The following is a 56,346-nucleotide window of genomic DNA, read 5'->3' on the forward strand; positions in this document are numbered from 1 at the left end:
GCAACCTCGTTCCTCGCGGTCATCCACATCGCTGCCGCCGCAGACTGGATCAAGTGCTAACAGGCCCTAGAGAAAATTTATAACCATTCTATTGCAAGATAGAATGATTATTTTTCTGTTCGTAAAGCATTCTAATCTGGCTGCTAGAGGCAGCTGGTTTTGGGTAGAAGGCTTTATCTTTTTGGCATGGCTGTCCGAGTATATTTATTTAAAAATCATATGCATGCTTGAAGTTAGAATATAAATAATATTTTATATATTTATTAATATTCTTGCATTTTAATGCAGTTATGAAACTTCTATGATCTCTTTTATTGTTTCAATGTAGTTTTCTTTTGTATTTTCTTTGCGGATACGTTCCAGTGCATGCTGATGAATGCTGTTCCATAAGTCTTTATCTTCATAAAGTCTTATAATGGCATCAGCAAAGGCCTGTGCATCAGATATATCGGCACAGAGCATATCTTCACTTGGTATCCACCCAACCTGCTCGCATAAAAGATTTGTTGCCACAATAGGCAACCCGTGTGCAGCGGCTTCGTGCAATTTATAGGGAATACCAGCGGCAAAACGTGTTGGCGCGATAAAGACCCGATGTTGATTATAAATCGGTGTGACATCTTCTACACGGCCCGTTACGGTAACACGTCGATTCTGCAACAGGGAGGTGAGATCAACACGGGGGCTGACATAGCCACAAATTGTTAATCTGACATTTTCTGGCAAACGTTTTTCCAGCAATGGCAGCACTGCATGCGTGAACCATTCGAGGGAATCAACATTTGGAGATTCCTGATCATGAAGAGAGCCTAGAAAGAGAATATTGTGCCGATCCTCCCACATTGGAGAGGAAAATAGAGGGGCCTGAAGATGCCCCAAAACACGTACATTCGAAAAATTATAGGATGCAAGAAGGTTTGCATCTTTTTTGTTTACGGCAACAATTTTGTCAGACATGAATAAATTCTTAAACTCATTTTTAAGCATGTCATCCAAAGTGTTTTGTGGTGCTTGCCCGCGCAGTTTCAGCCTGCGATATTCCCGTGGGGATGCGACGGCTTCTGTATCTGTCACAACCATACAGCTTTCGAGTGCATCAGCGCAGTTCATCAGAATTGGCGCCAGACGGTCTGTGTTATGGGTGCGGGCAATCCAGATGGTATGGTAATAACCAGCACGGGATTTGATGAAATCTTCCAGATTGGAAAGGTCTCTGTCCCATATAACTTCAGCTCGATCAGGAAAAGACATATAAATGTCTTCCAGTGATTCTGTCGGCTTGAAAATCGGATATACGGTTACGTGGCAACCTGCCGCAATCATGTTGCGGATAATATCATTGGAACGTGTAAAACCAGCGCCCAAAAAGCGACACGGCAACATGTCCTCGATAAAAAGAATGCGGGTCTGATTTTTCTGACAAGAACGTGCTTTTGTAATTAACCGTGGATTATAAAGGCTTTTTTGGCGCAAATAGCGCATATGTTTTTGGCGAAAGATATTCTGGTTGCGCGTCATCATGGATACGCCACTAGAGAAACTGGAAGTGCCATATTCGTAGTGGATAACAATAATGGACGGATCATACACCACATCAAATCCGGTTTCATGGATACGCAGGCATAAGTCTGTTTCTTCAAAATAGGCGGGGGCATAGTCTGTACTAAAGCCATCGAGATGGATCAGCAAAGACGTGCGCACCATTAAAAAAGCACCGGAACAGTAATCTACAGAGCGTACAAAATTGGCTTCTGGGGTATCTGGAAGCTGGTCACGTAAATAACCATTTACTCTCCCATCGCGCCACACAATGCTTCCGGCTTCCTGCAACAGGCCATTTGTTCTTACAAGTTTCCCGCCTACAGCGCCTGTGCCGGGTTCTTGTTGTAAGCGTGCAAGTGCATTTGCAATGGCTGCGGGCATCAGTTCTGCATCATTATTCAAATACAGAGTGAAGGGACCGCGTACTTTTTTCAAAGCCGCGTTGCAGCCCAACAGAAAACCAATGTTGCCCGGAAAACGCACAACCTCCAGGCCACGTACGTAACGTTCAATATGCCGGATTTCATCTGTAGATCCAGAGTCCACCAGAATAACCTGCATTGGCCCCGTATAATTGGTGCGGAGAGAGGCAAGGGTATTCATTGTCATGGTAAACAGATTATGCGCGACAATAATAACGCTGAGGCAAGGCTTGTCGTATGTAAAATCCAAAGTCTGTTTTAAAAGAACAGGCAAACGAACCCGACACATTTCACGGTAAAGTTTTTTAGAAATATCTTCACTGTTTTTAAGGGTTTCCAGAGTGTCTTCTACCCGGCCATCATGCGCAACATAATGGGTAAAAACATCGCTGAAATGACCTTGGGCAATATCTTCCTGAACAGTTGTGTTGTGAAAGTATGATTGCAGATCAATATTTGCACTGGGTTTACGTAACTCGGAGATGCCATGGCGCAGGAAGTGTTCGTAACCATTACGAAAATCGCCCTGTTCAATGGCATTTTTAACGTCCGGATTTACGCTACCGTAAAAGTCTTCAGAAAAATAACAGTTCGGATTGTATTGAGTGGGGTCCGCATTTGCCAGGTAATGATGGAGTGCAGAAGACCATAGGCCAGATTTTAATTCTTTTTTAACGTCTGGATATGTTTCCAGATACCATTCTGGATCAAAATACCAGGAAAAGCGTGCTTCATGCATGCTGCCTGGCTTCAGGTTATGCATGCATTGTACAAAAGCACTCAGTTCTTCAATATGTTCAGGAGTGTTTTCAAGATAGATGTTTGGATTAAAAAACCATGAACCGGATAAAAATTGTTCATCACCCTTATTAAGATAATGATCGTACAGATTTTTAAATCCCTCTGCTTCCAGAGTGACCGGGCTTAGTAAAGGTTGACGCTTGAAGTAATATTCCTGAGAAAAAAGCCACGTTGGATTCTGGTAATTAAATCCTGTTTGACAATAATGATCAAATCCGGAAAGCCATGTTCCTTCTGCAACAGCATGCGCAATTTTCGGATAGCGTGTTAAATACCATTCCTCATCAAAATAAGGGTTAGGAGAATGGCGTAATGCACGACCGTTTTTTTGATAAAATTCCTCTAATGCTGCATCTCCTTCAATATTTAAAAATTGAAGGATGCTTTCATATTTTTTGGCATACCAAGTTGCATCAAATATGCTCCAGTCAATTTTTTTACCAGTTAACGTGAAAGACATAAAAATACCCTGAAAATATGGCTCAGGCGCAGAAATTAATAAACACCTATAAAAGTAACTTAAGGGTAATGCAGCAATAAAAATGTTACAGTATTATGATCTTGTTAAAAATCTTTTATTACAGTTTGTAAGCATATGCCATTTGTTGAAATAAATGGCATATGCTGCGTTATCTGAGTTAGAAAACGCTGTTGAATGCCACCTGAGGAGACACCGAAAAGCCAGTGTTATGGCCAGCAAAATAAGTTGAAACACCCGCGATAACCCCAAAGCGGGGAGACCAGTTGTATTCAACCGCCGGGGCAATCAGCCAATCTCCTGATGAGCTGTTAATGCGGTCTATGCGTTCTATTTTGCTGCTTGCTGGGTTGCGGCCTTTTATGTGGGATCCATCAGCCCAGTCTCGTGCCAGATCCATGGCCAGAACCCATTTCTGGTTAATGCCAAATTCTAATGAAAATCCGCTTTCCCCGTACATGCCGGGCTGTGCAGTGCCACGAAATCCAACATCAGTACCGTAGCTGGTAACATTGTGCAGATGTGCCGTGGTAAGTGCGCGGCGGAAAGTGCCCCACATACGCAACCGCAATTCATGCTGGCCCGGCAATGTGTAGGTGGACTGCTCCGTAAACGCCAAACGGAAGGTATAAACGCCAGATCCAACGCCATCTTCAGCACGGCCCAGTTTCTGATAGTCCCCTGTTGGAAAAGCCACACCAGCAAACACACTCAGTGCCGGAATATAGCGTGAAGGATCTGCATCCAGATAACGCCACATCAGGTCAACAGGCAGATCGCCCAACTTTAACCCACTGCTGGTGCCCGCCTTTTTCTTCCACAGATAGCTGATGGTTGGCGTGACCTGAATACTGATGGAATCCGTAATGGAGTATTTATACAGCGTAAAATTGGAAACAGATTGTTGGCGAGGGTGCAACGGATGGCTGTTTCCATTGGAATCCAGGTAACCTACGGGCAAATTATAGCTGACGTAAGGTTCCCATGCGAACACCCCGGCTTTGGACAATGCACCGGAAGGAGAAACAAGTGAGCCCGTATACCATTGTGGCCGGGCCTCCCCAGGTGCTTGAGACCCTGCGGCAGCACTGTTGCCTGTATCCGCCGCATGCGCTGCGGAAAGGCTTGCAGATAGAAGAAAAGAGCCAAGCAGGGTGCGGCAGAGCACGGGCCAATACCCGGTGTTGGTGCGTGGCTGGAAGTGAGAAAATACGCTGCCTGCCGGAATCATGATTTATCTGCTCCTTCATGGGGAACCAAGAAATCTTCCGTCAACACAACGGAAGGGACTGTTTGAGGCACGGCGTTATGTTCTGGGGTTTTCCGCATACGGCTCCAGCCCCATGAAAGCAGCAGGACCAGCAGGGGAATGGCGCATATTGTTGCGGTTCCAGTTGGGTAATCAAACGCCATGAGCCCAACGACGCCGATAAAGAAGGCAAGTGCCATCCAAGCCGTAAAAGGCGCACCCGGCATCGGGAAAGACGTGGGAGCAATTTCTCCAAGGCGGATTTTTTTGCGCAGCTGGATCTGGCACAGCACAATAAAACACCAGGTGCTGAGGATACCCAGTGAAGCCAGGCTGAGCATGATTTCAAAAATCTGGCTGGGCAGAAAATAATTCAGCACCACGCCCACCAGATAAATGGCCACGGTAGAAAGAATGGCTGCAGAAGGTACGGCCTGTTTGTTCATACGGGCCAGATAACGGGGGGCTGCGCCATCCAGCGCCATGGCCCGCAGCACACGGCCGGTGGAATACAGGCCGGAGTTTAGGCTGGAAAGTGCGGCCGTCAGCACCACAATGTTCATCACACTGTCAATGCCAGGCACACCCAGCTTGGAGAGAAAGGTTACAAAAGGGCTGGTGCCTGCCTGATACGTGTTCCACGGCAGCAACAGTACCAGCAGCGTAATGGTGCCCACATAAAAAATGGCAATACGCCAGATAACATTGTTAATGGCTTTGGGCAGAACGGATTTAACATCCTCACATTCACCTGCGGCCGTACCAATCAGTTCAATACTGGCGTAGGCAAATACAACGCCTTGCACCAAGACCAGCGCAGGCAAAAAGCCATGCGGGAAAAGCCCGCCATTTTGAGTGATCAGATGCAGGCCGGTTGCGTGTCCGTCCACAGGAAAGCGCAGAGCCAGAATTATCAGTGCAACAACCAGAAAAGCGCCCAAGGCCAGGACCTTGACCAAAGAGAGCCAGAACTCCAGTTCACCAAACCATTTTACGCCGGTCAGGTTCATGGCGGTTATCAGCACAAGGGCCAGCAGAGCAAAAAGCCATTGCGGCACATTGGAAAAAACCGGCCAGAAGCGCATGTAAAGTGCAACAGCCGTAATATCCACAATGCCGGTAACAGCCCAGTTAAAGAAGGCCATGGAACCCGCAATATAGGATGCCTTGGGGCCCAGAAATTCCCGTGTGTAGGAAACAAAACTGCCACTGGTGGGGCGATACATTACCAGTTCCCCCAATGCCCGCAGCATGAGGAAGGCAAAAACGCCACACACCAGATAGACCAGAGCAAGTGAAGGGCCAACAGCCTGCAGGCGTGATCCGGCACCCAAAAACAGGCCCGTGCCAATAGCGCCGCCAAGAGAGATCATCTGGATCTGACGTTTCCCCAAACCACGATGGTATCCATCTGCGGTGCGCGCACCTGTCTCGGCAGATGTATGCCCGTTTGTGGTGGGGGTCGTCGTCATTTCGTCAGCCTTAATTACAGTTTTATGTCAAATCCTCTGTCATATCGGGTGCATTGGATTTTGCAGGTTGTAAAGATGGAATTGTTAAATAATCGCAATTAAATTTGATATTGAAGTGTAATAACAATTCACATGCATAAGGAATATGCAGAGTACCTATCAATAAGAATGTGAATAGAGGGTATTTGTTTTGTTTTGATATAGAAACGAATTGTCATGTAATATTGATAGGTTGTGTAAAAACCCCGTTATTTTCTATTTTACGGAAGTAGAGAAAGTTGTGCGGAAGATGTTTTATCTTGCGGGCATAATAAAGCTGAGAGTGTAATGCCTAAAAGCCGCACGGGGGCTTTTACAGGTAGTAAAGGGGTCAGCAATTTCCATGCAATTTGGGTCAGCGTGTCTTCATTTTGCACAGGGTCAGGCAGGGAGAGGCTGCGGGTGCATTGGTTGAAGTCCGTGTAGCGTAATTTCAGGGTAATGGTGCGGCCTGTCAGGTTACGCTTTTGGCATCCTGTCCACACTTTGGCGGCCAGTTCCTGCAAGGCTGCGTGCAATTCCGCTGGCGCATGCAGGTCCTGTGCGAATGTTATTTCCTTGCCGATAGATTTGCGTGGCCTGTTGGGTTCTACAGGTCGATCATCCTGACCGCGGGCGATGCCATAATAAAAAGCGGCGGCTTTGCCAAAATGCTGGCGTAAGATTTCGAGTGAAAAACGGCGTAAATCTGCACCGGTATGAATACCCAAAGTATGCATGCGCCGTGCTGTGGCAGGCCCCACACCATGAAAAGCGTTTACAGGCAGGCTGGCAACAAAGGCTTCCCCCCGGCTGGGCGGAATAACAAATTGTCCGTTAGGTTTGCGATAATCTGAGGCCAGTTTGGCCAGAAACTTGTTGTAAGAAACACCCGCCGAGGCCGTAAGCCCGGTTTCACGCAAAATGGCGGTCCGTATTTCTTCCGCAATTGCTGTGGCGGAGGGGCGAGGAAGCAACGGATGTGTGACATCCAGATAGGCTTCATCTAACGAAAGTGGCTGAATAAGCGGCGTATACCGCGCAAAAATGGCGTGAATCTGGGCAGAAACTGCACGATAAACATCAAAACGCGGGGGTACAAAAATCAGTTGCGGGCATTTACGTTGTGCCTGAACCGAGGGCATGGCCGAGCGCACACCAAATTTTCGGGCCTCATAACTGGCAGCGGCCACCACGCCCCGTTCCTGGCAGCGGCCAACCGCTACAGGCTGGCCTTTAAGCGCCGGATTGTCCCGTTGCTCAACAGATGCATAAAAAGCATCCATATCAATATGAATAATGCGGCGCACACCTACTGTCATCACCCCTGTATGCTAACAGAAGGGCACACGAAAGGGAACAAACTGAAAACATATTTGGCTGAACATTCTGCCGGGTGGGCGTGCAGATCAAACAATCAGGCGGCTTTCATGTCACCCTCAAGTTGGTTCCACCGGACAATGTTGTGCTGGGCGTCCTTTACAAAAGCAGAATGGCGGATGCCATTTAAAAACAGGTTTTGTACAATTTTACCCAAGCCTTTGGTGGGGCGCCGGATCTGCATTAACAGTACGATACGTGTGTCCGGGGTGTTGTTGTGTACCTCATGCAAATATGTGTCATCAAACAGGATGCATTGCCCATTGTGCCACACCAGTTTCTGGCCTGCGACACGAATCCAGCATGCATCGGGATTGCGGGGCACGGAAATGCCCAAATGGCAGGTTACCAACCCTTTGGTCACACCATAATGTGGGGGAATAACGGCACCGGGTTCCAGCACCGAGAAAAAGGCGGAATTCAAATCTGGAATACGGGAGATCAGTTCGGCTGTTTTGGGCATGCGCGCGCAGTTTTCTGGTACTTTCACCCCATAACCATACAGGAAAAAAGATTTCCACCGTGTATCTGGGGCAATGCGTGTGTGATCTGGAGAAAGCGCCCGCAATGGCGGAATAGCTGTGCCTGCAGCATTCAGGGTATGAAATTCGGTGGCAATATCCTGCCAGTAACGCTGTAAAATTTGCGTCCACGGAAAAATGTCCGCAGCTAGAACAGGCATGTTGGGAATAAGGGAATCCCGCGCAATGAGTTTGTTAAACACAGGGCGCAGGGCTTTGCCGATCCGAACAAGGGCTGGGCGTTTATGGGGCTGGGAAGATGGCAGATCTTTCATGGCTTCTATCTGTGTTCTGGCTTGGGGAAGCGCGAACGAAAAGAGACCTGCCTTGCCTCATAACTTTCAAGAAAACGGCGCAGAAGGTCTCGCCTTACACGTAAGGGAAAAACGCTTCCAAATATTTAGTGTCATATTTTTCCTTAGAAAAAATCATATAGCTAATCAAGAGATCGGGAAGCCTTGTGAACTCTGATATTTTGAGGGTGCACGCTCCTGCCAGTGGGCCATGATATGTTTGGGCTGCATGTCCAGATCATGCCAGCGGGCGAGGGAAAGCGCTGCTGTGGCCGGGTAGGCCCCATAAACGGATGTGCGTTCGGAAGTTTTGGTAGGCACAACGCGGCTGGAACTGTGCGAGAGCCAGTAACCCGCCCCAGCCAGGCAGGCCCCCAATGTTGTAATGGCCGAGGCAAGGCGCATGCGCAGGCCCGCAAATGGCACCAATGGCCTGAGCAGGGCCTCCATATCCGCCGTGCGTTCATTCTGTGCGGCTTCCGTTGCCAGCAGAAGCCGATACTCCGTTGTGGTGACAGAAAGTGCACAGCCGACCCGAATATCCAGCGCAGGCATTTCCAGCGCTGCCATATCTGTCAGCGCATCATGAAAGGTTTGTGCAACAGCCAGAAATTCCCGCCGGAAGCATGGTAAAAACAGGCCGCCAGATGGCCCCGTTGCGGGGGTGCGGGGGCTTGTCTGGATTCCGGCAAGGCGGCGAATGGTCCAAAGTGTCAGCCGTTCGCTGCAGGCAAGATCCGTCAGGTAAACAGGTGAACGTGTCATGGCGCATTCCTGAAGGCAGATGCCTTCATCCTTTATGTGGCGTGTGCGATGACTCTATGTAGATGATAATAATTCTCATTATCAATATAAAAATGCATCAACTTTGCTCACGCTTGCGCGGGTAGCCTGTTTTTTCTGCTTTTCTTGTGGCCGGGCTTGGGGCAGTACACAAGGTATGTCTGTGCTTGCTTCACTCTCTCTTCCATTCCTGCGCCGCTTAGATCCGGAACAGGCCCATGAACTGGCTTTGGATGCCCTGACACTGGGTGTATCTGTGCCCATAAAGCGGCCCAAGGATGATCCCGCTCTGGCCACACGTACGCTGGGGATGCGGTTTTCCAACCCTATTGGCATTGCGGCCGGGTTTGATAAAAACGCCCGCGTTCTGCGCCCTCTGGCACAATTGGGTTTCGGGTTTGTAGAAGCCGGAACCGTAACGCCACGCCCACAGGCGGGTAATCCTAAGCCCCGATTGTTCCGTCTTACAGAAGATCGGGCGGTTATTAACCGCATGGGCTTTAACAATCAGGGTATCAACAAGTTTGCCGTGCGCTTGGCACGCTTGTCCCGCCCGTTGCCATCTGGCCGTGGGGGAGGGGCCGGGGTGCCCGTTGGTGCCAATATCGGCATTAACAAAACCGGGGCAGACCCGGAGCGTGATTATCCAGAACTGGTGGCCCGCGTTAAGCCATACGTCAATTACATTGTGCTGAATGTGTCCTCCCCCAACACGCCGGGGCTGCGTGGGTTGCAGGATGCCGCCCGCCTACGTGGGATTCTGGATGCCATTTCTGCCCGCCATGCAGAACGTCCGCCTTTGCTCATTAAACTGGCGCCGGATCTGGAAGATGATGCTGTTGGCCCGATTGTGGAAGCTGCCGTGGCAGGTGGTGCACAGGGGTTGATTGTTACCAACACCACGCTGGCCCGTCCTGCATCCCTGCAAAGCCCGTATCGGACAGAGGCAGGTGGGCTTTCTGGCCGTCCGCTCAAGCCACGTGCTACGGAAATGCTGCGTCTGGTTGCACAGGCTGCGGCGGGGCGTCTGGCATTGGTGGCCTGTGGCGGTATTGAAAGTGGGGAAGATATTCTCACCCGTATCCGCCTTGGGGCTGATTTGGTGCAGGTTTACACCGCATTTGCCTATGAAGGCCCCGCACTGGTTGGGCGGCTGAAGCGGGAGATGCAGCACATCATGCGTGCGCAGGGCATTGAAACGCTGGATGATATTCGGGGTAAGGATCTATGACAGCACAGCAAACCGTAGAAGATATGCAGCAGATTACAGGCCTTGCCGCGCTGGCAGATCAGTATGATGGCTATATTATAGATCTATGGGGCACGGTGCATGACGGTGTGCAGCCATACCCCGGTGTTGTGGCCTGTTTGCAGGCCCTGCGTGCCTCGGGCAAAAAAATTGTCATGCTTTCCAATGCGCCTCGCCCGGCAGATGTGGTGTGTGCGCAGCTTGAAATGTTCGGTATCTCGCGCGAGCTGCATGATGGCGTGATGACAAGTGGTGAAGAAACCCGCCGCTTGTTAAAAGCGCGGACAGACCCTTGGTTTGCCAAGCTTGGCCCCAAAGTGCTGCATATTGGCGGCACGCATGATCTGGGCCTGTATGATGGGCTGGATGTGCAGCGCGTGGCCCAACCCGCAGATGCTGATTTTATCATGAACACCGGGCCGGATGCCGAACGCGGCGTCGGCTCACTGGACCCCTATTTGCCAGAACTGCGTGCATGTTTTGAACGGGGCCTGCCAATGATATGCGCCAACCCGGATATGGTTGTGGTAAAAGGCGGCAAGCGGCAGATTTGTGCCGGTGCGCTTGCAGCCTTTTATGCAGAGCAGGGCGGTAAGGTAAGCTGGATTGGCAAGCCATACCCCCGTGTGTACGAACCTGTTTTTGAGATGCTGAATGTGCCACGCCAGCGTATTCTGGCTATTGGCGATGCCTTGGCAACCGATATGCGTGGTGCTGCTGCCGTGGGTGTGGCCGGTTTGTGGATTCTGGGGGGCATCCATCAGGAAATGATTGGGGATGACATTCAGTTGGCGCAGGAAGAAGCCAAAGCTGCGGGTTTGGCTCCGACGGCTGCTATTAAAAGGTTGGTGTGGTGAGTGCGCAATCTAGCCTGCCGGCAGTTGGATGTGGTGCCGTTATTCTGAATGATGCAGGCCATATTCTGCTGCTGCGCCGCCTTAAACAGCCAGAAGCAGGCTGCTGGGGGCTACCGGGCGGGAAGGTGGATCCGTTTGAAACCGTACCCACAGCCGTTATCCGTGAAGTGCAGGAAGAAACCGGCTTAAACGTCCAGTTGGGCGCGTTGCTTTGCGTGGTGGATCAGATTGATCAGGCTGCTGGCGCGCACTGGGTTGCCCCTGTTTACAGGGTGCAGAACTACACAGGGCAGCCACATATCTGCGAGCCACATAAACATAATGGGCTGGAATGGTTTGCGCTGGATGCGCTGCCTCAGCCCCTTACCATTGCCACACAGCAAGCTGTGGCTGCCCTGAAAGATCTGGCCGCCTAAAACAGCGCCATACACGCGTTGCCTGATTTAAAAATCAGGCAACGTCTGGGCCAGCAGGCCACCTTGGCGCAGCGGTGCCACGCGGCGGGCCAGGCCGGTGGCATCTTCTGTTTCCACCATAATCCCGCATATTGTGGCTTCGCCTTCAGCGGGTTGCAGGCGTTCACCCGGCATTTTACGCACAAAGCGCGTAACTGCGGGTTCCTTGGTCATGCCAATAACGCTGTCGTAATCTCCACACATACCAGCATCGGTCTGGAATGCCGTGCCACCTGCCAGTATCCGATGGTCCGCCGTGGGTGTGTGCGTGTGCGTGCCAACCACCAGAGAAACACGGCCATCCAGCATATGGCCCATTGCCCATTTTTCACTCGTGGCTTCTGCATGCACATCTACAATGGCGGCCTGAATGGTGGTGCCAAGGCGATGCTTGTTCAGCAGTTCATTCATGCAGCGGAAAGGGTCATCCAGCGGGTCCATAAACAGGCGGCCCATCACGTTAACCACAAGCGCTTTGCGGCCATCTGCCAGTTCCACCACCACGCTGCCTTGGCCGGGGGTGCCCGGAGGATAGTTGAGTGGGCGCACAATGCGGGGTTCGGACGTAATATGCCCGATCAGATCGCGTCGGTCCCACGCATGGTTGCCAAGGGTGAGCACATCCACGCCGCCTTGCAGCAGAGAGGTGGCAATGGCGGGGGAAAGGCCAAAGCCGTGGCTGGCGTTTTCGGCATTCACCACAACCAGATCCAGCGCCAGTTTTTCACGCAAGTCTGGCAGGCGGCTTAAAACAGCCTCTCGGCCTGTGCGGCCTACAATATCACCCAGAAAAAGGAGTCTCACGCCAAAGGTTTCCTGTGCTTGCAGTTAGTCAAAACGGAGAATCTCCTTTTCAGTCACAATACAGGAAAGTGGCCTGTCATACGGGCCGGCAGGCAGACTGTCTAATTCCTGGCAAGATGGCGCATACCCGATACTGAGCGCATCAGGCAGAGCGGCCAGAGTGCGGTCATAATATCCACCACCATATCCCAGCCGGTTGCCGGTGCGGTCAAACCCCAGCAAAGGCACCAATATGATGGCGGGTTGCAGCACAGGTCCTGCGGGAAACTCTGTGCCAAAACGGCCTTGCATCATAGGGGTATCGGGCGTCCAGCGCCGAAAAATAAGGGGCTGCCCACGTGGTGGTGTTTCGGGCAGTACCAGAGTCGCGCCTGCGTCCACCAATATGTGGCACAGTGGGCATAAGTTTACCTCATGCGGCAATGGCCACACGCCGGCAACAATGGCGGGCAGCAAGGGGCGCAAAAGTATATGTAAATGGGTGAGAATCCCGCTGTCCAGCGCCTCATCACGCGCCTTTAGCGTGGCCATGCAGTGCTGGCGCAATTCTTTTTTGCGCGCGGCAACAGCAGGCGGATCACCTTGTGGGGAAGAAATGTGCGGAGCCACCATGAACCGTGGGTCTTTCAACCTCCAGGACCTGCGAGTGCAGGTGGGCACCGGATAATGTGACCAGGGCCACAACAGAGCCAGCTCCCTAGGAAGTGCTTATCGGCCCAGGGGATGACTTGCCTCACGCGTTGGGCAGCCCCGCCTCATCTATGTAGGCGCGCTCAAGCTCCGCTGCAAGAGATTCCGCACGTTCGGCCAAATCTGCCAAACGGCTGGCCGTAAGGGCCTGCTCCGCCCGCAGGCGCTCGGCATCTTTTGCAGCCTGTATGGTGGCATCTGGCACACGGCTGCCAGAAAGATCCTGTATTTCATCCGCCATTAAAAGGGCGGCCAGCACCAGTACTCTGGCATCTCCGCTAAAGCCCATGTCACGCACACGCTGTACGCGCCGTTCCACCTGCTGGGCCATGGCCTGAACGTGGCGTTCCTGCCCGTTATCACACCCTACCGTATAGCTGTGGCCGTTAATCCGAACCGAAACAAGTGCCATGCTGTATCAGTTTCCCTGTTCGTGTTCTGCCGGGTTGTGGAAGGTAAGGGGAGATGGCCTGTCTGCCCGTTCCAATGCATCACGCACGCGGGCAAGCAGGGCATCCACATTGGCTACCAGCTCCTGTTTTTCTGCACCCGTCCGGGTTTGCTGTTGCAACCCTTTTTCAACAGCAAAGGAAATGCGTTGCAAGGCACGATCCAGCCGGGCTATGGGGTCTTGCCCAGCCTGCGGCTGTGTTGCCGGCTGCTGCTTTTCAGCGTGTTTGTCAGTCTGGGGCAAAGACAGCTCCACGGCTTGATCCTGCATTCTTGTTTTTGTCAACTGTATTCAGGAATCACCTGCAAATGCGATGGCGTCAAGCATGCTAACCAAAAACGCTTCATTTTTCTTACCAAAATTGCACCCGAACAAGCTGTTTACAATTGATGGATACGAATCTGGAATGGCTGCCTGTCGCGCCGCGCGGGAGGTAGCGGGCATGATGGAGGGTGCACAGGCGGGCTTTGGGTTTCTTTCAGCTCCAGGTGCTGCCGGGTTTATGGGGGTGGGGTGGTGGCAGGCCCTTATTGCGGCGCTGGAGGATTCGGCTGGCCTTGCATTTTGGCATGCGCTGGATTGCGGTGGCAGCGCAGCTTATGCACTGGGCGCTGTGCGCATGGGGCAGAAATGCGCCGTGTTACAGGCCCCAATACCCCAGTTTAATGCGGTAAAAGCGGTTTATACGCAGGAATCTGGCGTGTTGTTTCATGCTCGTCCGCCATCATTTCACCTTATACCATCATTATGTCACACGTCTTCTCTTGTCGGCTATTTCACCGACGGTTATTGCCAATCCTCAGATCCGGAAAATAAACTGCCGGATACAAGGCAAAAAAAGGATTGTTACCCATGACACTTACCCCCAAGGTTAAGGCTATTCTCGACCAGTACGAGAGCGATAATCCCGGCACCAAGACGAATCTGGCGCGTCTGCTGAACGCAGGTAAGCTGGGTGGCACGGGCAAGCTGGTGATTCTGCCGGTTGATCAGGGGTTTGAGCATGGCCCGGCCCGCTCCTTTGCAGCCAACCCGGCAGCTTATGATCCGCATTATCACTTTGAACTGGCCATTGAAGCCGGCCTGAGCGGCTATGCTGCGCCGCTGGGTATGCTGGAATGTGGTGCCGCAACATATGCTGGCGAAATTCCGCTGATTCTGAAGTGCAACAGCTCCAACAGCCTTGCAACTGAAAAAGATCAGGCCGTAACCGGCACCGTGGCTGATGCACTGCGTCTGGGTTGCTCTGGCATTGGTTTCACCATCTATCCGGGTTCTGAATATTGCTTCGAGCAGATGGAAGAACTGCGTGAACTGGCAGAAGAAGCCAAAGCCTCTGGTCTGGCTGTTATTGTATGGAGCTACCCACGTGGCCCCGTGCTGGACAAAAAGGCCGAAACCGCAGTGGATGTATGCGCCTATGCCGCACATATGGCTGCGCTGACGGGTGCACACATCATTAAAGTAAAGCCCCCAACGGATGTGGTGGCGCTGGATGCCAACAAGCCGGTGTATGAGCAGAACAAGATTGATGTTGCCACGCTGGCTGCCCGCGTGCAGCACGTGGTACAGTCCTGCTTTGCTGGCCGCCGTATCGTGATCTTCTCCGGTGGTGCGCACACCAGCACGGATGAACTGTTGCAGACCATTCAGGGTATTCAGGATGGTGGCGGCTTTGGCTCCATTATCGGCCGTAACGTGTTCCAGCGTCCGAAGGCAGAAGCTCTGGCTCTGCTGGATAAAATCACCACCATTTTCAAAGGCTGAAACAGCTATAGTATCTGCGCAGCAGGCATGAGATAAGGAGCGCAATGTCTGATCTTTATCTTGTAACGCCCGCTGTGTCTGATGCGCAGGCTTTTTTACCTGTTCTTGAAGCAGGTCTTGCCATCCACCAGCCCGCAGCCCTGTTGCTGCGGCTGGCGGATATGCCTGCCGCAGCGGCTCGGCAGGTTGTAATAGCGCTTAAACCAGTTGTTCAGGCGCGCGATACTGCCCTGATGCTGGAAAACGCCCCTGTTCTTGCGCAGGAAACCGGGTGCGATGGTGTGCACCTTTCTTCTTCCTATACGGCTGCTTCTGTCAAAGATGTGCGGCGCATGATTGGGGCGGACCTTCAGCTGGGTGTGGCTGTTGGGGTTAGCCGGGATGCCGCCATGTGCGCGGGTGAAGATGGTGCCGATTATATCTGCTTTGGCGCAGAAGATGATGCATCGGTCGAAACTGTTGCGGCCCTTGTGCGCTGGTGGTCCCTTATGATGGAGCTGCCTGTGGTGGCGCAGGCGCAACAGCCGGCAGATGTGGCCGTGTTAAACGCCAATGGCGCTGATTTTGTTATGCCTTCAGAACATTGGTGGCAGCGGCCAGATGCGTGGCAAGGCTGACTTTTGTCAGGTTTGATACTGGTTTTTGCCATGTTTGGGCGCAATATCAAAAAACAGAACGTGCTTTCTGATCAAACAGATCATGCTGATCTGGGGATGAAGGAAGCAGATGATTATCGAGAATTGGATATTTTCCATGCTGAATAAAAAAACATTTCTAATGTTGGCTATGGCTGCTGGTGTGGTTGCTGCCCCGGCTGTGCATGCACAGGGCTTTGGTGGCGGATTGGGTTCCATTGGCAAAAGCGCCCTGTCTGGTGCAGAAAGCGGTGTGGAAAGCCAAGGTGCAAGCATGGCCTCCAGCATGCTGCCAAGCCTTTCTTCTGCCAGCACGGGCAATCTGGCCGGTATTCTGGGCTATTGCGTGCAGAACAATGTGCTTCAGCAGGGCTCTTCTGCCGCGCAGTCCGTTCTGGGAAGCTTGACACAAAAGCCGGGCATTACGTCTTCCAGCGCGTATGAAGCTGGCCAGCAGGGCCTGTTGCAGACGGGTAACAACCAAATGTTCTCTTTGGCAAACCTTAAAGGGGAGCTGAAAACCAAGCTGTGTAACATGGTGCTGGATAAGGCACAGTCTGCCCTTTAATCAGGCAATAATTTAAGCACGCACGTTATATGCCTCACTAAAAAAGCCCCTGCCAGTGTACATGCTGGCAGGGGCTTTTTGCGTATAAGCGGGATTGTTTTTTAGGGTAATTGCAAAACAGGAGGCGTTGTCAGGCTTTCCTTGCGTGACGTGTAAGAAGGTGTAGCCGCTTGCGCGCGCGCAGCAGCCGTGCTGGCCTGTGCCTGTGCCTGTGCCTGTGCCTGTGCCTGTGCCTGTGCCTGTGCCTGTGCCTGCTGGGGTAATGGGTTGGCAGGTGCCACAACAGTGGGAGCAGAAACAGGCGTTGCGGATGCAGAGTTTTGTTGTGGAACAGGTGGCAGAACGAGATCCTGCGTAAAATACAGCATGCCGTTGGACTGCGGAATACCCGTAACCCACAAGTGGGATGTCATGCCTTGGCCATTGCCTACAACAACCTGCCCGGATTGATGATCTATCCATGCGGAAAGTAATTGGCCATTAAGGGTGGGCAACCCGACAGACTGGGTGGGAGAGGCCTGCGCAGCCTGTTTGATCTGCGCAAGAGACCAGCGTCCCTTTACAATGGTGTAAGCCAGAATTTCCTTGATAACAGCCGTATTGTCTGGGCTGGTCAGCTTATGGCCTGTCTGGGCGTCGTAATTTTCCAGCGCAGAGTTGGGGATGCCAAAAACGGTAAACGGGCCATCTTGCTGCAAAACGGCCAACAAACCAGTTGTATTCAGCAGGTGCGTATAATCTGCCATTTCCAGAGCACTTGGAAGTGTGTCTGATAAGGGGCGATCACAAAAAGCCGGTGTTTCCGGGTTGGGGTAGGCAATCTGGCTGTCTGGAGCGCGTTTCTGCTCTTCCCCTGCGGTCAGATTGGGTTGGTTTGGCACATATGTGCGTGTGCCCGAAACAGTGGGCATCATGTAAGAACAGGTGGAATTGGCAACCTTGTATGTATCCTGCCGGGCGGGGTTTTGTTTGCATCCACCTAGCACCAAGGCTGCAATGCCAATGGCGGCAGGGCCCAATATGCGGGCGTTAAAGGCTGTTCCGTACAGAACACGTTTAGAATGCATGGATGTCTCCCAAAAGATCATGCCGCTGAAAGAAAGACTGGCTTCATGAAGTAGAAGACCACACCATGCGTGCTCAGCATCCGTCTCCTCGCATTGTCCAGGCTGTTACAATACCGTTTACCAGTTCAAACGTGGTTTGGCAGGTATAGGTGTAAGCTGTTCCTACGCCACCCCCCATGCCGCCCCAGCCGCCATCCCAGCCGCCCATGCCCCAGCCAGGGCCGTATCCGCCCCAGCCACCCCAGCCGCCATCCCATCCCCAGCCGCTCATGGGCATGGTGTAATCGGTCTGTTGGTTGATATAGGCCAGAAAAGTGTGGTTGCCAGAAACAAATTGCCGCGTTGGCACACCAAATGTGCGCACAACATCGGTTGCTTGTTTGCCAATCATGGAATCAAGCTGGCGGCGTTCCTTTTTGCTGGGCACCTGGCAACCCGTTAAGGCCAGAGCGCCCAGCAGCAGGAAAATTCTTTTATGCATCATGGCGGCTCTGGCTCCCCCGGTTGTGCTGTGGCCGGGCATCATACGGGTAAATGTTGAACAACATATTCTGGTTGCACCAAATGTTACAGACTAACCGTTTATCCACAAGACGTTCTGTATGCAGTTTGTGCCGCAAGCCAACATAACCAGCCTGTCAAACCCAAGTGCAATGCCAGAGCAGGCGGGCATGTGGGGCAGGGCGCCAAGCAGTTTTTCATCCATGGCCCAATTGTGGCGGTGGGGGTAAAGGGCTTTGCGTTGGCTGCGGTCGGCTTCAAAACGGGCACGTTGTTCTGTGGCGTCTGTCAGCTCCTCAAAAGCATTCGCCAGCTCCATTCCGGCGGCATAAAGTTCAAAACGCAGGGCAACACGCGGGTCTTGCGGGCATTTGCGGGCTAAAGCAGCCTGGCTGGCAGGCCAATGGGTTAAAAAGGTCGGGCGCGTGCGGCCAATGGCTGGTTCCACACGTTCCATCAGCAAACGAAAGAACAGGTCTTCCCACGTTTCCCCCGCACGCAATGTGCAGCCTGCGGCCTTTGCCAAACCCGGGGCGTTGCCTTCTGTAGGCAACAGATCCACACCAGCGTGGCGGTGGAAGGCTTCTTGCATGCTCAGGCGTTCAAATGGCTCAGATATGTGCAGGTTATGGCCAGAATGCTGGACAAGTGGTGGCAATACAGCCTGTAAAAGGGCTTGTGTTTCATCCATCAGCCCTTCCAGTGTCATGTTGGGCTGATACCATTCCAGCATGGTAAATTCTGGCGCATGCAGGGGGCTACCCTCGCCATTTCGCCAGACACGTGCGAATTGAAACACAGGCAGCCCGGTGGCGGCCACAATACGCTTCATGGCAAATTCCGGGCTGGTGTGCAGGAACAGGCTGTGCTGTGTGCCATCGGGTGTTTCCTGCATGGTATGGAAGGGCTGAAGATGCACTTCCTCCCCCGGTGTGGGCACGGCGTAAGGTGTTTCCACTTCCATGCAGCCGCGTGCCTCTAAAAAGGCACGGGTTCCACGCAAAACCAGATTGCGACGCAGCAGAAAAGGAAGCCGGTCAAGAATATGATCGGGGTCTTTCATACCCGAATCAGGCTGAACAGTTGCAGAGTCTGACATGAGAGGAGTAGAGGCGTGACATGTCTTTCCCGGTCAAGCCCTCTTTTTCACGGCGCAAAACATTGCGCACCCCGGATGATCTGGTAGCAGCCGGTCTGGTGCTCCCCCAACAACGTGAAATGTTGGAAGATGTTGCCCAGCATTATGCCACGGCCATTCCACCAGCTTTTCTGGATTTAATCACGTCGCCGGATGATCCGATAGGCGTGCAGGTTGTACCTTCAGCGCAGGAACTGGAGATTGCGCCGGAGGAACGGTCTGACCCGATTGGGGATAACGCACTTTCTCCCGTTCCCGGCATTGTGCACCGTTATGCAGATCGGGCGTTGCTGAAGCCTTTGCTGGTTTGCCCGCTTTATTGCCGATTCTGCTTCAGGCGGGAACATGTAGGGCCAGATGGCGGGGTGCTGGATGATGCCGCGCTGGAGCAGGCGTTGGACTGGCTGCGTACGCATAAGCAGATTCGTGAAGTTATTCTCACGGGCGGAGATCCGCTCATGCTTTCTCCGCGTCGGCTTGGGCATATTGTGGCGGCACTTTCTGCCATGCCCCATGTGGCAATCATACGTGTACACAGTCGCGTGCCCGTGGCGGACCCTGAGCGGGTAACAGATGCCCTGCTGGATGCGCTGGAAACTGACAAGGCCATGTGGATGGCCGTCCATATCAACCATGTGCGTGAAATGTCGGGGCCTGCGCGGGCCTGCCTTAAACGCATTGTGCGCAGGGGTATTCCGCTCTTGGGGCAGTCTGTTCTGCTCCGCGGGGTGAATGATAGCGAACAGGCGCTGGAAGACCTGTTTCGTGCCATGGTGGAAACCCGCATGCGCCCGTATTATCTGCATCAGCTGGACCCAGCACCCGGTACGGCACATTTTCATGTGCCGGTAGAGGAAGGGCAGCGCCTGCTGGCTGGTTTACGCGGGCGCGTAACGGGTTTGGCGTGGCCGCTTTATGTGCTGGATATTCCCGGTGGCTACGGCAAAGTGCCTTTGGGGCCTGAATACGTGCAGGGCCCCCGGCAAGTAAAAGACCCTAATGGCAAAACCCATAATCTGGAGCGGCTATAGGCTTATTCGCCTATAGCGGCGCCTCCGGGGTGGCGTCTGTCATACCCGCCAAAATAGGGTGAGGTGCCTGTTGTCTGGTCTGTCAGGCGTGGGCTGCCAGCCAGAATGCCCTCCGGTATGCCCCACGGCGCATGAGGAACAAAGTGGTAGTGTTCATGTTCCAACGTACGCGCGACTTTTGGAGTGATTGCGCCAGATTCTATTTCCACGGCATCAGGCATCCACTGTTCATGCAGGCGTGGCAGATCAATGGCCTGCTGAATATCTAGACCATAATCCACCACACCCAGAATAACAGACAGCACAATAGTGGGAATGCGCGAGCCACCGGGGCTGCCAATAACCATAATGGGCTGGCCGTTGCGCGAGAGGATGGTGGGTGTCATGGAAGACAGAGGTGTTTTGCCCGGAGCAATGGCATTGGCAGTGCTACCGGGAATGCCAAACATGTTGGGTGCACCCGGCTTGCTGGAAAAATCATCCATTTCATCATTCATGAAAATGCCGGTATTGCCCCCAAGCACCTTGGCGCCAAACCATCCGTTCAGCGTGTAAGTGGTGGAAATGGCAAAACCATCTTTGTCCATCACAGAAAACTGGGTGGTTTCAGGTTTTTCCGCAGAGGCCTCCCCAGCTTTTAGGGATGTGGAAGAGACGGCATGATCTGTAGGGAGGTGTGCACGTATCTCGGCTGCGTAGGCCGGGTCCAGCAGATGTTGGGTGGGGTTGGTAACAAAAGCTGGATCACCCAGATCACGCCTGTCTGAATAGGCATGGCGCATGGCTTCTATTTCGCGCTGCAAAGCCGGGGCGGTGTGCAAACCAAGGGCGTGCATGTTGTATCCGCCCAGAATGTTCAGCATTTCACACAAGGCAACGCCACCCGCACTTGGGGGCGGCGCAGTTTCCACTTCCAGCCCCCGATAGTAACATGTGAGCGGAGGAAGCTCCCGTGGCGCATAATGCGCAAAATCCGCCAAGGTAAGAATACCTCCATTTTTGCGGGAGGCTTTTACAATGGCGTGGGCAATAGGGCCTTTGTAAAAGGCATCTGCGCCGTGGCGGGCAATTTGTTCCAAAGAGCGTGCAAGGTCTTTTTGCACCAGCTTGTCACCCACCTGTAAAGGCGTGCCATCTGGACGCAGGAAAATGGCACGTGCGGCAGGGTCTTTACGAAAAGCCTCGGTAGAGGTGTTCAGTAGCGCCACGTCTCCGGTTTCCAGCACAAAACCTTCACGCGCCAGCCGGATGGCGGGGGCCAGCACGGCCTGACGTGGCAGTTTGCCCCAGCGCCTGTGCACATCTTCCAGCCCCGCAACCGTGCCGGGAATGGCCACGGCTTTCCACCCTGTTACGGATTGACCGGGAATGACATTGCCATGTTCATCCAAAAACATGGTGGCAGAGGCAGCCGCAGGGGCTTTTTCCCGAAAATCCAGAAAAACGCTTTGCTGTTTGCCGGGCGCGCGCAGCAGCATAAAACCGCCCCCGCCCAGATTGCCCGCAGCGGGGTAAACAACAGCCAGAGCATACCCCATGGCCACGGCAGCATCTGCCGCATTACCGCCTTGGGCCAGAATATCGGCCCCGGCTTGAGATGCAAGGCGCTGGGCAGAAACGGCCATGCCATGCGCCCCGCGTGCAGGGGCCAGGGGAGGCAACTGGTCAGGCTGTGTGGTGCTGAATGCCAGCGGGTCTGGCGCAGATGCCGCTGGGGCTGCCGCTGCCCAGAGCGGCTGCGTGGTAATACTGCCCACTCCCATACAAAGCATTGCCATAACCACCAAACGGGGCGGAAGGAAGGAACGCTGTACGGAAGCAGGCATGGGGGCTTATCCTTTTACAGGGTAAGGCGGGCAGGTATAGCCAGCGGGAGAAAGCGTGAAGATTTCATAACCTTTTTCGGTTACAGCCAGCATATGCTCAAACTGGGCGGAAAGGGAACGGTCACGTGTAACGGCTGTCCACCCATCTTCCAGAATTTTCACTTCCGCTTTGCCAATGTTCAGCATGGGTTCAATGGTAAATACCATGCCTGCCTTCAGCTTCATGCCTTCGCCGGGGCGGCCATAGTGCAGGATATTGGGTTCAGCATGAAAGGTTTGGCCAATACCGTGGCCGCAAAAGTCTTCCACAATGGAATAGCGGTGTTTTTCTGCATAACTTTGAATGGCATAGCCAATATCGCCCAGCGTGGCGCCGGGGCGTACGGCTTCAATTCCGCGCATCATGCTTTCATAGGTGGCAGTAATCAGTTTGGCCGCTTTGATGGAAACCTTGCCCACCGTGTACATGCGGCTGCTATCACCAAACCAGCCATTCAGCTTGGGGGTGACATCAATATTTACAATATCCCCTTCCTGCAGAATGCGGTCACCGGGGATGCCGTGGCACACAACATGATTGACAGAGATGCAGCAGGCTTTGGGATAACCCCGATAATTCAGCGGGCCCGGTACGGCATCATGCGCCAGCGTGTATTCATGAATAATACGATCAAGTTCCCCAGTGGTGACGCCGGGTTTGACGTAAGGGGTAATCATATCCAGTGTGGAAGCTGCCAGACGGCCGGCAGCACGCAACATTTTAAAATCTTCTTCAGTATGCAGAATAATTCCGCCTCTGCCGGCCATAATCGCGCTCCCTAAATTTTGCAGGCGTTAAACGTATCAGCCGCAAGATGGAGGGAGCAGACAGCAAAGGCAACCCGCTTATGCGCTACGTGTTGCCTGAGCCGGAAAAATTGGCAGAAAAACTTAGGTATGGTTATGCGCTGCGCGATGTTTGACCACAGATTTGGCAGATGTAGCCGAGGCAGGCCGCACTCTGGCGCCAATAAGCCGCACATGGTGGCTACGCCGTGCAGCCGGGGCTGCGGCCACCTCCATGACACGGCGATGGGCAGAGGCCGCCATAACAAGTGTGTGGTGGTTGCGCGCCGTACGCGTGCCAACTTGGGCGCGGGCCAGCATAAGGGGCCGTGCAACAGGGGCCACACCTTCAGCATCAAACCCACGGTCCAGCTGATCAGCCATAACCAATGAACGCTGCGTGTTGCTGGAGGCACCCATCACCACACCCACAAGGCGCACATTATCACGGATGGCGGATGTTACCAGATTCCGCCCGGCTTCCTGCGTGTAGCCGGTTTTCATGCCATCTGCGCCAGCATAAACTTTCAGCATCGGGTTATGGTTGGGAATAACGCGGCGATGGAAGCTGAAATACGGCGTGGAGAAATAGTGGTAATATTCCGGAAAATCAGCAATCAGGCGGCGGCCTAGCGTGGCCAGATCTCGCGCTGTTGTCATCTGGTCGGGGTCTGGCAGGCCAGAAGCATTGCGGAAGGTGGTGTTGCTCATGCCCAGATAATGGGCCTGCTGCGTCATCATCGCGGCAAACTGGGGCTCGCTGCCACCGCCAATCAATTCACCCAGTGCGCAGGCGGCATCATTGGCGGATTTGGTCACCAGTGCCAGAATCGCCTGTTCAACTGTTAGATGGGAACCGGGAACCAAACCAAGTTTGGAAGGTTCCATAGTAGAGGCATGGATGGAAACGGGTACAGCCTGACCAAGTGATATGGCACCAGCGCGCAGGGCGTTAAATGTCATATACAGGGTCATCAGTTTTGTCAGGCTTGCTGGGTAGCGGCGCAGGTCAGGATCGTCTTGAGAGAGCACGGCGCCAGTGCGCGCGTCTATAACAATAGAACTTAATTGGCCGGCATATTGCGCATGGGCCTTGCCATACGTGGTGGTGGCACCAATAGCCAGCCCAGCCAGAAGGCCAACCCATTTGCGCAAGGAAGGTAATTTTTGACGTTTCAGTTTAGACAGTTTTTTGTTTTCTGCCGTTATTGTGTGCCGCATTGCTGTTCTGTCTGCCACTGCCACCCCCACCTGCTGCCTGCAGGGTTACTATTCCGTCTGCCGCCCAAGATCGCAAGCCCGCGACTGCAAAAATCTGGAAAATTCCGAATCAGGGTCTCAGTTTTGGCGGTGCGGTAGTGTCCTGTTTTTCGTGTGTTCTGCCTATGTGGCACAAATATGGCACCGTATGGCGTAAGGCACGTTATAAAGGGCATTATAAAGGGAAGGTGAGGCCTGCCCTCTTCCATATGGGGTTGCCGTATCCAATATGGTGGAAGATACAGCCTTTGCATATGTTATCTATCTGTTGCCGGAGTTTGCCCATAATGGTTCTGCATCGCGATCCTGTTCTGCACACGGGTAACGGACCTCTGCGCCGCGGGGGGGGCATGGGGCCTTCAGATGATGATGCCGATATTGGCGTGGTGGTGCGGGCCAAGCCCAAAACGCGCAAACCCGCCATGTACAAAGTGCTGATGCTGAATGATGATTACACCCCAATGGAATTTGTGGTGTACGTGCTTGAGCGCTTTTTTCAGAAGAATCGGGAAGAGGCCACAGACATCATGCTGAATGTGCATCGGCGTGGCGTTGGGGTGTGCGGTGTGTTCACTTACGAGGTGGCAGAAACCAAGGTGGCGCAGGTGATGGATCTGGCGCGGCAAAACCAGCACCCGTTGCAGTGCACAATTGAAAAAGACTGATCATTTTCTGCAACGTTATTGCTGAAAAAGACTGGATACGCGTTTTTTACACGGAAATAGGACTCGCATTTCCTGAAGAAGCAGCCAAATATGATAATAAGGGCTGCGGGTAGGGTAGACAGTGTTGCTGCCATGCCTGCAATGTCTGGGGAAAGGAGCGTCTCGTCATGTTGTCACGCAATCTCGAACAGACTCTACATCGGGCGCTCATTCTGGCCGGTGAACGGCATCATGAATACGCCACGCTTGAGCATCTGCTTCTTGCCCTGGTTGATGATGCGGACGCCGTTACGGTGTTCCGGGCGTGCGGGGTGGATCTGGATCGCCTGCGCACGGATCTGACAGGTTTTCTGGATAAGGATCTGGCCGGGCTGGCATCTGACCGGCCAACAGAGCCAAAACCCACCGCTGCGTTCCAGCGCGTTATTCAGCGGGCGGCCATTCATGTGCAATCTACCGGGCGGGATGAGGTAACAGGTGCCAATGTGCTTGTGGCCCTGTTTGCCGAACGGGAAAGCCATGCCGTATATTTCCTGCAATTGCAGGACATGACCCGGCTGGATGCCGTTAATTTTCTCTCTCACGGTATTGCCAAAGCGCCGGACCGTTCCACGCGCCGACCGGTTGCAGGCACGGAATCCAATGCCGAAAAGGGTGGGGAAGAACCCGAACGGACAGAAAGCAAAAGCCAGAAAGGCAACCAGGATGCGCTTTCTACCTATTGCGTCAATCTGAACGATAAGGCGATTGCCGGTAAGGTAGATCCGCTGATCGGGCGTGATACGGAAATTGAGCGTACCATTCAGATTCTGTGCCGCCGCACCAAGAACAACCCGCTGTATGTGGGGGACCCGGGTGTAGGTAAAACTGCCATTGCGGAGGGGCTTGCCCGCCGTATTGTGGAAGGTAACGTGCCAGAAGTGCTGCTGAAATCCACCATCTATTCGTTGGATATGGGGGCATTGCTGGCAGGCACGCGCTACCGCGGTGATTTTGAAGAACGCCTGAAAGCTGTGGTGACAGAGCTGGATCAGGACCCGCACGCCATCCTGTTTATTGATGAAATCCACACCGTTATTGGTGCCGGGGCAACATCAGGCGGCGCGATGGATGCTTCCAACCTGCTTAAACCAGCTTTGGCAGCAGGTACTCTGCGCTGCATTGGTTCTACAACGTATAAGGAATTCCGGCAGCACTTCGAAAAAGACCGTGCACTTGTGCGGCGCTTCCAGAAGATTGATGTGCCAGAACCCACTATTGACGATGCGGTGAAGATTCTGCGCGGCCTGAAAGGCAGCTACGAAAAACACCACAAGGTGCGTTATACGGAAGAAGCTATTCGCGCGGCAGTGGAACTGTCTGCCAAGTATATTCATGATCGCAAATTGCCCGATAAGGCGATTGACGTGATTGATGAGGTAGGCGCTTCGCGCATGCTTCAGCCAGAAGGCCGCCGCCGCAAAACGGTGAACCTGAAGGATGTGGAAGACATTATTGCGCGTATTGCCCGCATTCCGCCCAAAAGCATTTCCGCGGATGACAAGGAAGTGCTGCGCTCTTTGGAACGCGACCTGAAAGGCATGGTGTTCGGGCAGGATCAGGCGATTGATGCCCTCTCTGCCGCCATTAAGCTGGCGCGTGCTGGTCTGCGCGATGCAGAAAAGCCGATTGGCAACTATCTGTTCTCTGGCCCCACAGGGGTTGGTAAAACAGAGGTGGCTCGCCAGTTGGCAACAGCGCTGGGGATCGAACTGGTCCGCTTCGATATGTCCGAATACATGGAGCGGCATTCCATCTCTCGTCTGCTGGGTGCGCCTCCGGGGTATGTTGGGTTCGATCAGGGCGGTTTGCTGACAGATGCCATTGACCAGCATCCACATGCTGTGCTGCTTCTGGATGAAATCGAAAAAGCACATCCAGATCTGTACAACGTGCTGTTGCAGGTGATGGATAACGGCAAACTGACAGACCATAACGGCAAGACGGTTGATTTCCGTAACGTCATCCTGATCATGACCACCAATGCCGGTGCGTCGGATATGAGCAAGGAAGCCGTGGGCTTTGGCCGTCAGGTGCGCGAAGGTGAGGATGAAGAGGCTATTAAACGCCTGTTCACACCAGAATTCCGCAACCGTCTGGATGCCATTATTCCGTTTGCGCATCTCACGCCTGAAATTGTGGGGCAGGTGGTTGAAAAGTTTGTGCTTCAGCTGGAAGCTCAACTGGCAGACCGCAACGTGACCATCGAACTGTCTTCCGCTGCCAAGGAATGGCTGGCAGAACGCGGGTATGACAGGCTGTATGGCGCACGGCCTCTGGGGCGCGTTATTCAGGAATCCATCAAGAAGCCACTGGCTGAAGAACTGTTGTTTGGCAAGCTGGCAAAGGGTGGTGCCGTCAAAATTGGCCTGAAGAACGGTGAACTGGCATTTGATATTGTCGAAAGCGCCAGCGGGTCTTCCAACAATGGGGAAGACACCCACGGTAATGAGCAGGAAGAAGAAGCTACGGGCTGATGAATATCTGCCACGTGTGTAAATAACAGCAGGGCCACCAGCCAAAAACTGGCGGCCCTGTTTGTATGCGCAACCTGCGCTCTACAGGCCGGAAAAGTCAGTCGTATTTCGTGCCGTTTACAGTCACATAACCGGGAATGGGCCAGGATTTGCCCGTGCCCCGGTGTGTCCAGTCTATGCCCTGTTTACGGTAGGAATCGTAGTAATAACGGCCAACAACTTCCACCTGGTCTCCCTTGTTCACCCACGGCCATGATGGTGTGTGCATTTCGTCCAAATTGGTCACAATCCGGATGGAAATGTTGGGGGCAACCGTTACGTAAAAATAGCCATGCCATCCGCTGCGGGTATGCCGTGCCTTGGCGCTTACGGCGCGTACAGTGCCGCAGATATGCACCGGGGTGTCCCCTTTGGCGCCGCCGTTTTCATAGTCCTGCTGTTTGTTCAGGAAATCCTGATTATTGCAGGTTGCAGGCATGGAAGATGCAGCAGGGGCATCTTGCTTCCATCCCCATCGGGCCTGTGCCGGAGTGGAAAGAAAAGAGGCTGCCAGACCACTCAGGCCAGCCAGCATAAGAGCGGGAAAACGTGAAGACATCATGAAAGTTCAGTTCTGTGGCGTGGGGATCTGGCCTTTTTCAGCCAGAAGATGGGCGCGGTATTCATCCAGAAAATGTTCAACTTCTGGCGCAGGCTTGGGGGTAACCTGATGAAGGTTTCTAAGCGCACGAATAATGGTGCCGATCACCACAAGGCGCGCATACCATTTATGGTTGGAAGGCACGATAATCCACGGCGCATAGGGGCGTGCTGTTTCAGAGATGGCATCCTGATAGGCTGTGGCATATTCCTTCCAGAACTCACGCTCCCTTAAATCGGAAGGGGAGAATTTCCAACGTTTTTCCGGAATATCCAGCCGGGCCAGCAGGCGCTTGCGTTGTTCTTCGGGCGAGATATTCAGGAAAAACTTTAAAACCACAGTGCCTTGGCGGCTGAAGTAATGTTCCAGATGGCGGATATCACTAAACCGGCCTTGCCAGAACTCAGGCGTGTTGATCTCCCCGGTCAGATGGGCATTCTGGAGCAGTTCCGGGTGTACGCGTGTCACCAGCACATCTTCGTACTGGCTGCGGTTAAAAATAACAATGCGCCCGGCCTGGGGTGCTGCAGCATGGATACGCCATAAAAAACCATGCTGGAGATCTGTGGGGCCCGGTTGTTTGAAGGAGGTAACAGAAACCCCTTGTGGGTTTACGCCAGACATAACGTGCTTGATGGTGCCATCCTTGCCTGCGGCATCCATGCCTTGCAGAATGATCAGCAAGGAATGTGTTTGGTTGGCGTAAAGAAGTTCCTGCAATACTTGCAAAAGGCTTTTGACTTTGCGTAGCAGAAGTTTTCCATCTGCTTTTGTCAGGCCCAGATTGCCGTCATCATTCGGATTATGTGCGCTGAGTTTGAACTTGCTGCCATCCGAAACATGATAGCTGTCTAGCGCTTCCAGAAAGCGCGAAAGAGTATTCATGCTATAATTGCCTTACAAAATATGCATCCTGCGCCGGTTGTGGCGGGATATATGTCAGTCATAAAGGCAGGTTCAATCTTGTCAAAAAAAGAGACGCTTCTCATATTCTTAATATGATATCTGTAAATTCTTCTATTTCTGCACAATCTGAGCTTACAGAGGCAAAATCTCTGGCTGGTATGTTGCTGGTGGCCTCTCCCATGTTGGCGCAAACCCCTTTTGCACAGAGCGTTATTTATATGTGCGCCCATACGCCAGATAGCGGCAGCATGGGGTTGGTGGTGAACAAGCGTTTGGCCGTTGCCAGTTTTGATGAATTGCTGGACCAGCTTGATATTCAGCCCATTCCACCGGTGCGCCGCATTGGTTTGTGTGCGGGTGGACCGGTAGATGCCGGGCGCGGGCTGGTGCTGCACTCTGCGGAATGGGAAGGTGAAAGCAGCCTGAATGTCAGCCCAAATATTGCCTTAACGGGAAGCGTGGATGTGCTGAAGGAGATTGCCGCAGGCAAAGGCCCGCAGGATGCCTTGTTGGCCATGGGCCATGCCAGTTGGACAGCCGGGCAGCTTGAAGAAGAAATTCTGCAACAGGATGCCTGGCTGGTTGCACCTGCCACGCGGGATATTGTTTTTGGGAATGATCATGCAGCCAAGTGGCGGCGTGCTCTGGCGTCCATCAATATTGATCCGCTACGCCTGAGCGGACAGATCGGTCATGCCTGATGGGGCGTAGCGCCGTGGAGCCAGTTTTAGCGTAACGGGTCAGACAAAGCTGATTCAACAGGCTTTCTGGCCCAGCGCCACGATGTAATACCTTGGCGCGCCAGTTCACGATGCATGACCATAATGGGCCATTGGCCTGCCCCTTCATGGTTGCCCATGCCATCGGGGGCGGAAAGCCTTTTGGCCAAGGCTTCTACAACAGTAACAGACCGATGCCGGCCCCCAGAACAGCCAATGGCAATGGTGGCGTATTTTTTACCCTCTTGCACAAAGCGCGGAAGCACCAGCTGCAACATGGTGTGAATTTGGTTGAGGAAAGGGGGGTAATCTCTATCTTCAGCCACGTATTCTGCCACATCGGCATCCAGCCCGGTTTTGGGGGCAAGTTCGGGCACATAATGCGGGTTGCGCAAAAAACGTGCATCAAAAACAATATCAGCTTCTCGGGGCAGTCCTGCCGGATAGGCGAAGGACATGAGTGCCACGGTTAAGCCTTCCTGCGCGCCGCTGGTCCACGGGCTAAAGCGGCTTTCTACAAACTGGCGCAATTCTGGCGGCGGCATGTCTGTTGTATCAATAACCAGATCGGCCGCGGCCCGCAGGGGGGCGGTAAGCGCTATTTCTGCTTCAATACCTTCCTTAATACTCCCACGTGGTGCCAGCGGATGGCGGCGGCGTGTGGCCGTATAACGGCGCAGCAGCACGCTTTCATCCGCGGTGGCGTAAATCAGTTCAACCCGCAGATGTGGGTTCATGCGCAGGCGGGCCACGGCTTCCAGCACGGCAGAGGCATCAAACCCACGGGTGCGGGAATCTACACCAATGGCAACAGAGCGTTCGGCCCGGGCCACAATGTCATCCAGCATCCCCAGTGGCGGGTTATCAATAACTTCGTGTTCCAGATCTTCCAGAATCCGCAAAATGGAGGATTTGCCCGCCCCAGATAGGCCGGACACCAGCAAAATGCGGCGTGGTGCGGGCGTATCATCTGCCGTAATCATAAACGGCTTTTCCTCTCCATCTTGAGGCCGGCAGGTTGTGGGAGATGATGCAAAAAATGCCCAGAACCCAGAATCAGCCAGTAAGTTTGTTGAGCGCTTCCTGCCCTACTTTAATGCAGTTTGGACAATTGTGAGAAGGTATTATCCTCAAGGCAGGCATCACTTCGTAACACATCGTTGCGTTTTGTGACGTGCAATAGGGGGTTTGTTACAAAAGAGAAAATTGCGGTTCCGGCGCTCTTGCCTTACGTCCTGATATTGTGATGAAGCAGAAACAATAGGCAGATCGGGTTTTGGAGCAAAAGCGTACACCACATCTCAAACACATAACGGGTGGATTTGTTCTTTCAGATATAACGGCTCCGCATATCAAGGGGCTTGATATGGCCGAGCAGTGCCGCGCAGCATTGGAACGTGGTGCGCAGCTTCTGGCAGAACAGGGGCATGCCCTGCATGATGTTACCCATATTTTTTGCACCGTGGCGGATGCTGAAAATTTTCCATCCTGTTTTTCCGTTTTTCGGCAATTTTTTCCTTCTGTTTCGCCTATCATGACCCTCATGTGGCTGAAGGATGCGCCGTCAACACAGCCCAAAATTGTTTTTGAGCTGGCCGTGCAGCAGGAAGAAGATATAGCGCAAGAAGAAGATTACGCGTTCTGAACGTTTTGTTTCTGGCAGATATTAGGCAAAGGCGTGTGCTGGCTTAACGGGTGACAACCACCCGTGGCAGCTGAATGGTAAAGCAGGCGCCGATAACCTGCCCGTTTTGGTTATGCAGGTTATCAACCGAAATGGTGCCATGCAGAGCCTCTATAATCTGGCGGCTGATGGAAAGCCCCAAACCTGAATGCTGGCCGAAGTTCTCATTTTTAGGGCGTTCTGAATAAAACCGGTCAAAAATGGAATCCAGCTTGGCCTGTGGAATCCCCGGTCCTTCATCCGCTACAGAAATGGTCACCATCTTGCCTGCTGGCATGGCAGAAAGCGTGATATGGCCATTGGGCGGAGAAAAGGAAATGGCGTTGCCAATCAGGTTACGCAAAACCTGCACCAGCCTGTCTTCTACAGCCAAAACTTCTAGTGGGTTTTCCGGGGTGTCACCCTGCACATTTGTTTGCACAATGGGTTGGCCATCCTGACGCGTGGCCTGTTGAATTTCCGCCAAAACAGAAAGCAGCGGCGCAATGGCAACAGGTTCGGCCTTTGCGCGAGACATTTCGGCATCCAGGCGGCTGGCGTCTGAAATATCTGTAATCATCCGGTCCAGCCTGCGCACATCATCATTGATAATGGTCAGCAGGCGGCGCTGCTGGTTCAGGTCTTCAATACGTAACAGCGTTTCAATGGCCGAACGGATGGAAGACAGCGGATTTTTAATTTCGTGGCTGACATCGGCGGCAAAGCGCTCAATGGCGTCCATACGCTTCCACAGTGCTTGTGCGCTGGCCTGCAGGGCACGGGCAACATCACCAATTTCATCACGTCGGGCCAGAAGGCGGGCTGGCACGGTGCCTGTGCGCCCAGTTGCATCGCGCATGACTTGTGCAGAAGCCGCCAGCCGCAGCAAAGGCCGTGCAATGGTAAGAGAGAGATACCATGAGAGCAGCACTGTCAGCACAAGTGCCATCAGAAAAACGGATAGAATGGAAGATCGGATGGCAAAAAGGGAGCGATCAACCTGCGAGGCCACGCGTGTAAGCTGAATAATGCCTATGGTGCTGCCATCATGCATAACAGGTTCGGCCACCGTAATAATCAGTCGGCCCCGTGCAGTGCGGCGGATATAGGGTGGGGCTTCCTGCGCAGGCAGGGGTGTTCCTTTTAGCGCGGTAGCGGAGTCAGCTGGTCCAGATGGGCGGGCAGGAATATCCTCCTCATCCGTGTTGAGTGTGACAATGCCAGAATTGTGGCTGCCCCAGAGCCATGTCAGAAACCGCTCATAAATGCCGGGCTGTGTGGCTGGCGGAAAAGGAATGGTTTTTACCCGCTGTGCATTGCGCGGCATTGCGGGCACAGGTTCTGCTGTTTCGGGCCAGTCTGCCAGATTATCGGCCACAAGGCGGCCATCTGGGCCAAACAGGCGCGCATGGGCATTGGGGCTGGGTTCTGTCAGCCGCAAGAGCAGGGGGCGAGCCAGAGATTCTTCCAACACATAGCCCCGGTCCTGCGGATTTGTAGCGTGAGGATGTGTTGCACGTACAGCACTTTGCCCCAATGCGCCGGCATAAATCCGGGCCTGTTCACGCAAGGCCGTCACTTCTGTAGCCAGCAAACCGTTCCGAAACTGGTTAAGAAACAGGATGGTGACGCCCAGAAGGGCAATAGGCAGAATGTTAACCAGCAGCACCCGCCGCATCAGCGGAGAAATCAGCCGTGTGCGGGAGGCCTGATAGGCTGCTGTGGCTTCTATACTGCCTTTGCGGGGCTTATGGCCCGGCATGGACAGATAATGCAGGCCACCAAGGCGGCCTGCCAGCGCCTTGAAGAAAGAAGGGGCGGGCGGGCTGGTCATAACCCGTAATCAGTCTTCCCGATATCGGTAGCCGATACCGTACAGGGTTTCGATCTGGTTGAATTCGTCATCCACTTGGCGGAATTTTTTGCGCACACGTTTGATGTGGCTGTCTATGGTGCGGTCATCCACATACACGGTGTCTCCATACGCAGCATCAATCAGCTGATCGCGCGATTTTACCAGTCCGGGCCGCTGGGCCAGTGTTTTTACCAGCAGAAACTCCGTTACGGTCAGGGGCACATCTTCCCCTTTCCATGTGCATTTGTGGCGCAGTTCATCCAGGGAAAGGTTGCCGCGCACCAGTGCGCCACCCGTAGGTTCGCCATTGGCTTCTGCGCGGCTAACTTCATTGCGGCGCAGCAGTGCGCGAATGCGCTCTAGCAACAGGCGCTGGGAGAATGGCTTGGTGATGTAATCATCCGCACCAAGGCGCAGGCCCATAAGCTGGTCAACCTCCTCATTCTTGGAGGACAGGAAAATGACAGGCAAGTTGGAGCGGGTGCGCAGGCGTTGCAGAAGTTCCATACCATCCATGCGGGGCATCTTGATATCCAGAACAGCCAGATCAACCGGGTAGGCGGTTAATCCCTGTAATGCCGATTCGCCGTCTGTATATGTGCGAACATTGAAGCCTTCTGCCTCCAGTGTCATCTGCACCGATGTCAGGATATTGCGGTCATCATCCACCAGCGCAATTGTCTGCTTGGTGCGCTCTGTCATTGTCTGCGTTGTCCTTCCCTGCTGCCATGCGAGCAAGCCTTATAGACTAGGCCCTGCCATCCTATCCTGCCAAGGGCCCCTGTCCAGAATCGGCCAGCTTTTTTCAGCATTGTGTAAAGCAGGCATAAAATCATGCACATGGCAGGGGTGGCAGGTCTTGTCGGCGGCGGTTGTGTTGCTTACTTCAAAAGGCATGACCCACGATACAGATCCCACACAGGTCGAAACGCCGGCAGCACAGCCGGCTCCGGCCGAGCAGACGGCTCCGGAACACGAAGCCACTGCTGAAGCTGCGCAGAACGGTCAGCCAAGCGGCCCGGAAGCGCGTATTCAGGAACTTGAGCAGGCCGCAGCCGAATTTAAGGAAAAATGGCTGCGTGCAGAGGCAGAAAACCAGAACCTGCGCGCCCGCGCCAAGCGTGATCTGGATGATGCCCGCCAGTACGCCGTGCAGAAATTTGCGCGTGACGTTGTGGAGGCCGCAGAAAACCTGCGCCGCGCTCTGGCCAGCCTGCCGCCCGCGCAGGAAGGTGAAGATTCTGTGCTGACCAAAATGCGTGAAGGCATTGAAAGCACCGAACGCTCCTTCATTTCCATTCTGGAACGCCACGGCATCAAGTGTGATGACCCAGCAGGCAAGCCATTTGATGCCAACCTGCATCAGGCCATGGCAGAGCAGCCTAGTGCTGAGCACGAACCCGGTACGGTCATGCAGGCCTGGACGCCAACATGGACGCTGCACGGGCGCCTGCTTAAGCCAGCCATGGTGGTGGTTGCCAAGGCTTCCTGATCAGGAGGTTACGGTGTGGCGGCAGGTTAAAAAATCCTGTCCGCCAAGGCGTTTTCCCTTCTTGAAAAAGAGAAAACGCCACCATACATCAGGTTTATCATTCAGGCCTGCTTCCATAACCCGATACGGGGCGAAGCAGGCGGATAAATGAAAGCAAGGGCCTTTTCTGGTGCTTCGGGCCAGATGGGGTCGCTGAAAGGGAATATATAATGAGTAAAGTTATTGGTATTGACCTTGGTACGACCAACTCCTGCGTGGCAGTACGTGAAGGTAATGAAACAAAGGTTATCGAAAACAGCGAAGGTGCACGCACCACCCCGTCTATGGTGGCTTTCACCGAAAGCGGTGAAATGCTGGTGGGGCAGGCTGCAAAGCGTCAGGCTGTTACCAATCCGGCTAACACTTTCTACGCTGTAAAGCGTCTGATCGGGCGTCGTTATGATGATCCGACTGTCCAGAAAGACAAGGAAATGGTGCCCTACGCCATCGTCAAGGGCGATAATGGCGATGCATGGGTTGAGGCGCGCGGCAAGAAGTATGCCCCCTCACAGATTTCCGCCTTCGTTTTGGGCAAGATGAAGGAAACGGCTGAATCCTATCTGGGTGAAAAAGTTTCTCAGGCTGTTATTACCGTTCCGGCTTACTTTAACGATGCCCAGCGTCAGGCTACCAAGGATGCAGGTAAGATTGCCGGCCTTGAAGTGCTGCGTATTATCAACGAACCCACAGCAGCTGCTCTGGCTTACGGGCTGGAAAAGAAAAGCGGCGGCACCGTGGCTGTGTATGACCTTGGTGGTGGCACGTTTGACGTTTCCGTTCTGGAAATTTCCGATGGCGTGATCGAAGTGAAATCCACCAACGGTGACACGTTCCTGGGTGGTGAAGACTTTGATAACCGCATCATCGGCTATCTGGCAGACGAGTTCAAACGCGAACAGGGTATTGATCTGCGGTCTGACAAGCTGGCTCTGCAGCGTCTGAAAGAAGCCGCGGAAAAAGCCAAGATCGAACTGTCTTCCTCCAAGGAAACAGAAATCAACCTGCCATTCATCACGGCTGATGCCTCTGGTCCGAAACACCTTGTTCTGAAGCTGACCCGCGCAAAGCTGGAAAGCCTTGTGGACGATCTGGTGCAGCGTACGCTGGAACCCTGTAAGGCAGCGCTGAAGGATGCTGGCCTGTCAGCTTCTCAGATTGACGAAGTCATTCTGGTTGGCGGCATGACCCGTATGCCTAAGGTTATTGAAACGGTTAAAGGCTTCTTTGGTAAAGACCCTGCCCGTAACGTGAACCCCGATGAAGTTGTGGCCATTGGTGCTGCTATTCAGGGTGCCGTTCTGAAGGGTGATGTTAAAGACGTTCTGCTGCTGGACGTAACCCCGCTTTCTCTGGGTATTGAAACACTGGGTGGTGTGTTCACCCGTCTGATCGACCGCAACACAACCATTCCGACCAAAAAGAGCCAGGTGTTCTCCACGGCGGAAGATAACCAGAGCGCTGTGACCATTAAGGTCTATCAGGGCGAGCGTGAAATGGCAGCTGATAACAAGCTGCTGGGTAACTTCGACCTGACGGGTATTCCCGCTGCACCGCGTGGTGTGCCGCAGATTGAAGTGACCTTCGATATCGATGCCAACGGCATTGTGTCCGTGTCTGCCAAGGATAAGGCAACCGGTAAGGAACAGCAGATCAAGATCCAGGCTTCTGGTGGTCTGTCTGAAAACGATATCGACAAGATGGTGAAGGACGCTGAAGCTAACGCTGAAGCTGACAAAGCTAAGCGTGAGCAGGTAGAACTGCGCAACAACGCCGAAGCTCTGGTGCATCAGACTGAAAAGTCTCTGAGCGAAGCGGGTGACAAGGTTCCGGCTGCTGAAAAGAGCGAAGCTGAAAGCGCCATTGCTGCTGTTAAGGCTGCCATGGAAGGCACAGATGCCGAAGCTCTGAAAAGCGCAACCGAACGCCTGACACAGGCAGCCATGAAGGTGGGTGAAGCCGCTTACAAAGCTGGTCAGGCTGGTGAAGCTGCTCCGGAAGCAGAAGCTGCAAAGCCGGACGAAAAAGAAATCGTTGACGCTGACTTTGAAGACGTGAACGACAGCAAGAAGTCCTGATCGGACGCTATGCACAAGGGTGACTATGTGACAAACATAGTCACCCTTTACTTTATCTTTGGCGTCCGCGCTTCATTGTAAGGCGGGCGCTTTTTGTTGTTTCGGACAAACGCTGTGCTCATGCTCTAGAGGCAGCCCCCGACAAGAGGACTTCCATGGCCACTCAGCTCGATTACTACGCAATTCTTGAAGTTTCCCGAACAGCCACGGCGGATGAAATCAAGAAATCCTATCGCAAGCTGGCCATGAAGTATCATCCCGACCGAAATCCGGGGGATGATGCAGCAGAAGCCAAGTTCAAGGAAATTAACCAAGCCTACGATATCCTGAAGGATGAACAAAAGCGCGCTGCGTATGATCAGTATGGTCATGCTGCGTTTGAAGGTGGCGCAGGCCCCGGCGGGTTCGACTTCGGCGGTGGTTTTGGTGGCGGTGGTCTGGGCGATATTTTCGAACAGATGTTTGGTGACATGATGGGCGGCCGCCGTGGTGGCCGTGCACGCACTGGCAACGATATCCAGACCCATGTTGAAATTACGCTGGAAGAAGCTTTTACCGGCGTAAAGAAAGACGTGCGGGTGATTACCCGCGTGGCGTGTGAAGCCTGCCACGGTACGGGTTCAGAAGATGGCGCATCCGGCGTTGAAGTCTGCCCAAGTTGTCATGGTGCGGGCAAGGTGCGGGCGCAGCAGGGCTTCTTTGTGGTGGAGCGTCCATGCCCGACCTGTCATGGCGCAGGCAAGGTGGTAAAAAATCCCTGTAAGGTTTGCCACGGTGAAGGCACCATAGAAAAAGAACGCACGGTTGAAGTGCAGATTCCTGCCGGTGTGGAAGATGGCACCCGTATCCGCCTTTCTGGTGAAGGGGAAGCGGGGGGCAATGGCGTGCCACCGGGTGATCTATATATTCAGATTTCCATAGATGAGCATGGCATCTTCCAGCGTGATGGTGCCAATATCTATTGCCGCGTGCCGTTGCGCATGGCGCAGGCTGCTTTGGGCACAGAAATTGAAGTGCCTGTTATTGATGGTTCTCGCACCAAGGTGAAAATTCCGGCTGGCACGCAAACCGGCGCGCATTTCCGCCTACGTGGCAAAGGGTTCTCGGTTCTGCGCTCTACCGCGCGTGGCGATATGTACATTCAGGTTACGGTGGAAACACCGCAGAACCTCAGCAAGCGCCAGCGTGAACTGTTGGAAGAATTTGAAAAAGAAGCCAGGGAGGATGTGAAGCAGAGCCCCGAACATACGGGCTTCTTCCGCCGCGTGCGGGACTTTTTTGAAGGGAAGGAATAAGCGGCCATGCGTATCGGTATTGCAGGTATAACGGGGCGCGTGGGCCGTTTGTTGGTGGAAGAAGTGCAGGCCGCAGGGGCAACGCTTTCTGGGGGCACAACGCGCAAGCCGGAAGCGGCAAGTGGTCTGCCTCAAGGTGTGGCACTGTTTAAGGATATGGCCGAGCTTGCAGCTAACAGTGATGTGGTGATTGATTTTACCCACGCTGATACGGTTATTCCGAACGCGCAGGCGCTTGCCACAGCAGGCACGGCATGGGTGTTGGGCACAACTGGCCTTTCAGCAGAGCAACAGGCCGCTGTGCACAAGGCTGCGGAAAAAATTGCTGTGGTGCATGCAGCCAATTATTCCCCAGGGGTTACACTGGTGCAACGTCTGGCACAGATGATGGCGCGCGCGCTGCCAGCAGATTCCTACGATGCTGAAATTGTGGAAATGCACCATCGGCAGAAAGTGGATGCGCCATCTGGCACGGCCTTGGCCATTGGTGAGGCCGTGGCCGCAGGCCGTGGTGTAAAGCTGGCAGATGTGCGTGAAAGCGGGCGGGATGGCCATACAGGCCCCCGCAAGGAAGGGGCCATTGGCTTTGCTGCCCTGCGTGGTGGGCAGATTGTAGGTGAACATGAAGTATTGTTCACATCGGCGGATGAGCAGATCATTCTGGGCCATCGGGCGTTTGATCGGCGTATTTTTGCCACGGGCGCGGTGCGTGCTGCCAAATGGGTAAAAGGCCATAAACCGGGCCTTTATGGCATGGAAGATGTGCTGGGGCTGCCCCCGCTATAATGCCAGCGTAAAGGGGCGGGCAAGCTCCGCCCCGCGTTGGGCGCAAGGCTGAAAACGGCGTTTCTGGCTGGCCTGTTCAGGCTATACTCTTGACCGCCGCTTTCTATCCCTTCATACGACCTCCTCCCCCCTTTTTTAAGGCGGGCTTCTGTTTCCTTTTTCACAGTGCGTGGGGCAAACGGCACCATCATGCGTAAAGACGGCGATTTTCTGTTTACTTCGGAGTCTGTTTCCGAAGGCCATCCCGATAAAGTTGCTGACCGGATCAGCGATACCGTTCTGGACGCTTATCTTGCGGCAGATCCGGAAGCCCGCGTTGCCTGTGAAACGCTGGTAACCACCAACCGCATCATTCTGGCAGGTGAGGTACGCGGTCCTTCTTCCGTAACATCGGATAAGCTGATTGAACTGGCGCGCGAAGCTGTCAAAGACATTGGTTATGATCAGGAAGGTTTTTCCTGGCGCCGTGCGGAAGCTTCCAACTACCTGCATGCACAGTCTGCCGATATTGCGGTAGGTGTTGATAGCGCTGGTGAGAAAGACGAAGGCGCGGGTGATCAGGGGATCATGTTCGGGTATGCCTCGAACGAAACCGATACCCTTATGCCAGCTCCGCTTTATTATGCGCACCGCATTCTGCATGAAATGCGTGACCTGCGCCGTGCGGGTGACCCGATTGTGGCTGGCCTGCAGCCGGATGCCAAAAGCCAGGTGACCCTGCGCTACGTAAACGGTCGCCCGGTTGGCGCCACCTCTGTGGTGATTTCCACTCAGCATGATGAAGGTGTGAATCAGGAAGAACTGCGTGGCCGTCTGGGTCAGGTCGTTAAAAATGTTCTGCCCGAAGGCTGGGTGCCGCCGGAAAAAGAATTCTACGTCAACCCCACCGGTGTGTTCGTTATTGGCGGCCCCGATGGTGACTGCGGGCTGACAGGCCGCAAGATTATTGTGGATACCTATGGTGGTGCAGCCCCGCATGGTGGTGGCGCGTTCTCTGGTAAGGACCCCACGAAGGTTGACCGTTCTGCAGCCTACGCCTGCCGCTATCTGGCCAAGAATGTTGTGGCCGCTGGTCTGGCAGACCGTTGCACCATTCAGCTTTCCTACGCCATTGGCGTGTCTCATCCGCTGTCCGTCTATGTGGATCTGGATGAAACCGGTAAAGATGTAGATGAAAATCGCCTCGGTGATGTGCTGCGTGAAGTTATGGATCTTACCCCGCGTGGTATCCGTAAGCACCTGCGCCTGAACCGTCCGATTTATGCAGTTACATCTGCTTATGGTCACTTTGGCCGCAAGCCAGATGCTAAGCTGGACACCTTTACGTGGGAGCAGACCGATCTGGTTGATGCTCTGCGTAGCGCGCTGAACCGCTAAGTTTAGGGCGTTCTGTTCATGGCGGAGGCGAAAGGTTCGGCTGAAAATGCTCAGCCTGTAGTGGTGGATGTTAAACCCCCGCCGGAGCGGCTGTATGGCCGCCAGCGTGGGCATCCGTTGCGCCCCCGCCAGGAACGGCTGCTGGATGAAACCCTGCCGCGTATGCGCTTTCCGCTAGAGCGCGCGGCAGATCCGGCTTCTGTTTTTGGCCATAAGCCAGAACAGATCTGGTTTGAGGTTGGTTTTGGTGGAGGTGAGCATGTGCTTGCCCAAACCAAGGCACACCCCGAAGTGGGGTATATTGCCTCCGAAGTTTTCCATAACGGTTTGTGCTCCCTGTTAAGCCGCCTTGTGCCGGTAGGGGAAGAAGCAACAGCTCCTGTGCCAGAAATGCTGCGGCTGTGGGATGATGATGCCCGGCAAGTGCTGAATGTGTTGCCCGATGCATGTCTGGACAGGTTGTTCCTGATGTTTCCAGACCCGTGGCCCAAAGCACGCCATGCCAAGCGGCGTTTTGTGCATCCGCAAAATGTGGCGTTGGCAGCGCGGGTGCTTAAGCCCGGTGCTGTGTGGCGCGTTGCCAGTGATGATCCTACCTATCAGGCATGGGTGCAGGAAGTGATGGCAGCTCAGGATTATTTTGATGCGCCCGCACCTGTTTTAACTCGGCCGGAAGGCTGGTTTCCCACCCGGTATGAGGCCAAGGCCATTGCTGCTGGCCGCCAGCCTATGTACTGGACATTTACCCGCCGCTAAGGCGGGTTTTGTCGTTTTTCACCCTCGGCTGATGGCCTGCATGTGGCATGCTGGTGTATCAGCCCGCATTACGTTTTTGCCATGCGAAAGGTCCGCCATGAGCCAGACGACGCTGCCTATCCGTCGTGCCCTTGTTTCTGTTTCCGATAAAACGGGTCTGCTTGATCTTGCCCGTGCTCTTGCAGCGCAGGGGGCAGAAATTCTTTCTACGGGGGGGTCTGCCAAGGCGCTGCGCGATGCTGGCATCCCTGTTACGGAAGTTTCGGATTACACTGGCTTCCCCGAAATTCTGGACGGGCGCGTCAAAACACTGGTGCCCAAAATTCATGGTGGCATTCTGGGGCGGCGTGATCTGCCTGCCCATGTGGCCCAGATGGAAGAACACGGCATTGGCCCGATCGATCTGGTGGCTGTCAATCTGTATCCGTTTGAAAAAACGGTTGCCTCTGGCGCAGATGCAGACACCTGCATTGAAAACATTGATATCGGTGGCCCTGCACTCATTCGCGCTGCGGCCAAAAACCACGCTCATGTGGTGGTGCTGACAGACCCAGCCCAGTATGAAGGGCTGATTGATGCGTTGGGCGATGGGGGCACCACGCTGGAAATGCGCCGTGCCTATGCTGGTGCAGCCTATGCCCGCACCGCTGCGTATGATGCCGCCATTGCCGCATGGTTTGCCAAGCAGGCCCAGCAGCCTTTCCCCGAACGGTTTATTCTGGCGGGCCAGCGTGCGGAAATCCTGCGTTATGGGGAAAACCCGCACCAGCAGGCCGCTTTCTATCGTGATGGTACAGTGCGTCCCGGTGTGGCCACGGCGCAGCAGGTGCAGGGCAAGTCTCTCTCCTACAATAACATCAATGATACGGATGCGGCGTTTGAGGCTGTGGCCGAATTTGATAGCCCGGCCGTTGTAATTGTAAAACACGCCAACCCTTGCGGTGTGGCTGTTGCACCTTCACTGACAGCAGCGTGGGATCAGGCCCTGCGGTGCGATCCGGTTTCTGCCTTTGGGGGCATTGTGGCCCTTAACCGTAAGCTGGATGCTGCTACGGCAGAAAAGATTTCCACTATCTTTACGGAAGTGATTGTGGCTCCAGATGCGGAAGAAGACGCTAAGGCGCTTCTCTCCTGCAAAAAGAACCTGCGTCTGCTGCTAACTGGTGGCCTACCTAACCCTGCGGCAGAGGGCATTGTGGTGCGTTCGGTCGCCGGGGGTTTTCTGGCCCAAACGCGTGATAACGGCCAGATCAGCCGTGAAGGCCTGAAGGTGGTGACAAAGCGCGCGCCTACGGAACAGGAAATGCAGGATCTGATTTTTGCCTTCCGTGTGGCCAAGCATGTTAAGTCTAACGCCATTGTGTATGCCAAGGATGGCGCCACGGTGGGGATTGGCGCCGGACAGATGAGCCGTGTGGATTCTGCGCGCATTGCCGCCTCCAAAAGTGGAGAGGCCGCAAAGGCTGCGGGGCTGGACAAACCGCTGACACAAGGTTCCGTTGCGGCATCTGATGCGTTCTTCCCGTTTGCTGATGGTCTGGAAACCATTGTTGCGGCAGGGGCTACGGCAGTTATTCAGCCCGGTGGTTCCATCCGTGATAACGAGGTGATTGCCGCTGCAGATGCAGCCGGTATTGCCATGGTGTTTACTGGTATGCGCCATTTCCGCCACTGACACGCTTTTCCCGCTCTTGCGGGAATGACCGTTCGTGGCGAAGAATAGGGCCACGAATCTCACGCAATGCTGGCTCTTGCCCAAAAATGGGCAAGGGCAGCGTTTCATAATCGGTTGGGCTATGCGCTATCTGCTTTCCTTGTCTGCTGCATTGTTGATGTCTTCCGTGGCTGTGGCCGCGCCAGCACATAAAACGCCTGCTACCAAGGCAGAATCCTTTTCTGCCCGGCAGACACACACAGAAAAGCAGGCAGATGGTGTGTATGATCTTTCTGGCCTGCCTGCCTTTACCGGCAAAGTGGCGCAGTTTTTGCCCTCACCGCATGGTGGGGTATTTGGGCTGCTGCTGGAAGATGGCACCCAGGTTTTTGTCTCCCCCGAGCAAACGCATGAGCTGGCAGGGCTGGTTAAGCCGGGGGATGTTGTTTCCATCCGTGGGCTAAAGGGGCGCGTGCTGCCCATTATCCGGGCGTTTGGCATTACCAGCCCACGTGGCCGTGGCATGCAGGATAATTTTATTGCCATGCCCGTGCATTCCACAGAAATGATAGCTGGCCCGGATCTGGTTCTGCATGGTGAAATCTGGCAGCGGCTGTACAATGCCAATGGCCAGCTTTCTGGCGTAATTTTGAAAGATCATTCCGTTATCTGCATTACCCCGCGTGAAGCAACGCGAGAGGCCGATCTGCTAACACCGGGGCAGATGCTTTATGCTGTTGGCACAGGCAGCAGCGGTGAACTGGGCACAGCCATTGATGCGCGCGAAATTGGCACATCGGCTGAAAAAATGGTGGGTATTGCCGTGGGTGATGCCCCGCCACCGGGGCCGCCAGCAGGTAGCCCGGCTTATGATATTATTCCCGGCGCAGAAGAACACTAACACCATTTAAAAATGTGTAGCGTAAGCGCAAAGCGGGGGCAGTAAACTGTTGCCGCTTTTGTGCGTTAGTCTTTCTACCACAGGCCATTAACAGTCATGCATGTTGACGTATGGCGGAAGGGAGAAAGTAGATGGCTATTTTACGTTGGGTTCTTATTTTTCTTATTTTTGCCCTTTTGGCATCAATCTTCGGGTTTTCTGGCGCGGCTGGCAATTTTACGGAAATAGCCAAAATTCTGCTGTTTGTGTTTATTGTGCTGCTGGTTATCAGCCTCTTTTTTGGCCGCACCCCCCGACCCTGATTTACGCTTCTTCAGCCGTGTTATGTGGTGTGCGGTGGGCGGCCGTGCACCACAGCACGCCCGTTATCAGGCAGATAATGGCGCAAGCTTCTACAAAGCTGGGCCAGCGATGCGCCCATACAAAGCTGTAAAGCAGGGCAAACAGTGTTTCAAAAATAATCATCTGGCCCGAAAGTGTAAGCGGAAGCAGGCGGGAAGCCCGGTTCCATAATCCATTGGCTACAACGGAAGCCAACAGAGCCGTGGCACTGCATACACCCCAAAAACGCGCCCAATCCAGCCAGGCATGCGGCAGAGCATGAAAAACAAAAGCGGGAATAACCAGCACCAAGGCCAATGCGCCTGTTACAACTCCCGTCAGTAAAGACCAATCATGGTCACTCACGGTAGAGGTTTTCAGCAGCCAACGTGTGTTTTCAACGGCATATAACGTCCAGGATGCCAACGCGCCCACAGCACAAAACAGCCCGATAAGTTGAGAAGAAAAAGCAACCGGATGCGTAGGCGTGGCTGCAGCATGGACTGTAAAACTGCGCGAAACAATTAACAGAATGCCAAGAACACTCACGCTCATGGGGGCGGCAATCTGTTTGATACGGATGCTGCTGCCAGCCCGAATACCCATAATCAGCACGGCAATGGGTAAAAAACCAATAATAAGTGTGGTTACAGGCCCACCTACAGTTCTAATAGCGGTGGAAAGCAGGATGTAATACAGAACATTCCCCAGCATGGATAAGCGAATAAGCGCAATCCACTCGGCTTTTCCTAGGATGTTTTTTAGTATGTTCCAGCGGGGCAATAACAAGATCAGAGAGATCAGGCCGTAAACAAGGTAACGTCCGGCTGTCATTTGCAGGGATGTAAAGTCATGCAAAAGCAGGGGAACAATAAACACAGTGCCCCATAATGCGCCGCTTCCCATACCATTTAGCACACCAAGGGTAAGAGACCGGGAAGACGTCATTTTATTCTACCATGCAAAAACTGGAACAAGCCAGCTGCCTGTCTAGTAGAGAGCCGGTGTAAAAACTATTCTTTTTGCGGGTATCAGCTACACGACTATGTGCGCTGTTTTATAGGGCGTTTTTGCCCGGAGCGCTGTGTGTGCCATACTTCATATGGTTTTTACTGGGCTGCTGCATTTTATACGCAGCAGCCCAGTAAAGCTAAGGGGAGTTAGCCCTCAATCTGGCTGAAATCTGCAATCAGCCGCATCATACGTACAACGCGAGAAAGCAGCTTCAGGCGGTTCAACCGCAGTTCAGGCTCTGGCGCATTGACTGTCACCACTTCAAAAAACTTATCCAGCGGTGCACGCAGGCTGGCGGCTTCACGCATGGCATCTGTAAAGTGTTCGGCTGCAAAATCTTTTTCCACCGCCGGTTCCACACGTTCCAGCGCGTCAAACAGGGCGCGTTCCTCATCCTGCGTGAACAGGGCGGGGTCTGGAATATCTTCGTGCGGGCCGTCTTTTTTATCTTCAATGCGCAGAATGTTGGCGGCACGGCGTGTGGCGGCCAGCAGGTTTTTGCCGTCTTCTGTTTCCAGCATATCCTGCAAGGCATGCGCACGGGCCAGCAGGCGCACAATGTCCGTATCCGAATTATCAACGGAAATTGCGGCCAGACAATCATGCCGAGCCCCCTCGGCGCGCACCTGTACGCGCAGACGTTCCGCAATAAACTGCGGCAGCAGATCCAGATCAGGCGCATCCTGCAAACCAGCAGGCAGAGCTTGGGCCGCCAGAACAAAAATACGTACTAGGTCAAGACGTAGATTGTTTTCACGGATCAGGCGGATCACACCCAATGCCGCACGGCGCAGACCAAACGGATCTCCCGAACCAGAGGGTTTTTCACCCGCAGCAAAGAAAGCCACCAGCATATCAATGCGGTCGGCCAGCCCCAACACAACAGAAACCGGAGCCGTGGGCACCGAATCACCGGGGCCGCGCGGGGTGTACTGCTCGCTAATGGCCTGTGCCACAGCAGGGCTTTCGCCATCATGTTTGGCGTAGTAACCACCCATGATGCCCTGAAGTTCGGGGAACTCCCCAACCATGCCGGTTGTTAGGTCGGTTTTGCTCAGTTCGGCTGAGCGTTCACAGTCGGCTTTGGGCGCGCCCACCATATCGGCCAGAATACCGGCCAGACGCACCATGCGGCGTGTACGATCACCCTGAGAGCCCAAGCTGGCATGGAAGGTGATGGAATCCAGCGCTTTTAGGCGAGATGCCAGCGTTTGCTTGCGGTCTATATCCCAGAAGTGGCGGGCATCTGCAAAGCGCGCGCGCAGCACGCGTTCATTACCAGTTACAATCAATGTGCCATCATCTGCGGGAATAATATTGGCCACAAAGGCAAAGCGCGGCGCAGCCGTACCATCGCTGTTGCGCAGGGCAAAGTAACGCTGGTTAACGCGCATGGAAACCTGCATCACCTCGGCAGGCAGTTCCATAAACTGTGCATCAATCTGGCCCAGAAACGGCACAGGCCATTCCACCAGCCCAGCCACTTCATCCACCAGCCCGAAATCTGGCACAATCTGCAACCCTTCAGAGGCCGCTAGTGTGTTCAGGCCTTCTGTAATGGTTTTGCGGCGTTCTGCGGCATCCACCATCACGTGGCGGTCATGCAGGGTTTTCCGCCATTCCGCAGCGCTGGAAACAGCCACAGCACCGGGGTTGAGAAAGCGATGGCCTTCTGTAAGGTTGGCGGCAACCAGATTATGCCCGTTATCTTCCCCATGAGCGAGGGAGAAGGGCACGGTTTCACCATCCAGAATGCACAAAATGCGGCGTAGCGGGCGCACCCATGTAAAGCTGCTACCAGCCCCCCAACGCATGGATTTGGGCCACGGGAAGCGCCGCAGCAGGTCAGGCAGCACAGCGGCAATATGGTCTTGTGCGCTTACGGCGGGTTCTTCACGCTCCAGAATCCAGAAGCCGTTCTGCAGTGTGAGCGCATCACGCGTTACGCCGTGCTTGCGGGTAAAGCCATCAAGCGCCTTGTCTGGCGCGCCTTCACGCGGGCCGCGTTCAGAAACCGTGCGACCGGGCACGGTGGCATCAATGTTCAGGCTGGCGGCAATGCGGCGCGGGCCGGTGGCAGCCACGGCATTTTGCGGGTGCAGGGGGGCCAGAGCCTCGGTCAGCAGGCGCAGGAGGTTGTCTCCTGCCTGACTTTGCATCCGGGCCGGAATTTCTTCAGAGAACAGTTCTATCAGCAGTTCGGGCATTATCTTACTTGTCCTCGCCAGCCAGCCAGGTTTCACAGCATAGCTTGGCCAGATTACGCACTCGGGCAATATAGGCGGCACGTTCGCTCACGCTGATAACGCCGCGCGCATCCAGCAGATTAAACAGATGGCTGACCTTCAGGCACTGGTCATACGCAGGCTGGGCCACACCGGCTTCGGCCAGTGCCACGCTTTCTTTTTCCGCATCTGTAAAATGCTGGAACAGCAGGTCCGTGTTTGCCAGCTCAAAATTATGGCGCGAATAATCCTGCTCGGCGCGCAGGAACACATCGCCGTAAGTCAGGCCCGCGCCGTTGTAATCCAGATCGTACACGTTCTCTACGCCCTGCACATACATGGCCAGACGTTCCAGCCCGTATGTCAGCTCGGTAGAAGGCAGAGTTACGGGAATACCGCCAACCTGCTGGAAATACGTAAACTGCGTGACTTCCATGCCATCACACCAGACTTCCCAGCCAAGGCCCCATGCGCCGATGGTGGGGTTTTCCCAGTCATCTTCCACAAAGCGGATATCGTGCAGTTCGGGGTCAATGCCAATGGCGCGGTAGCTGTCCAGCAGCAGTTTCTGGCTTTCTTCCGGCGTGGGTTTGAGCAGAACCTGGTACTGGTAATAGTGCTGCAAGCGGTTTGGGTTTTCCCCGTACCGGCCATCAGACGGGCGGCGGCAGGGCTGCACATAGGCCGCTTTCCACGGCTTGCTGCCAAGCGCACGCAACGTGGTGTGGGGGGAAAGGGTGCCCGCACCTATTTCCTGATCATAGGGCTGGAGAATGGCGCATCCCTGTTTGGACCAGAACTGGTGAAGGGTCAGGATAAGATCCTGAAAGGAAAGAGGCCGCTCAGTGGGGCGGGCAGACGCCGGGTCCATGATCAGGGTGCTACTCCGGTAGGTTACGTTATCATGCAGCCTCTACTGGGCTGCGTGTGCGCATACCATACAACTCCACGCGCCGAACCGAAAGAGAAGGCAGGCTATGGTGCAATTCTTCCTGCGCAGGGCTTCTTGCAACGCGCTTGTATCCGCGCCACATCTTGAACAGAGTGTACGTGTAAGGACAAAGGCTGTAGCCGCCAGCGTGAGGCCCCAACGGGCCGGGAAGGTATGGAATGAATAACGACGAACGCGATCTGATCGAAAAATTCTTTGCCCGTGTAAGCGGAGCGCCACAGGGTGGTTTTGCTAGTGTGCCTTCCACACGGCCCAATCTGCCGCCGATAGACCCAGAAGCAGACCAGTTTATTGCGCAGGAATTCCAGAAATATCCGGAAGCGCGCTACCGTATCACTCAGATGGCGGTTGTGCAGGAAGCCGCGTTAGTGGAAGCGCAAAACCGTATTCAGCAGCTTCAGTTCCAGTTGCAGCAGGCCCAGCAGGCTTTACAGCAGGCCCAGCAGCAACAAAGCGCAGGGCAGCAGAAATCTGGCGGGTTCTTTGGTGGCCTGTTTGGGGGTGGGCAGAACGCCCAGCCACAGCCGCAACCAACAGCGGCACCTCCGGGTTGGGGTGGCCGCCCTGCTGCAGCCCCCATGCCGCCGCAGTATCAGCCACAGCCCATGCCTTATGGTATGCGCCCTTCCATGTTTCAGGGTGGTTCGGGCTTTTTGGGCAGCGCACTTTCCACCGCCACAGGTGTTGCTGGTGGTATGATGGCCGCCAATGCGCTTACCAGCCTTTTCAGCGGGCATCATGATGCTGGTGCCGCCGGTGGTGATGCCGGATGGGGTGGGGGCGCAGCTCCTACGGAAACCATTAACAACTATTATGGTGATGCCGGAGCAGGGGCCGCAGGCGCACCGGCAGCAGATCCGTTTGGCGGGGCAGGTACAACTGCTGATCCGAACTTTGATGCCGGGAACTCTGACTGGGGCGGAGACGCCGGAGACGCCGGTGGAGATTGGGGTGGCGGAGATGATCAGAGCTTCTGATCTGCCAACAAAAAGGGCGGCCTTGGGGCCGTCCTTTTTTATTAGTATGCGCTGAAAATCAGGCCGATTTGCCCATGCTTTGCATAAGCTCCAGAATTTTGCGGCGCATCTGGCTGTCAGAAATGCTGTAATATGCGCGTATCAGTTCCAGCGTTTCCTGCTTGTTGAGCATGCTTTGCAGATCTGCGGTAGAAACTGTGCTGAAGCTTTTATCTGATGGAGCGTTGAAGCTTTTGCGTGTCTGAGAAAAATGCGCGTGTTTGTTGGGAACAGCTTCTGTGGTGTGCATGTCATCAAAAAAGAAGCTGATCGGCACATCCAGCGCACGGGCAATATGGTACAATCGTGAAGCACCTACCCGGTTTGCTCCACGTTCATATTTCTGAACCTGCTGGAAAGTGATTCCCAGAGCTTCCCCCAGTTTTTCCTGAGAAAGGCCCAGCAGCGTGCGGCGTAGTCTTATGCGCTTGCCAACATGGGCATCAATGGCACCAGCAGCAACATGAGACTGGGTCATGGTGGTGTCGATGGGTTCTTGCTCCGTATATGTCACGCCCTGAAACTCATCCTGCTTTCACGAGGGGAGGTGCTCAAGAAGGTTAATATTTTATAAAGATGTTTGCCCTGTCCTCCAAAAGAAAAACAGCGCAGAAGCCTCGGCAAGAGGGAACTGCGCTCGAAAATCAGAAGGTTGGATGTAAGGAACAGTGTGGGTAAAGATCAGACTTTGTTACGGCGGATGCATGTTCCCACCATAAGCACTGCACACAGCAGTAAGGGAACAGCCTGCCCATAATGTCCGAAAAGTGTGCGGGGTAGTGCGGCAGGCACAGCCGTAAGAAGTATACCGATTTTATCCCACCCCAATTTGGCAAGAAGATGGCCTCTGCCATCAAAGGCAGCAGAAATGCCTGTATTGGCCGCCCTTACAATGGGCAGCCCTTCTTCCACTGCACGCAGGCGTACGGATTCCAGATGCTGGCGCGGGCCTGCACTGTTGCCGAACCAGCCATCATTCGTCACGTTGGCCAGCCATCGGGGGCGATCATGCGGGTTGGCAACATCGCCAGAAAAAATCACTTCGTAACAGATTAATGGGCCAACAGGCGGAATATTGGCCAAGTGCCACGTTTGCGGGCCGGGGCCAGCCGCCAGACCGCCTTGGGGCACAATCTGCAACGGAATGAAGGAGGGCTGATATTCTCCAAACGGCACAAGGCGTGCTTTGTCATACACAGCACTTACGGCGCCATCTGGTGCCAGGGCCAGCACAGAATTACGATACCGCCCGTTATCATCTTGGCGGAGGGCACCAATAAACCCTGCATCTGCGCCAAGAGCCCAATCCATAATAATTTCGCGGGCTTTTGGGGTATCTTGCAACAGATCGTAGCCGGGAAAAGACGTTTCGGGCCACAAAAACACAATAGGGCGGTAGGGTGCGCCAGAGGCAGCTTGTTGAACCTGAAGTTGCCGCGCCTGCTGCACACCTTGGGCTGTCAGGCGCAGGTAGCGCAAAAAGATATCTCTTGGGCGTAATCTGCCCACTTTTTCCGTTTCTGGCACATTGCCCTGCACCATAACGGCGAGCGGGCCAGCTTCACCTTGGGGGTGCACGGTATAAAAACGTGCCGTGCCCGCACCTAACCACACCACGCAGGTGGCTGCGCATCCAATATAAATTCTGCGGCGCGTTGTAGAGGTGCAGCTGGGTGTGGCCGATTCTGGAACAAAGGGAATGCGTATGCGCAGCCCCTCCAGCAAAGCGTTGCCACACAGTAGGCTTGCCAGTACAAGAGCCAAGGTCATCCCATCTTCCCCCACCCATGCGGCGGGTTGGATCAGCATGTCCCCTATCGGGCCGGGTATGGCAAGGCAACTGCCAAGGGCGTTCCATGTAAAGCCGCTGAACAAAAAGGTACGGCCCATATCAAACACCGTCCATGCCCCGGCAAAAAAGGCCAGACGGCGCAGCCCAGCGGGCACAAGCATGCTGAGAGCTGCTGGCGCGCCCACCATAGGGGCTAAAATAAGAGCACAGCCCATGGAGGGAAAAGGCACAAACCACCAGAACTCATCTGCGCGAATCAGCACGGCATTGACCAGCCAGTAAAGCCCGGCTGTGTAAAAGCCGAATCCAAACAGGCAGCCCGCCCACGCGGCATGTTTCCAACTTGTTGTGGTGTTGAGTATCCGCCCCAGTATGCCAAAGGTGAGCAACAGGATGGGCAGAAAGTGCAAAGGGGGAAGAGCCAGCGCAGAAAGTGCACCAACCCCCAGCATAAACCCCATAAAACGCCAGTTTTGCCGCCAGCATCGGCGCAGGCGGTCATGCGCCGTTTGAAAAAACGCGGGCAGTTTTACCACGGCGCAAACCCTAGTTTACGAACTGACAGACAAAAAAGCGGATGTTGGGTTACTTACCCTGCTATCAGTCCAGCGCATCACGCAGGCGGCGCTCATAGTGCCTGTAATACTTATCTGCCAGCAGTTCACTTTTAACTAGAATGGCCACATCCGTTGTGTTGAACTGCGGGTCCACCACAGCGCCATCACCCACATAGCCACCCAAACGCAGATACCCTTTGATAAGGGGAGGCAAACCCGCCAGACAGCGCCGCAGGTTCAGGCTATGCGGGTCTGTGCGCAGCATTTCCACCTTGCGGTCTGGCAGCGCACGCACGCGCAGGGCCGGAGGTGCCAGATGGTTGTGGTAGAGATAAGTCAGCTCATTTGCCATCTTGTCCGGGTCTGTCCCCGGCAGGCTGGCGCAGCCAAACAGCAGATCAATCTGATGCAGAAAAATATAGGAGGCAATGCCCCGCCACAAAAGCTGCATGGCTGTGCGCCCACGGTAGTTTTTATCTACGCAGGAGCGGCCCACTTCCAACAATTTGCCGGGAAATTCCTTCAGGGGCGTAATGTCATACTCACTGGAAGAATAAAAACGCCCGATTTTTTCCGCCGCGTCGCTTTGCACCAGCCGGTATGTGCCCACCACACCGCGTGCGTCCGAGGCAATGGCATGGTCAATCACCAGCAGGTGGTCTGCCACGTTATCAAATTCATCAATATCGCGTTTCAGGCGTAGGGTTTCCCCTTCCGGGCGGGCCCCCATTTCTTCATAAAAAACGCGGTAACGCAGGGCCTGAGCTGCTTCCAGCTCGGCTTCTGTTTCTGCAATGCGTACGCTTAGGGTGCCACCACGTAGTTCAGGAAAGCCCTTGCGTTCCAGATCCAGCGCAGAAAGCCCCCCTCCATTGTGGCGTGTTGCACTCATGCAGCATTTCCTTTCTGACGGGCGCGGGAAGATGTTTTGACGCCCGGCTTTGCAGCCGATTTTTTGCGGCCAAACAGTTCCAGCCGCATGGAAACAAATTCGAAGCCCAGCCGGTTGGCCACTTTTTTCATCAAGGCTTCATGTTCCGGATCTTCAAACTCTATAACCTTCCCATTATCCACGTCTATGAGGTGATAATGGTGCCGCCCATTTTCTGTTGCTTCGTACCGTGCGCGCCCACCGCCAAAATCCCGGCGTTCCAGAATCCCTTTTTCTTCCAGAAGCCGCACGGTGCGATACACCGTAGCAACCGAAATGCGGGAATCCAGCGTCAAGGCACGGCGGTACAGCTCCTCCACATCTGGGTGGTCATCTGCTTCAGACAGAACACGGGCGATAACGCGCCGCTGTCCGGTCATTTTCAGGCCGTGTTCAACACACAGCTGCTCGATCCGCGATTCTGCCGACTGTGCCTTCAAGATCACAAATCCTGCTTTGAGTTACAATTTGTGTTTCAGGTTTCAGGTAGCCGAAAGTGATGGGGTTTGTCCAATTTTACACTCGCAGGCAGTTTTTTTATGCGATGCAGGCCCCTATCTTTTGCAGACGAGCTTATGTTCCGCATCCTTTTTGGAGTTTTTGAATGACCCGTTCTGCTGCATATGTGCCCGATTTTAACGTGCAGGAAGAGCCACGCATTGCCGTTTTGGATATTACATCTGAAAAATGCCCCATGACATTTGTACGCACGCGCCTGGCGCTGGATGGATTGCCGCCGGGTGGTCTGCTGGCCGTGCGCCTGAAAGGGGAGGAACCGTTGAAGAATATCAGCCGGTCTGCCCGTGCGCTGGGGCATACCATTTTGTCTGATGTGCCGCAGCCCGATGGCAGTGTGGTGCTCACATTGCGCAAAAAACAGGAAACGCCTGCCTCGTAAACCGAAGCAGGCGCTCTGTAGAAAAGAACTGATAGAGGGGAAGGCGAAAAAAGCCTGCCTAATCAGTTGTTCATGGCTTCAAAGAAGTCGTTGTTGGTTTTGCTGTATTTCAGCTTGTCCAACAGGAAGTCCATGGCATCCATCGTGCCCATAGGGGCCAGAATACGGCGCAGAACCCACATTTTGGACAGCGTAGCCCGATCCACCAGAAGCTCTTCCTTACGGGTGCCGCTCTTGGTGATGTCGATAGCCGGGAAGGTACGCTTGTCTGCCAGTTTGCGATCCAGCACCAGTTCCGAGTTACCTGTGCCTTTGAATTCTTCAAAGATCACTTCGTCCATACGGCTGCCGGTATCAATCAGCGCCGTGGCAATAATGGTGAGGGAACCGCCTTCCTCAATATTACGGGCAGCACCAAAGAAGCGCTTGGGCCGCTGCAGGGCGTTGGCATCCACACCACCGGTCAGCACCTTGCCGGATGAGGGCACAACTGTGTTGTAGGCACGGGCCAGACGGGTGATCGAATCCAGCAGAATCACCACATCGCGCTTGTGTTCAACAAGCCGCTTGGCTTTTTCCAGCACCATTTCCGTCACCTGCACGTGGCGGTGTGCGGGTTCATCAAAGGTGGAGGCAATTACTTCACCGCGCACAGAGCGTGCCATGTCGGTCACTTCTTCGGGGCGTTCATCAATCAGCAGCACAATCAGGAAAACTTCCGGATGATTGGCGCTGATGGAAGAGGCAATGCTTTGCAGCATAACCGTTTTGCCCGAACGGGGAGGGGCCACAATAAGCGCACGCTGGCCCATGCCAATGGGGGAGACAAGATCGATAACGCGCGGGGTAAAATCTTTCTGCGCGCCTTTCTTGCCTTTTTCGGCCTTGGGTTCTGGGGCGGAAGCCTGACTTTCCACTTCCATCTGAAGGCGACGTTCAGGGTAGAGTGGGGTCAGGTTATCAAAGTTGATGCGGTGGCGTACGGCATCCGGTGGCTCAAAGTTGATCGTGTTGATCTTGAGCATGGAGAAGTAGCGTTCACCATCACGCGGGGCGCGAATCTGGCCCTCTACCGTATCCCCCGTGCGCAGGCCAAAGCGGCGCACCTGTGTGGGGGAGATGTAAATATCATCCGGGCCGGGAAGGTAGTTTGATTCGGGGGAACGCAGGTAACCAAACCCGTCATGCATGATTTCAAGCGTGCCTTCACCGTAGATCGCCTGGTCGTTATCGGCCAGCGCCTTCAGGATGGCAAACATCATGTCCTGCTTGCGCAGGGATGACGCGTTTTCAATATTCAGGTCTTCAGCGCAGGCCAGAAGATCCGCTGGGGATTTGGCCTTGAGTTCCGCAAGATGCATCTAGGAAATGCCCTGACTGGCAAAAGTTCATAAGGAATATGTCAGAATTTCTCATGCCGTCGGCTGCCTGAAGCGCGTGGCTATGGCAGAAAGACACCTTTGTAAAAGGTGGTGCCGGAGCAGAATAATCCAGACTAAAGGGAGGGTGCGCTGGGCAGGTGAAGTCAGCCAGCACTATGGGAGCGCATAATAACGGCGGCCAGATGTATCGTCAACTGCCTTGTGGCAATGGGTTTAGGGCGTGGGGGCCGGGGTAATGGCGGCATTCCATCCATTACGGCTCAACCACACGGCGGAAACCGACATATCGGGGGAAATGAAGCTGTTGACCTGAGACCAGAGTTGGGAAGGATGCAAGGTGCGTGTCAGCCCGCCTGAAAGTTGCTCATACGAGCAGGGGCCATTCAGGTGCAGAGTATCTTCCTCCAGCGTCACTGTCAGTTGGCATGTTCCGCTTTGCTTATCTTGCAGGTTGGGGGCTGTTCCCTCCACATCGGCGCTTAGCTGGGGGCGCATGGTGCCATCCAGCAGCATCAGCTCACCTGCCACGTGGCCTTCTGTGGTGGAATGCAACCCAACAAGAAGCCGCTTGCCATTAAGGGAAGATATGGCGGCATAACGCAGAGGCTCGGCACTGAGATGGTCAAAAAATGTCTGATACCCATTGGGGGGTGGCGGCTGTATCTGCGTAGTGGCTGCCGCATGCGCACCAGATACCCCACCTATCAGGAGAGCCAGAAAAAGACCTGTCTTCCAGCATTGGCGCATCTTATTTGATTCCTCCAAGCCAGCCTTTTTTCCAGAACCACAGTAAGGGCAATACAATGGTGGCGGCCATAAGCCCAAGTGAATACCAGTACCCGAAAGACCAGTTCAGTTCAGGCATGTTTTTAAAGTTCATACCATAAATGCCGGCAATCAGGGTAGGCGCTACCCCAATGAAGCTGACAACCGTCAGCACTTTCATCACCCCGTTCTGTTCAATGTTAATAAAGCCCAGTGTGGCATCCAGCAAAAACTCCACCTTGTCCTGCGCCTGGGAAACATAGGCATCTAATGATGAAAGGTCCCGGCTTACGGTTGTAATGCGCATCCGCAGCGGGTTGGAAAGCGTATAGGCTGCGGCAGAATTGCTTTCCCCCTTTTGGGGGGTGGAATCCGTGGTGATGTGGCGTGTGCTCAGCATGTATCCGGGGGTGGGAATAGCGCTGGCGGTTTTGCGGCTTTCGCTTAAAAACAGGGCAATGCGCTCCATGCCCAAAAGCGTATCACGCATACGTGAACACAGATTGCCCGAACTGCCAACACGCTGGAGCAAATCGCGCTGCCAGGAGGCAATGTTGCGCATAGCCTGCCCGGAAGGGCGCGTGCGGAAAATATCGTGCGAGAGAGTGTCCAGCAGGTCTCCCACGCTTTCCAGAATATCGGCCAGACGGTCCACAATGGTTTCAATAAGCGCCACCAGAATCTCTCCGGCATGCAATGTTGCGTCATGCTGGGGGTGCAGTGGGGCGGAGGGCGCTGTGGTGGATGCGGGCGTGGGTGCTACTGTTTCCGGGGTGGGGATGGCATGTGGTGCAGGCATAACCTGTGCATGGTCAGCCACAAGCAGGGCCACGGTTTCAAAGGACTGATAGGATTGAAAGCGAATGGTAAATAGCCGGTTTTGTGTTAAAATAAACCCAACTGGTGTTGTCTGAAATTCCGCGCCGGTTTTTTGCAAGAGCGGGGAGGAAAGAAAAGCAGCCCCATTGCGGACGCTGATTCGGGATGAGCTTTCAATTTCGTTCAGGTCATCCAGAGTGGGAATGGGTTGGCCACATAATTGTGTTGCCAGCGCCTGTTCCTGGGGTGTGG

Annotated in this window: 54 protein-coding genes, 1 other RNA gene and 1 pseudogene (1 of these 56 only partly in view); 24 read left to right on the forward strand and 32 right to left on the reverse strand. The window is 54.1% G+C overall.

The genetic code is table 11. The features are described 5' to 3' along the window. Positions 1-288: 288 nt before the first annotated feature. The 6 genes from CSR02_RS00330 to CSR02_RS00355 all read right to left on the reverse strand — a co-directional run bounded on the left by CSR02_RS00330 (position 289) and on the right by CSR02_RS00355 (position 8,941). Entirely contained in the window at positions 289-3,225 is a 2,937-nt protein-coding gene (locus CSR02_RS00330) for a glycosyltransferase (RefSeq protein WP_099540032.1), read from the reverse strand. Positions 3,226-3,403: 178 nt separating this feature from the next. Further along, on the reverse strand, positions 3,404-4,474 hold the full coding sequence (locus CSR02_RS00335; RefSeq protein WP_042787137.1) for a hypothetical protein: 1,071 nt from the start codon (positions 4,472-4,474) through the stop codon (positions 3,404-3,406). After that, positions 4,471-5,964 carry an amino acid permease gene (locus tag CSR02_RS00340; protein ID WP_099540034.1) on the reverse strand — a complete coding sequence of 498 codons (1,494 nt, stop codon included), beginning with the start codon at positions 5,962-5,964 and terminating at the stop codon, positions 4,471-4,473. Before CSR02_RS00340 ends, CSR02_RS00335 begins: the two co-directional genes overlap by 4 nt. A gap of 260 nt (positions 5,965-6,224) precedes the next feature. After that, complete coding sequence (dinB, locus tag CSR02_RS00345) at positions 6,225-7,304, reverse strand: DNA polymerase IV (RefSeq protein WP_042787135.1); 1,080 nt, start codon at positions 7,302-7,304, stop codon at positions 6,225-6,227. Positions 7,305-7,399: 95 nt separating this feature from the next. Further along, positions 7,400-8,158, reverse strand: coding sequence for an aspartyl/asparaginyl beta-hydroxylase domain-containing protein (locus CSR02_RS00350; protein WP_099540036.1), 759 nt, complete (start codon positions 8,156-8,158; stop codon positions 7,400-7,402). Positions 8,159-8,323: 165 nt separating this feature from the next. Then, the gene (locus CSR02_RS00355) at positions 8,324-8,941 is read right to left on the reverse strand and encodes a hypothetical protein (protein WP_099540038.1); all 618 of its coding nucleotides are present in this window, start codon (positions 8,939-8,941) and stop codon (positions 8,324-8,326) included. A 175-nt stretch (positions 8,942-9,116) separates the two neighbouring features. Here CSR02_RS00355 and CSR02_RS00360 point away from each other — a divergent pair, with 175 nt between their 5' ends. The 3 genes from CSR02_RS00360 to CSR02_RS00370 are packed head-to-tail and all read left to right on the forward strand — an operon-like array spanning position 9,117 to position 11,481. Beyond that, on the forward strand, positions 9,117-10,190 hold the full coding sequence (locus CSR02_RS00360) for a quinone-dependent dihydroorotate dehydrogenase (RefSeq protein WP_042787132.1): 1,074 nt from the start codon (positions 9,117-9,119) through the stop codon (positions 10,188-10,190). Continuing rightward, the gene (locus CSR02_RS00365; RefSeq protein WP_099540040.1) at positions 10,187-11,065 is read left to right on the forward strand and encodes a TIGR01459 family HAD-type hydrolase; all 879 of its coding nucleotides are present in this window, start codon (positions 10,187-10,189) and stop codon (positions 11,063-11,065) included. Before CSR02_RS00360 ends, CSR02_RS00365 begins: the two co-directional genes overlap by 4 nt. Next, on the forward strand, positions 11,059-11,481 hold the full coding sequence (locus CSR02_RS00370) for an NUDIX hydrolase (protein ID WP_183172661.1): 423 nt from the start codon (positions 11,059-11,061) through the stop codon (positions 11,479-11,481). The genes CSR02_RS00365 and CSR02_RS00370 overlap by 7 nt, the downstream gene beginning before the upstream one ends. 27 nt (positions 11,482-11,508) lie before the next feature. On the opposite strand, the gene CSR02_RS00375 is transcribed toward CSR02_RS00370, so the two are convergent. The 5 genes and pseudogenes from CSR02_RS00375 to CSR02_RS00395 form a co-directional block, all read right to left on the reverse strand. Next, complete coding sequence (locus CSR02_RS00375; RefSeq protein ID WP_099540044.1) at positions 11,509-12,324, reverse strand: TIGR00282 family metallophosphoesterase; 816 nt, start codon at positions 12,322-12,324, stop codon at positions 11,509-11,511. A gap of 24 nt (positions 12,325-12,348) precedes the next feature. Continuing rightward, complete coding sequence (locus CSR02_RS00380; RefSeq protein WP_042787127.1) at positions 12,349-12,936, reverse strand: 5-formyltetrahydrofolate cyclo-ligase; 588 nt, start codon at positions 12,934-12,936, stop codon at positions 12,349-12,351. Further along, a non-coding RNA gene (gene ssrS, locus CSR02_RS00385) (6S RNA) lies at positions 12,923-13,078 on the reverse strand. The genes CSR02_RS00380 and ssrS overlap by 14 nt, the downstream gene beginning before the upstream one ends. A gap of 21 nt (positions 13,079-13,099) precedes the next feature. Beyond that, a pseudogene (locus tag CSR02_RS00390) lies at positions 13,100-13,426 on the reverse strand (cell division protein ZapA); the annotation flags it as partial. Positions 13,427-13,432: 6 nt separating this feature from the next. Beyond that, complete coding sequence (locus CSR02_RS00395) at positions 13,433-13,735, reverse strand: hypothetical protein (protein WP_042787126.1); 303 nt, start codon at positions 13,733-13,735, stop codon at positions 13,433-13,435. A gap of 136 nt (positions 13,736-13,871) precedes the next feature. On the opposite strand from CSR02_RS00395, the gene CSR02_RS00400 reads away from it, so the two are divergent. From CSR02_RS00400 to CSR02_RS00415, 5 genes are read left to right on the forward strand one after another with little or no spacing between them, the layout of a single operon-like run. Beyond that, positions 13,872-14,321, forward strand: a complete 450-nt coding sequence (locus tag CSR02_RS00400) for a hypothetical protein (protein ID WP_244176701.1) — start codon at positions 13,872-13,874, stop codon at positions 14,319-14,321. Continuing rightward, positions 14,318-15,232, forward strand: a complete 915-nt coding sequence (locus CSR02_RS00405) for a class I fructose-bisphosphate aldolase (RefSeq protein WP_042787124.1) — start codon at positions 14,318-14,320, stop codon at positions 15,230-15,232. The genes CSR02_RS00400 and CSR02_RS00405 overlap by 4 nt, the downstream gene beginning before the upstream one ends. Before the next feature lie 44 nt (positions 15,233-15,276). Next, positions 15,277-15,849, forward strand: a complete 573-nt coding sequence (locus CSR02_RS00410) for a thiamine phosphate synthase (RefSeq protein ID WP_099540048.1) — start codon at positions 15,277-15,279, stop codon at positions 15,847-15,849. Between the two features lie 3 nt (positions 15,850-15,852). Further along, entirely contained in the window at positions 15,853-15,996 is a 144-nt protein-coding gene (locus CSR02_RS16440; RefSeq protein ID WP_167384061.1) for a hypothetical protein, read from the forward strand. 13 nt (positions 15,997-16,009) lie between these two features. Further along, complete coding sequence (locus CSR02_RS00415; RefSeq protein WP_183172667.1) at positions 16,010-16,435, forward strand: DUF2501 domain-containing protein; 426 nt, start codon at positions 16,010-16,012, stop codon at positions 16,433-16,435. A 101-nt stretch (positions 16,436-16,536) separates the two neighbouring features. On the opposite strand, the gene CSR02_RS00420 is transcribed toward CSR02_RS00415, so the two are convergent. From CSR02_RS00420 to epmA, 3 genes are all read right to left on the reverse strand, one after another. Further along, entirely contained in the window at positions 16,537-17,523 is a 987-nt protein-coding gene (locus CSR02_RS00420; RefSeq protein WP_099540050.1) for a fasciclin domain-containing protein, read from the reverse strand. 52 nt (positions 17,524-17,575) lie between these two features. Further along, a complete protein-coding gene (locus CSR02_RS00425) occupies positions 17,576-17,986 on the reverse strand; it encodes a hypothetical protein (protein WP_042787120.1) in 411 nt (136 codons plus the stop codon). 90 nt (positions 17,987-18,076) lie between these two features. Beyond that, positions 18,077-19,102, reverse strand: coding sequence for an EF-P lysine aminoacylase EpmA (epmA, locus tag CSR02_RS00430; protein ID WP_099540051.1), 1,026 nt, complete (start codon positions 19,100-19,102; stop codon positions 18,077-18,079). 20 nt (positions 19,103-19,122) lie between these two features. On the opposite strand from epmA, the gene CSR02_RS00435 reads away from it, so the two are divergent. Next, positions 19,123-20,172, forward strand: a complete 1,050-nt coding sequence (locus tag CSR02_RS00435) for a lysine-2,3-aminomutase-like protein (protein WP_099540053.1) — start codon at positions 19,123-19,125, stop codon at positions 20,170-20,172. 2 nt (positions 20,173-20,174) lie between these two features. Here CSR02_RS00435 and ggt read toward each other — a convergent pair whose 3' ends face one another. The 3 genes from ggt to CSR02_RS00450 form a co-directional block, all read right to left on the reverse strand. Then, positions 20,175-21,998, reverse strand: a complete 1,824-nt coding sequence (gene ggt, locus CSR02_RS00440; protein WP_099540055.1) for a gamma-glutamyltransferase — start codon at positions 21,996-21,998, stop codon at positions 20,175-20,177. Positions 21,999-22,004: 6 nt separating this feature from the next. Continuing rightward, the gene (map, locus tag CSR02_RS00445) at positions 22,005-22,805 is read right to left on the reverse strand and encodes a type I methionyl aminopeptidase (RefSeq protein ID WP_042787116.1); all 801 of its coding nucleotides are present in this window, start codon (positions 22,803-22,805) and stop codon (positions 22,005-22,007) included. Positions 22,806-22,928: 123 nt separating this feature from the next. Beyond that, a complete protein-coding gene (locus CSR02_RS00450) occupies positions 22,929-24,044 on the reverse strand; it encodes a D-alanyl-D-alanine carboxypeptidase family protein (RefSeq protein ID WP_042787195.1) in 1,116 nt (371 codons plus the stop codon). A 326-nt stretch (positions 24,045-24,370) separates the two neighbouring features. Between CSR02_RS00450 and clpS the strand changes: the two genes are divergently transcribed. Together clpS and clpA are read left to right on the forward strand one after the other, a co-directional pair. Beyond that, entirely contained in the window at positions 24,371-24,748 is a 378-nt protein-coding gene (gene clpS, locus CSR02_RS00460) for an ATP-dependent Clp protease adapter ClpS (protein WP_099540059.1), read from the forward strand. A gap of 167 nt (positions 24,749-24,915) precedes the next feature. Further along, entirely contained in the window at positions 24,916-27,264 is a 2,349-nt protein-coding gene (clpA, locus tag CSR02_RS00465; protein WP_042787115.1) for an ATP-dependent Clp protease ATP-binding subunit ClpA, read from the forward strand. A 97-nt stretch (positions 27,265-27,361) separates the two neighbouring features. On the opposite strand, the gene CSR02_RS00470 is transcribed toward clpA, so the two are convergent. Together CSR02_RS00470 and CSR02_RS00475 are read right to left on the reverse strand one after the other, a co-directional pair. Next, entirely contained in the window at positions 27,362-27,865 is a 504-nt protein-coding gene (locus tag CSR02_RS00470; RefSeq protein WP_042787114.1) for a DUF3465 domain-containing protein, read from the reverse strand. A 6-nt stretch (positions 27,866-27,871) separates the two neighbouring features. After that, positions 27,872-28,789, reverse strand: coding sequence for a PPK2 family polyphosphate kinase (locus CSR02_RS00475; RefSeq protein WP_042787113.1), 918 nt, complete (start codon positions 28,787-28,789; stop codon positions 27,872-27,874). A 113-nt stretch (positions 28,790-28,902) separates the two neighbouring features. On the opposite strand from CSR02_RS00475, the gene CSR02_RS00480 reads away from it, so the two are divergent. Next, positions 28,903-29,511 (forward strand): YqgE/AlgH family protein, encoded by a 609-nt coding sequence (locus CSR02_RS00480; RefSeq protein WP_042787112.1) that lies wholly within the window; start codon positions 28,903-28,905, stop codon positions 29,509-29,511. A 26-nt stretch (positions 29,512-29,537) separates the two neighbouring features. On the opposite strand, the gene rapZ is transcribed toward CSR02_RS00480, so the two are convergent. Continuing rightward, positions 29,538-30,512, reverse strand: coding sequence for an RNase adapter RapZ (rapZ, locus tag CSR02_RS00485; RefSeq protein ID WP_099540061.1), 975 nt, complete (start codon positions 30,510-30,512; stop codon positions 29,538-29,540). A 293-nt stretch (positions 30,513-30,805) separates the two neighbouring features. Here rapZ and CSR02_RS00490 point away from each other — a divergent pair, with 293 nt between their 5' ends. Then, entirely contained in the window at positions 30,806-31,174 is a 369-nt protein-coding gene (locus CSR02_RS00490) for a RidA family protein (protein ID WP_244176703.1), read from the forward strand. A 43-nt stretch (positions 31,175-31,217) separates the two neighbouring features. Here CSR02_RS00490 and CSR02_RS00495 read toward each other — a convergent pair whose 3' ends face one another. Continuing rightward, the gene (locus tag CSR02_RS00495) at positions 31,218-33,026 is read right to left on the reverse strand and encodes an ATP-binding protein (RefSeq protein WP_099540063.1); all 1,809 of its coding nucleotides are present in this window, start codon (positions 33,024-33,026) and stop codon (positions 31,218-31,220) included. A 9-nt stretch (positions 33,027-33,035) separates the two neighbouring features. Beyond that, positions 33,036-33,749: a response regulator transcription factor gene (locus CSR02_RS00500; protein WP_003623821.1), complete on the reverse strand. Its 714-nt coding sequence runs from the start codon at positions 33,747-33,749 to the stop codon at positions 33,036-33,038. Between the two features lie 193 nt (positions 33,750-33,942). Between CSR02_RS00500 and CSR02_RS00505 the strand changes: the two genes are divergently transcribed. From CSR02_RS00505 to CSR02_RS00545, 9 genes are all read left to right on the forward strand, one after another. After that, entirely contained in the window at positions 33,943-34,539 is a 597-nt protein-coding gene (locus CSR02_RS00505; RefSeq protein ID WP_042787108.1) for a nucleotide exchange factor GrpE, read from the forward strand. Between the two features lie 209 nt (positions 34,540-34,748). Continuing rightward, positions 34,749-36,653: a molecular chaperone DnaK gene (gene dnaK / locus CSR02_RS00510; RefSeq protein WP_042787107.1), complete on the forward strand. Its 1,905-nt coding sequence runs from the start codon at positions 34,749-34,751 to the stop codon at positions 36,651-36,653. Positions 36,654-36,808: 155 nt separating this feature from the next. Further along, positions 36,809-37,948 (forward strand): molecular chaperone DnaJ, encoded by a 1,140-nt coding sequence (gene dnaJ, locus CSR02_RS00515; RefSeq protein ID WP_099540066.1) that lies wholly within the window; start codon positions 36,809-36,811, stop codon positions 37,946-37,948. A gap of 6 nt (positions 37,949-37,954) precedes the next feature. Continuing rightward, a complete protein-coding gene (gene dapB / locus CSR02_RS00520; protein ID WP_099540067.1) occupies positions 37,955-38,734 on the forward strand; it encodes a 4-hydroxy-tetrahydrodipicolinate reductase in 780 nt (259 codons plus the stop codon). Between the two features lie 189 nt (positions 38,735-38,923). Beyond that, the gene (metK, locus tag CSR02_RS00525; protein WP_042787193.1) at positions 38,924-40,111 is read left to right on the forward strand and encodes a methionine adenosyltransferase; all 1,188 of its coding nucleotides are present in this window, start codon (positions 38,924-38,926) and stop codon (positions 40,109-40,111) included. Positions 40,112-40,129: 18 nt separating this feature from the next. Continuing rightward, on the forward strand, positions 40,130-40,867 hold the full coding sequence (trmB, locus tag CSR02_RS00530; protein WP_099540069.1) for a tRNA (guanine(46)-N(7))-methyltransferase TrmB: 738 nt from the start codon (positions 40,130-40,132) through the stop codon (positions 40,865-40,867). Between the two features lie 97 nt (positions 40,868-40,964). Beyond that, positions 40,965-42,542, forward strand: a complete 1,578-nt coding sequence (purH, locus tag CSR02_RS00535; protein ID WP_099540071.1) for a bifunctional phosphoribosylaminoimidazolecarboxamide formyltransferase/IMP cyclohydrolase — start codon at positions 40,965-40,967, stop codon at positions 42,540-42,542. 121 nt (positions 42,543-42,663) lie between these two features. Continuing rightward, a complete protein-coding gene (locus CSR02_RS00540) occupies positions 42,664-43,422 on the forward strand; it encodes an OB-fold nucleic acid binding domain-containing protein (RefSeq protein ID WP_042787103.1) in 759 nt (252 codons plus the stop codon). Between the two features lie 131 nt (positions 43,423-43,553). Beyond that, positions 43,554-43,724 carry a DUF1328 domain-containing protein gene (locus tag CSR02_RS00545; RefSeq protein WP_042787102.1) on the forward strand — a complete coding sequence of 57 codons (171 nt, stop codon included), beginning with the start codon at positions 43,554-43,556 and terminating at the stop codon, positions 43,722-43,724. A gap of 1 nt (position 43,725) precedes the next feature. Here the strand turns inward: CSR02_RS00545 and CSR02_RS00550 are convergent, their stop codons facing one another. The 3 genes from CSR02_RS00550 to CSR02_RS00560 all read right to left on the reverse strand — a co-directional run bounded on the left by CSR02_RS00550 (position 43,726) and on the right by CSR02_RS00560 (position 47,853). Further along, positions 43,726-44,691, reverse strand: a complete 966-nt coding sequence (locus tag CSR02_RS00550) for a DMT family transporter (protein WP_099540073.1) — start codon at positions 44,689-44,691, stop codon at positions 43,726-43,728. A gap of 212 nt (positions 44,692-44,903) precedes the next feature. Continuing rightward, positions 44,904-46,964: a glycine--tRNA ligase subunit beta gene (gene glyS, locus CSR02_RS00555; protein WP_099540075.1), complete on the reverse strand. Its 2,061-nt coding sequence runs from the start codon at positions 46,962-46,964 to the stop codon at positions 44,904-44,906. Between the two features lie 4 nt (positions 46,965-46,968). Further along, a complete protein-coding gene (locus CSR02_RS00560) occupies positions 46,969-47,853 on the reverse strand; it encodes a glycine--tRNA ligase subunit alpha (protein ID WP_099540077.1) in 885 nt (294 codons plus the stop codon). A gap of 239 nt (positions 47,854-48,092) precedes the next feature. On the opposite strand from CSR02_RS00560, the gene CSR02_RS00565 reads away from it, so the two are divergent. After that, a complete protein-coding gene (locus tag CSR02_RS00565; RefSeq protein ID WP_099540079.1) occupies positions 48,093-48,911 on the forward strand; it encodes a DUF2076 domain-containing protein in 819 nt (272 codons plus the stop codon). Positions 48,912-48,969: 58 nt separating this feature from the next. On the opposite strand, the gene CSR02_RS00570 is transcribed toward CSR02_RS00565, so the two are convergent. From CSR02_RS00570 to CSR02_RS00585, 4 genes are all read right to left on the reverse strand, one after another. Next, a complete protein-coding gene (locus CSR02_RS00570; RefSeq protein ID WP_042787097.1) occupies positions 48,970-49,464 on the reverse strand; it encodes a helix-turn-helix domain-containing protein in 495 nt (164 codons plus the stop codon). 167 nt (positions 49,465-49,631) lie between these two features. Next, entirely contained in the window at positions 49,632-51,278 is a 1,647-nt protein-coding gene (lnt, locus tag CSR02_RS00575; RefSeq protein WP_099540081.1) for an apolipoprotein N-acyltransferase, read from the reverse strand. Between the two features lie 64 nt (positions 51,279-51,342). Beyond that, positions 51,343-52,191: a GNAT family N-acetyltransferase gene (locus tag CSR02_RS00580; RefSeq protein WP_042787095.1), complete on the reverse strand. Its 849-nt coding sequence runs from the start codon at positions 52,189-52,191 to the stop codon at positions 51,343-51,345. After that, positions 52,188-52,676, reverse strand: a complete 489-nt coding sequence (locus CSR02_RS00585; RefSeq protein ID WP_042787094.1) for a Fur family transcriptional regulator — start codon at positions 52,674-52,676, stop codon at positions 52,188-52,190. The genes CSR02_RS00580 and CSR02_RS00585 overlap by 4 nt, the downstream gene beginning before the upstream one ends. Before the next feature lie 158 nt (positions 52,677-52,834). Here CSR02_RS00585 and CSR02_RS00590 point away from each other — a divergent pair, with 158 nt between their 5' ends. Continuing rightward, positions 52,835-53,128 (forward strand): sulfurtransferase TusA family protein, encoded by a 294-nt coding sequence (locus CSR02_RS00590; RefSeq protein WP_052013507.1) that lies wholly within the window; start codon positions 52,835-52,837, stop codon positions 53,126-53,128. Between the two features lie 62 nt (positions 53,129-53,190). On the opposite strand, the gene rho is transcribed toward CSR02_RS00590, so the two are convergent. The 3 genes from rho to CSR02_RS00605 form a co-directional block, all read right to left on the reverse strand. Continuing rightward, the gene (rho, locus tag CSR02_RS00595) at positions 53,191-54,489 is read right to left on the reverse strand and encodes a transcription termination factor Rho (protein ID WP_042787093.1); all 1,299 of its coding nucleotides are present in this window, start codon (positions 54,487-54,489) and stop codon (positions 53,191-53,193) included. A 234-nt stretch (positions 54,490-54,723) separates the two neighbouring features. Beyond that, positions 54,724-55,257, reverse strand: a complete 534-nt coding sequence (locus CSR02_RS00600) for a hypothetical protein (RefSeq protein WP_099540082.1) — start codon at positions 55,255-55,257, stop codon at positions 54,724-54,726. Between the two features lies 1 nt (position 55,258). Next, positions 55,259-56,346, reverse strand: partial view of a magnesium transporter CorA family protein gene (locus CSR02_RS00605; protein WP_183172665.1) — the 3' portion only. It continues 103 nt past the right edge of the window; 1,088 of the gene's 1,191 nt are visible here — the last part of the coding sequence; its start codon lies beyond the right edge, outside the window — the gene reads right to left on this strand; the stop codon is at positions 55,259-55,261.

Origin of the sequence: Acetobacter pomorum, from assembly GCF_002738225.1 — a bacterium.
In the GTDB taxonomy this organism is placed as follows: Bacteria; Pseudomonadota; Alphaproteobacteria; order Acetobacterales; family Acetobacteraceae; genus Acetobacter; species Acetobacter pomorum.

Coding starts and splice junctions, on each gene's coding strand:
- CSR02_RS00330 (WP_099540032.1), bottom strand. CDS start 3,225: ATGTCTTTCACGTTAACTGGTAAAAAAATTGACTGGAGCATATTTGAT.
- CSR02_RS00335 (WP_042787137.1), bottom strand. CDS start 4,474: ATGATTCCGGCAGGCAGCGTATTTTCTCACTTCCAGCCACGCACCAAC.
- CSR02_RS00340 (WP_099540034.1), bottom strand. CDS start 5,964: ATGACGACGACCCCCACCACAAACGGGCATACATCTGCCGAGACAGGT.
- dinB (WP_042787135.1), bottom strand. CDS start 7,304: ATGACAGTAGGTGTGCGCCGCATTATTCATATTGATATGGATGCTTTT.
- CSR02_RS00350 (WP_099540036.1), bottom strand. CDS start 8,158: ATGAAAGATCTGCCATCTTCCCAGCCCCATAAACGCCCAGCCCTTGTT.
- CSR02_RS00355 (WP_099540038.1), bottom strand. CDS start 8,941: ATGACACGTTCACCTGTTTACCTGACGGATCTTGCCTGCAGCGAACGG.
- CSR02_RS00360 (WP_042787132.1), top strand. CDS start 9,117: ATGTCTGTGCTTGCTTCACTCTCTCTTCCATTCCTGCGCCGCTTAGAT.
- CSR02_RS00365 (WP_099540040.1), top strand. CDS start 10,187: ATGACAGCACAGCAAACCGTAGAAGATATGCAGCAGATTACAGGCCTT.
- CSR02_RS00380 (WP_042787127.1), bottom strand. CDS start 12,936: ATGGTGGCTCCGCACATTTCTTCCCCACAAGGTGATCCGCCTGCTGTT.
- CSR02_RS00395 (WP_042787126.1), bottom strand. CDS start 13,735: ATGCAGGATCAAGCCGTGGAGCTGTCTTTGCCCCAGACTGACAAACAC.
- CSR02_RS00400 (WP_244176701.1), top strand. CDS start 13,872: ATGGCTGCCTGTCGCGCCGCGCGGGAGGTAGCGGGCATGATGGAGGGT.
- CSR02_RS00405 (WP_042787124.1), top strand. CDS start 14,318: ATGACACTTACCCCCAAGGTTAAGGCTATTCTCGACCAGTACGAGAGC.
- CSR02_RS00410 (WP_099540048.1), top strand. CDS start 15,277: ATGTCTGATCTTTATCTTGTAACGCCCGCTGTGTCTGATGCGCAGGCT.
- CSR02_RS00415 (WP_183172667.1), top strand. CDS start 16,010: ATGTTGGCTATGGCTGCTGGTGTGGTTGCTGCCCCGGCTGTGCATGCA.
- CSR02_RS00420 (WP_099540050.1), bottom strand. CDS start 17,523: ATGATCTTTTGGGAGACATCCATGCATTCTAAACGTGTTCTGTACGGA.
- CSR02_RS00425 (WP_042787120.1), bottom strand. CDS start 17,986: ATGATGCATAAAAGAATTTTCCTGCTGCTGGGCGCTCTGGCCTTAACG.
- epmA (WP_099540051.1), bottom strand. CDS start 19,102: ATGTCAGACTCTGCAACTGTTCAGCCTGATTCGGGTATGAAAGACCCC.
- CSR02_RS00435 (WP_099540053.1), top strand. CDS start 19,123: ATGTCTTTCCCGGTCAAGCCCTCTTTTTCACGGCGCAAAACATTGCGC.
- ggt (WP_099540055.1), bottom strand. CDS start 21,998: ATGCCTGCTTCCGTACAGCGTTCCTTCCTTCCGCCCCGTTTGGTGGTT.
- map (WP_042787116.1), bottom strand. CDS start 22,805: ATGGCCGGCAGAGGCGGAATTATTCTGCATACTGAAGAAGATTTTAAA.
- CSR02_RS00450 (WP_042787195.1), bottom strand. CDS start 24,044: ATGCGGCACACAATAACGGCAGAAAACAAAAAACTGTCTAAACTGAAA.
- clpS (WP_099540059.1), top strand. CDS start 24,371: ATGGTTCTGCATCGCGATCCTGTTCTGCACACGGGTAACGGACCTCTG.
- clpA (WP_042787115.1), top strand. CDS start 24,916: ATGTTGTCACGCAATCTCGAACAGACTCTACATCGGGCGCTCATTCTG.
- CSR02_RS00470 (WP_042787114.1), bottom strand. CDS start 27,865: ATGATGTCTTCACGTTTTCCCGCTCTTATGCTGGCTGGCCTGAGTGGT.
- CSR02_RS00475 (WP_042787113.1), bottom strand. CDS start 28,789: ATGAATACTCTTTCGCGCTTTCTGGAAGCGCTAGACAGCTATCATGTT.
- CSR02_RS00480 (WP_042787112.1), top strand. CDS start 28,903: ATGATATCTGTAAATTCTTCTATTTCTGCACAATCTGAGCTTACAGAG.
- rapZ (WP_099540061.1), bottom strand. CDS start 30,512: ATGATTACGGCAGATGATACGCCCGCACCACGCCGCATTTTGCTGGTG.
- CSR02_RS00495 (WP_099540063.1), bottom strand. CDS start 33,026: ATGACCAGCCCGCCCGCCCCTTCTTTCTTCAAGGCGCTGGCAGGCCGC.
- CSR02_RS00500 (WP_003623821.1), bottom strand. CDS start 33,749: ATGACAGAGCGCACCAAGCAGACAATTGCGCTGGTGGATGATGACCGC.
- CSR02_RS00505 (WP_042787108.1), top strand. CDS start 33,943: ATGACCCACGATACAGATCCCACACAGGTCGAAACGCCGGCAGCACAG.
- dnaK (WP_042787107.1), top strand. CDS start 34,749: ATGAGTAAAGTTATTGGTATTGACCTTGGTACGACCAACTCCTGCGTG.
- dnaJ (WP_099540066.1), top strand. CDS start 36,809: ATGGCCACTCAGCTCGATTACTACGCAATTCTTGAAGTTTCCCGAACA.
- dapB (WP_099540067.1), top strand. CDS start 37,955: ATGCGTATCGGTATTGCAGGTATAACGGGGCGCGTGGGCCGTTTGTTG.
- metK (WP_042787193.1), top strand. CDS start 38,924: ATGCGTAAAGACGGCGATTTTCTGTTTACTTCGGAGTCTGTTTCCGAA.
- trmB (WP_099540069.1), top strand. CDS start 40,130: ATGGCGGAGGCGAAAGGTTCGGCTGAAAATGCTCAGCCTGTAGTGGTG.
- purH (WP_099540071.1), top strand. CDS start 40,965: ATGAGCCAGACGACGCTGCCTATCCGTCGTGCCCTTGTTTCTGTTTCC.
- CSR02_RS00540 (WP_042787103.1), top strand. CDS start 42,664: ATGCGCTATCTGCTTTCCTTGTCTGCTGCATTGTTGATGTCTTCCGTG.
- CSR02_RS00545 (WP_042787102.1), top strand. CDS start 43,554: ATGGCTATTTTACGTTGGGTTCTTATTTTTCTTATTTTTGCCCTTTTG.
- CSR02_RS00550 (WP_099540073.1), bottom strand. CDS start 44,691: ATGACGTCTTCCCGGTCTCTTACCCTTGGTGTGCTAAATGGTATGGGA.
- glyS (WP_099540075.1), bottom strand. CDS start 46,964: ATGCCCGAACTGCTGATAGAACTGTTCTCTGAAGAAATTCCGGCCCGG.
- CSR02_RS00560 (WP_099540077.1), bottom strand. CDS start 47,853: ATGGACCCGGCGTCTGCCCGCCCCACTGAGCGGCCTCTTTCCTTTCAG.
- CSR02_RS00565 (WP_099540079.1), top strand. CDS start 48,093: ATGAATAACGACGAACGCGATCTGATCGAAAAATTCTTTGCCCGTGTA.
- CSR02_RS00580 (WP_042787095.1), bottom strand. CDS start 52,191: ATGAGTGCAACACGCCACAATGGAGGGGGGCTTTCTGCGCTGGATCTG.
- CSR02_RS00590 (WP_052013507.1), top strand. CDS start 52,835: ATGACCCGTTCTGCTGCATATGTGCCCGATTTTAACGTGCAGGAAGAG.
- rho (WP_042787093.1), bottom strand. CDS start 54,489: ATGCATCTTGCGGAACTCAAGGCCAAATCCCCAGCGGATCTTCTGGCC.
- CSR02_RS00600 (WP_099540082.1), bottom strand. CDS start 55,257: ATGCGCCAATGCTGGAAGACAGGTCTTTTTCTGGCTCTCCTGATAGGT.